Raw genomic sequence first — 53,881 nt, 5'->3', positions numbered from 1 at the left:
CCGCCGCTGGAGCCGCCGGCGGTCGGCGGCAACGCACGGCGACTCGTGGAGCGTGCGCGTGCGTGGGTCGGGCGCGATCAAGAACTTCCATCCACAGTGGACACGGCAGGTGGGGCAGATGTGGGGCACCGAATCCCCGTGAGCCCTCGTGACACAGAGGCGGTTGGGTGTTTCGCAGGTCAGAGTGGGTGCAGGGACATGAAATGCTCACGCGTTCGCCGATCAGGTGGAGGGCGCGTGGTGCGGCGGGCGGTGGCGTTCGACACCGGCGGACGGGGCGACGTCACGCAGGGGCGCCGAGCGGCGGGTGCTCGAGCACGCGGGGCTTGTACTCGACCATCTGGATGCGGCCGTCGAAGGTGCGGTGCTCGATCATCTCGAGGGCGACGTCCGGATAGCCGTCGTAGATGCGTTCTGCGCCCGTGGCCCCGGTGATCACCGGGAACATCCCGACCCGGAAGCGGTCGACGAGTCCGGCTCGTAGCAGGGACCGGCACAGGCTGAGGCTGCCGATCGTGCTGAGGAGCCCCGAGCCACTCGACTTCATGGCGCGAACCGCCTCGACGGCGTCGTCACGGACGAGCGTGGAGTTGGCCCACGTCAGTGGCTCCTCGAGTGAGGAGGAGAACACCACCTTGGACGCTCGCGTGAGCCCGTCGACGGACGCCTCTTCTTCGGGCCTGAACTCGTCCTGGCCATTCGGGACCTCGCCGGCGGCGAAGCCCGACATCTGGCGGTAGGTGTTCGCTCCCATCAGGTAGGTGACCTCGGGCTGCTCGCCGAGCCACGCGAGGTACTCCGGGCCCTCGAGGCCCCAGAACCCGGGCCATCCCTCTCCCGATGCGTAGCCGTCGAGCGAGGTGATGAAATCGACGAGAAGCTCCGACATGGCGGTGTCCTTTCCTGGGGTGTCGCGAGCTTGGACCGGCCGGGAGCCAGAAACTCATCGGCCGCGCTGCGGGGTGACGAGGAAACCCATGACGCTGCAGCCAGAGCTCGGGGCTCTCATCCTGCGAGGTGTCAGCCGGCTCAACGCGACCGGCGACCGACCCGCGTCGCGGAGTGGGCCGGGCACACCGTCAGCGTGCTGCTACGCGGGTACGCGAAGTGTCTCGACGACGGCGAGCTGGATGCGCGCAAGCGCGTGGAGGAGCGCTTGCGAGGGGCGTGAGACCGGTATCTCTGCGCGCTGTGGGCCGTCCGTGGGTCGACGACTCCGCCGAGCCTCGCCCCCCAACACGCGGGCTAACGGCCCCCGACCAGGGAAATCTCTGGTCGGGGCCGTTCTTGTGTGTCCGGTCGCCGGGTCACCGCCCGGACGTCACCGAGCGGCTCCCGTCGCTGCGGCCGCGGCGGTGGCCCTGTGTGCGGCCAGGCTCAGTTCCCGTACTGCCTGGTCTCGGGGCGCTCGACCATCAGTGCGTGGGCCACGGCGTCGGCGACCGGGCGGTGGCGGGTCCCCCGCGGCACGACGAACAGGTCTCCGGCCCGCAGCGTGACCGGCTCCCGACCCTCCAGCTCGACGCGGAAGCTGCCGTCCCAGCACAGGAACAGCTCGTCCTCGTCGTGGGTGTGCCACGGGAACTCGCCGTCGAAGCGGGCGATGCGCACGACGGTGTCGTTGGCGAGCACGAGGTCCCGCGGCTGCCAGGGTCCGGTCAACGTGGCGATCGCCTTGTCGATCGAGACGGTTGTCTTGTCCATGGGATGGATCGTCGGGCATGCGCGGCGGCACGATGAGAGCCAATCCGGCAAGATTGGTTTGCATATGGATCCAATTGCGCTTGCCGAGCGGCTGGGTCGCTGGTCGACCGGCCGCGGCCCGCTGTACGTGCTGCTCGCGCGCAGGTTGCGCCGGCTCGTCGACGACGGCGACCTGGCGCCGGGAACGCCGCTGCCACCGGACCGGGCGCTCGCCCGTGCACTGGCGGTCGGCCGTTCCACCGTCGTCAACGCCTACGAGCTGCTACGCGCCGAGGGGCGCATCGTCAGGCGCCAGGGCAGCGGCACCCGGGTGGCCGGCACCCCGGCGGCGGCGCGCGCCGCGGACGGCACCAGTGCGCCGATCTTCCTGCACCTCCTCGAGCCCGGCGAAGGCGTGATCCCGCTCGCCTGCGCCGCGCCGACGGCGCCACCGGCAGGCCTCGTCGCGGCGTACGAGGCGATCGTCCCCGCGTTGTCCGCCATCCGGGGCGACATCGGGTACCACCCGGCGGGGATCCCCGCATTGCGTCGCGCGCTCGCCGACCGCTACGCCGCCCGCGGCTTGCCGACCACGCCCGAGCAGATCATGATCACCGGCGGCGGGCAGCAGGCGCTGTCCCTCCTGGCCGCCGTCCTGCTGGGCCCCGGGGGCCGCGTCGTGGTCGAGGCGCCCACCTACCCGGGAGCACTGGAGACCTTCCACGAGGCGGGCGCCGTGCCCGTCCCGCTGCCCGTGGGGCTCGACGGGTTCGAGACCGCGGTGCGGCAGCACCGGCCTGCGCTCGCCTACGTGATCCCGGCCAACCACAATCCGACCGGGGCGACCCTCCCGCCGCTGCGCCGACGCCGGCTGGCCGAGATCGCCGCGACCGCGGGGGTGCCCGTGATCGAGGACGAGGTGCTGGCCGACCTCACCTTCCCGGGCCGGACGCCGCCACCGCCGCTCGCCGGGTTCGCCCCGGCGACCGTGATCTCCGTCGGTTCGCTGTCCAAAGCCGTGTGGGGAGGGCTGCGCGTGGGCTGGGTCCGCGCGCCGGAGGCGGTCGTGCAGCGGTTGGCGCGGCTGCGGGCCGTCCACGACCTCGGCGGCAACGTCCCCGCACAGCTCGCCGCGATCGAACTGATGCCAGTGCTGGACGACCTGTGCCGGCAACGGGCGGCGGCGCTGCGGGCCGGTCACGATCACCTGCGGCGGCAGCTCCTCGGGCTCCTGCCCGACTGGGAGGTCCCCGCCGTGACCGGCGGTCAGACGCTGTGGGCCCGCCTGCCGCACGGCGACGGCATGTCGTTCGCGCAACTGGCCCTCCGCCACGGCGTCGCCGTGCTGCCCGGTGCCGGACTCGACGCGTCCGGGGGAAGCGCGGACCGGCTGCGTCTGCACCACGTGCTGCCGCAGGACGAGCTGACCTGCGCGGTGGAGCGGCTCGCCGAGGCCTGGCACGCGTACGAGCCGTCCACCGGGAGCGCGCGCACGCCCACCGCGATGGCGGTGTGACCGGGCCGGGCGGCACCGAACGCGCCTCGGCTGTCGTCCGGGCGCGCGGCCTTCCGCGCGCTGCACGAACCCGTCCTGCGCCTATCATGGCGGCGTCTTCCGCCCTGTGTCCGCGGCTGACGTCCTTCAGGTGACGTATGCGCTGATCGCGGTGGGTGGATGGTGTCGATGCAGGTGTTCCGCACGGATGTGCTCGATGGTGACGGCTCGGCGGGCGACGCGGTGACGGTGTGCACCGCAGTGCTGGACCTGGACCTGGAGACGGAGGCCGCGGCGCGGCGAGAGCTCGCTCGCCTCGCCGCCGGGATCGCTCCGATCGTGGTCGACGTGTCCGAGGTGTTCGTCGCGGTCGCCGGCTTCCGCCTGCTCATGGACGGCGTTCAGGAACTGCGCCGCAGCGGCCGGCGGGCCGAGCTCGTCGTCAACCGGCACCTGCGGCGGGTGGCGCACCTCATCGGCGAGCCACCGGACGCGCTGTGCTCGACGGTGCCCGACGCGCTGATCCGCGTCCGCACCCCGGGCCCCGGCGCCGACGGTGCGCGACCGCCCGGTGCGGACGGATCCGGCGGGGGTGCCGGCGCGATGGCGAAGTGGCCCGAGCGGGAAGCGGGCGACGCGACGGTGGCGACGAACCTGGTGGAGCTGCTGTCCGGGCTCGACGTGCCCGACCTGCTCGCCGAGCAGCACCTGCTCGGCCGACTCGAGCGGGTGCTGGCGGCCGCCGGGGGCGTGCTCGGCGTCGACCGCGTGGGGTTGATGTTGCTGGACGAGCACGATCGGCTGCAGGCAGTCGGCGCGTCGGACCCGGCGAGCGGCCGGCTGGAGCGGGGCCAGCAGGAGCTGGGCATCGGCCCCGCGATCGACTCGGTGCGCCGCGCCGAGCCGGTCGCCGTCCCCGATCTCGCCAAGGGACGTGCGCACCCCGAGTACGTCCCGCTGTGGGAGTGGTTGCAGCACGAGCGCCGCGGCAGCGGGTCGGCGCCGGTCGATGCTCGGATCGACGTTCTGGTGCGGTCGGTGCTGTCCGTCCCCGTGCGGGCCCGCGGCCGCGTCCTCGGCAGCCTCAACCTCGTGCGCTCCCGGCCCGGCGCATGGTCGGCGGAGCAGCTGCGCGCAGGTCATGCCTACGCCGCCGTGATCGGCGTGCTGCTGACCCTCAGTGCACCCGGGCCCGGCACGGCACAATCGTCGGGCATGACCGGAACCGAAGCGGCGGGTCCGCCATGGTGAACATCGACCCGGAGAAGCTCGCGGCCAGCCTGCGCAGGCTCGGCCACGCCGACGACCGCGACATCAGCGCGGCGCTGAACGAAGCCGTGGCCGCCTGCGTGCAGCTGTTCGCGGTGTCCGGATCCGGCCTCATGATCGCCGACCAGCAGAACGCCCTGCGGTACGCCGCGGCGAGCGACGGGCCCGGCCGCGTGCTCGAGGACGTGCAGTCCCGGACCGGGCAGGGCCCGTGCGTCGACACCTTCGTCAACGGCGAGATCGTCACCACCGACGACCTCGCCACGGAGACCCGCTGGCCGGCCAGCCGCGACACCATCATCGAACACGGGGTGCGGTCGGTTCTCGGGGTGCCGGTCCACCTCGGTGCCGTCACCGTCGGATCCCTCGACGTCTACATGGACCGGCCGCACCACTGGGACGCGTCCGAGCGTGCCGCGTTGGTCCGCTACGGCGAGGTGCTGGAGACCACCCTCAACGCCGCTCTCACCGCTCGGCACACCAGCGAGCTGGTCGACCAGCTGCAGTACGCCCTGGACTACCGCGTCGTCATCGAACGCGCGGTCGGCTACCTGATGGCCGCGCACCGCGCCGATGCCGTCACCGCGTTCGACCTGCTGCGCCGCGCCGCCCGCAACCAGCGGCGCAAGGTCGCCGAGGTCGCCCAGCACCTCCTCGACACCGGAAGCCTGCCCTGACGCGGCCTGCTCCATCCGGCGGATCGCAGCTGGGTCGGACATACTCGGCCGACGCCGCCAGCCGACACGATCGCACGCCATGAACGAGGACACCGCGCCGCCGCACGAGTGGACGCAGGTGCTACCCGCAGTGCCGAGCTCCCTCCGTGAGATCCGGACGGCGCTGGCCGGCTGGCTGGGCGAGCAGCGCTGGCCGCCCGACGACGCGGACGACGTGATCCTCGCGGTCAACGAAGCGCTCACCAACGTCATCGAGCACGCCTACCCGGCCGGCCGGCCCGGCCCCGTGCGGGTGCACGCGCTGAGCGGCGCCGGGTCCGCCCCGGAGACCCGACGGGTCACGGTGGAGATCTCCGACCGCGGCAGCTGGGATCCCGAACACCGGGTCGTCGACGACCGGGAGTTCCGCGGGCACGGCTTCGCCGTCATGAGCGGCCTCACGGCCGACATGCACATCCGGCGCGGAGCCGCCGGCACGACGGTGATCCTGGTCAGCAACGACGCGCCGCTCTGGATCGGCGGGCTCTGACGAGGCCCCAACGGCAGGAGCCGGTCTCCGTCGGGTGCGCGGAAGCGGAGTGCGTGGCGTGGGCGCCTCAGGCGTCGCCGCGCTGGCGGAGCTCGCGGAGCTGCTGCTCGACCTCCTCGATGTCCCAGCGCGCATGCCCGCCTGGTGACTCCAACTCCGGCTCGAGGACGTATGCGCTGGTAGACGCGACTGCCGCGATGGCCTGCGCCCCCGGCCACCCGGGACCGGCCGTTCCGGCGAGGGCTGTGGGGCGTGGACGGCGTCACCCCGTCAGCCGGCGAACACGATGCTGGCGAGTACCACGTGGACGGCGGTGCCGCCGGCGATGCTGAGCACGAGGTTGCGGCGCCAGAGGTGCAGCGCCACGGTGGCGGCGAGCGCGATCGCGACGGGGGCGCCGTGGGGCGGCGTGGTGAGCGTCGTGTGCCGCAGGGTGTGGACCACCAGGACGGCCATCACGCCGACCGGCATGCCCGCGGCGAGGTAGGGCACCACCTTGCTGGCCCGCAGCGGGGCGAGCAGCGCGAAGGGCAGCGCGCGCAGGGTCCACGTCACCACGGCGGCGATGGCCACCACGGACGCGAGGTACGCGGTGTCAGGCACGACGCCTCGCGATCGCGTACCGGGCGAGCAGGAACGCGGTGAACATCCCCAGCGCGGCCACGAGCATCTGCTCCCCGAACACGACGTGCCCGACCAGGGCGCAGGCGACCGCGACGGCCGCGGCCGGGAGGTCGCGGCGGGCGCGGAAGGCGTCGATCCCGAGTACGAGGAAGAGAGCGGTGACCGCGAAGTCGAGCCCGTTCACGGCCGGGGGGATCAGGGTGCCGCCGAGCGCCCCGAGCGTGACGCTGCCCGCCCAGTAGAGGTGCACGAACGCCTGCAGCCAGAGGATCCGCGCCCGGGACCACGCCTGCGCCTCGGGCCGGGCGGTCACGGCATAGGCCTCGTCGGTGAGGGCGAAGGTGCTGTAGGCCTTGGCCGCGGCGCCGGGCACGCGGTGCAGCGGGAACGACAGGGCGTAGAACACGTGCCGGAAGTTCACCAGGAACGCGGCGACGGCCACCTGACCGAGCGGGGCGACCGCGGTCACCATGCCCAGCAGGAGGAACTCCAGCGAGCCCGCGAAGATCACCGAGGCGAAGATCGTGGCCCACCACCAGTGCAGGCCGGACCGCGTGACCAGCACCCCGAACGCCATGCCCATCGCGGCGGCCGCGAACCCGACCGAGAGGGAGTCGCGCAGGGCACGCCGGACGTCCTGCGCAGCTGCCATGGTGCAACGATATGTCGATCCGGGCGCACGGTGATTTCCATTTGTGGCGCTACTCTGCAGTTGTGCGCAAGCAATATCGGCTCGATTCCATCGATCGAGAAATATTGTTCCAACTCCAGCGCGACGGACGGCTGAGCAACGTCGAGCTGGCGCGGCGGGTGGGCCTGACGCCGCCGCCGTGCCTGCGCCGCGTGAAGCGGCTGGAGGAGGCCGGCGTCATCTCCGGCTACCGCGCCACGGTCGACCCGGTGGCCACCGGCCAGAGCTTCGAGGTGATCGTCTCGGTGGAGATCAACGTCACCGACCTCGGCACGCTCCAGGACTTCGAGGCCACCGTCGCCGGGTTCGAGGAGGTGGTCGAGTTCCGCCGGATGTTCGGCAGGCCCGACTACTTCCTGCGCGTCCTCGTGGCCGACCACGCGGCGTACGAGCAGCACCACATGGAGCTCCTCGGCCTGCCCGCGGTGTCCCGGGTGGTGTCGCACCAGACGATGAAGCGGATCAAGACCCGGGACTGACCATCCACTCCCGACCCCCGTGGAGGATGGTTCGCATGGAGGATCTTGCGAAGCTCTCCGACGGGGTCACGCTCCGGGAGGCGGTGCCCGACGACCTGCCCGACGTCGTGGCGATGCTCGCCGCCGACCAGCTCGGCGTCCACCGCGAGTCGGCGGACGACGTGGAGCCGTACCGGGCGGCGTTCGCCGCGATCACGGCCGACCCGGCGCACCTGCTCGTCGTCGCCGACGACGGTGCCCGGGTCGTCGGCACGATGCAGCTGAGCTTCATCCCCGGCCTCGCCCGGAAAGGGGCGTTGCGGGCGCAGATCGAAGCGGTCCGCGTGCACGAGGACGTCCGGAGCCGCGGGTTGGGCGGGCAGATGATCGGCTGGGCGATCGAGGAGGCGCGCCACCGGGGCTGCGCGCTCGTCCAGCTCACCACCGACAAGCGCCGCACCGACGCCCACCGGTTCTACGAGCGCCTCGGGTTCGTGGCCTCGCACGAGGGCATGAAGCTGGCGCTCTAGGTTCGGGTCAGCCGTCAGCCGTCAGCCGTCAGCCGTCGGCCGGGCCCAGCCAGTCCTCCCACGCAGGCAGCACGAGCCGGGTGAGCAGGGCGTAGCCCGCCCCGTCGGGGTGGGCGCCGTCGCCGAGGGCGACCGCGCGCATCCAGTCCCGCTCCGCCCGGAGCGCGCCGAACACGCTCACGTACGAGACCACGACCCGGGCCAGGCGTTCGTCGAGCGCTTCGATCCGGTCGTTCTGCTCGTGGTCGGCGACCGGCGGCGGGCCGACCACGAGCAGCGGGACGCGCTGGGCGGCCATGTCGTCGGCGATGCCCTGCAGGTTGGCGACGCTCCGTTCGGGCGCGACGCGGACCGCGGCGTCGACCTCGGTCGTGTCGTTCACCCCGAACGAGACCACCAGCCGGTTGTCGCAGCCCGCGACCCAGCGGTTCGCCGTCTCCGCAGGCAGGCGACGGCGCACGTCCTCGCTCGTGTCCCGGCGGACGCCCAGGTTGTAGGCGGTGACGGGCCGGCCGGCGCGGTAGGACTCCGCGGCGAGCCGGCCGACCCAGCCGCGGTGTTCGGGATCCCCGACGCCTGCGACGTACGAGTCGCCGACGAAGCACACGCGCCGATCCACGTTGATCGTCATCCCGCGAGTCTCGCAGCAACGGTGATCGGCTCGACGGCAGGTGATCTCCCTGTCCGGAACGCCCTGGCTGTGCCACTCTCGGCGGCATGGCAGCCGCCGAGACCGAGGGGGCCGCACCGGGTGCGCCCGTGGCCGTCCTGCTGCCGGGGCGCGGATACGGCCCGCAGGCCCCGCTGCTCTACTACGCGCGCCTGCTGTTGCGGACGCGCGGGTGGTCGGTGCGGACGGTCGACTGGGAGAAGGCGCCCGGGCTCGACCTCGCCGACTACGCCGCGGTCGCCGCGTTCGCGGGCGAGGTGCTCGCGACCGCCGACCCGGCACGGGATGTCGTCGTCGGCAAGTCGCTCGGCTCGCTCGCGCTGCCGGCCGCTGCCGCGCGGGGCGTGCCGGGCATCTGGCTCACCCCGTTGCTGGGCATCGAGGACGTGCGCCGGGCGGCGGCGCGCGCGGCGGCGTCGACGCTCCTGATCGGGGGTACCGCCGACCCGTACTGGGACGGCGCCGCGGCCGCCGCCACCGGCGCGGAGGTCTTCGAGGTGCCAGGTGCCGACCACTCCCTCGAACGCCCCGGCGACCTGACCGGCACGCTGGACGTGCTCTCCACCGTCCTGTCCCGCATCGACGCCCGGCTGACCGGCGGATAGCCGGCGCAGCGCGATCCGCCCACACACCAACCGTCGTGCTCGCGCACCAACTGCAGTTGCTGTGCCGGCACCGACGTCCGTGTGCGAGCGGCCCGGCCTGCCAGGCCTGGCGTGATTCGGCATCATCTGCCGGGTGCCGTGGGACGGGTTCGAGGACGGGCGGGTCGTCGTCGGCGAGGCCGAGTACGCCATCACGCAGGGCGGCGAGGGGCCGCCCCTCCTGCTGCTCCACGGCTTCCCGCAGACGCACGCCTGCTGGTCGGGGGTCGCCCCCGCGTTGGCGCGGCGGCACACCGTCGTGGCCCCGGACCTGCGCGGGTACGGCGCATCCCGCGCGCCGGCCGGTGGCCCGCGGGGCGAGGGCTACACGAAGCGCGAGATGGCGCGGGAGCTCGCCGAGCTGATGGCGCACCTGGGTCACCGGCGGTTCGCCGTGGTGGGCCACGACCGCGGCGGGCGCGTCGGCTACCGGATGGCGCTCGACCACCCGGACCGGGTGGAGCGGTTGGCCGTGCTGAACATCGTCTCGACGCTCGACCAGTTCGCGCGCATGGGCGGCGGACCGTCGCTGGGGTACTGGCCGTGGTTCCTGCTGGCGCAGCCCGCACCGTTCCCGGAACGGTTGGTGGGCGCCGACCCGGGCGCGCTGCTGGACCACGCGTTCGACACCTGGACGAGCCGCCCCGCCGCGATCGACGCGCCGCGGCGGGCCGAGTACCTCGCTGCGGCGACCCCGGACACGATCGCCGCGATGTGCGGCGACTTCCGCGCGAGCTTCCACCTCGACCGGGCGCACGACGCCGCCGACCGGGAGGCCGGGCGCCGGATCGGCGCGCCGCTCCTGGTCGTCACGGGCGCGGACGAGACCCAGCTCGCCGACGCCCCCGATGTCTGGGCGGCGTGGGCCGACGACGTCAGCGCGGCACGCGTGCCGGGCGGGCACTTCTTCCCGGAGGAGGCGCCCGAGGAGCTGCTGGCCGTGCTCATGCCGTTCCTCGACCCGTCGTGAGCTCGTAACTGCGGGCCACCGCGACCGGCCGGAAGCCGAACCTGTTGTAGAGGTGCTTGGGCGTGTCCCCGACCTCGGCGCCGATCGCCACACATGGCGCCCCGCGCCGCCTGGCGTGCGTGACCGCGTGCCGCAGCAGCTCCGAGGCGACGCCCCGGTGCCGGTGCCCCGGGTGCACGAACACGTCCTCGACCAGGCCGACCCCGTCCTCGCCCGGCCACGTCGCGACGCACCCGGCCACCTCGCCGGAGCGTTCGGCGAGCAGGTAGGTGACGCCGGGCCCGAGGCCCCGGCGCACCGCCACGGCGGCCGTGGTCGCCGCCTCGGAACGGGCGGACCGGCCGCGGCGCGCGTCCTCCTCGAGGTGGTCGATCCGGAACAGGCGCCGGACCTCGGCCCACCCGGCGTCGTCGACGACCGGACGGGCGGCCGAGGCGGGCGGGTCGACCGCGGCGTCGGCGGGAAGCGCGAGGTGCAGCTGCACGTCGAGCTTCCAGTCGTGCAGGGCGAGCTGCGCTTCCGCGGCGGGTGGGGTGTCCGGGTCGACGAGCACCCTGCGGAACGGCCCGGCGAGCAAGGGCGCGATCTCCTCCGTGCGCAGCTCGCACAGGAACGTTCCGAGTGGGTGGTCCGGTGCCGCTGCGTTGCGGACCGCCGTCGCGCCAGCCAGCGCGCGCACCTCGCCCCCGAGGGACCAGAACCGCCACATGGCCCGCCCGACCGTTCGCTCGTCCACACCGCCACCCCGTTTCGGGTGCGCCTCAGAGGGACAGCACGATCGCTCGGCCCGCCTGGCGGCCCGAGAACAGGCAGCCTCCCAGGAACGTGCCTTCCAGCGAGCGGTAGCCGTGCACGCCCCCGCCCCCGAAGCCGGCCACCTCGCCCGCGGCGTAGAGGCCCGGGAACGGGGTGGTGTCGGCGCGCAGCACCCGGCCGGAGAGGTCGGTCTGCAGGCCGCCGAGCGTCTTGCGGGTGAGTACGTGCAGCTGCACGGCGATCAGCGGGCCGGCCCCCGGGTCGAGGATCTTGTGCGGGGTGGCCGTGCGGATCAGCCGGTCGCCGCGGTAGCGCCGCGCCCCGCGCAGGGCGGTGACCTGCAGGTCCTTGCCGAACGGGTTGTCGATCTCACGGTCGCGCGCGGCGATCTGACCCTCCAGCACGGCGGGGTCGATCAGCGGCTCGTCGGTGAGCTTGTTCATCCCGGCCACGAGCTCGGGCAGCGTGTCGGCCACGACGAAGTCGGCGCCGTGCCGTGTGAACGCCTCCACGGGAGCCGGGGCGCCGTGCCGCACGCGCGAGAGGACCTGGCGGATGTCCTTGCCCGTGAGGTCCGGGTTCTGCTCCGACCCGGAGAGCGCGAACTCCCTCTCGATGATCTTCTGGGTGAGCACGAACCAGGAGTGGTCGTGGCCGCTCGCGGTGATCGCCCCGAGCGTGGCGAGCGTGTCGAAGCCGGGGAAGCACGGCGCCGGGAAGCGCCGCCCGCGCGCGTCGAACCACAGCGACGACGGCCCGGCCAGGATCCGGATGCCGTGCCGGGCCCAGATCGGGTTCCAGTTGCGGATGCCCTCGGTGTAGTGCCACATGCGGTCGCGGTTGACCACGCGCCCGCCTGCGTCCTCCGTGATGCCCAGCATCCGCCCGTCGACGTGCTCGGGCACGCCCGAGATCATCTTCCGGGGAGCGGGACCCAGCCGCGACGGCCAGTTCGCGCGGACGAGGTCGTGGTCGCCGCCGATCCCGCCGGACGTGACGATCACGGCCTGGGCGCGCAGCTCGAACTCGCCCACCTCGGCGCGCGAGCTCGCCGTGCCGCGCGCCGCCGAGCTGGGCTCGAGCACCGCACCCCGCACACCGTCGACCACGCCGTCGGTGACCGACAGGCCGTCGACCCGGTGCCGGAACCGCAGCTCGACGAGCCCGCGGGCGGCGGCGTCGCGCACCTGCCGCACGAACGGGTCCAGCAGCCCGGGCCCGGTGCCCCAGACGACGTGGAAGCGCGGCACCGAGTTGCCGTGGCCGTCGGCGAGCCCGCCGCCCCGCTCGGCCCAGCCGACCACCGGGAACAACCGCACGCCCAGCCCGTGCAGCCAGGCGCGCTTCTCCCGGTGGGCGAAGTCGACGTACGCCGTGGCCCACTGGCGCGCCCAGAAGTCCTCGCCCACCGGGTCGTCGGCCCCACGGTCGAAGCCCGCGGTGCCGAGCCAGTCCTGCAGCGCGAGGTCGACGGAGTCGCGCACGCCCATCCGGCGCTGCTCGGGGCTGTCGACGAGGAACAGCCCGCCGAACGACCAGAACGCCTGCCCGCCGAGTCCGGTCTCGGGCTCCTGGTCGAGCAGCAGCACCTTCTTCCCGGCCCCGGCCAGCTCGGCGGTCGCGACCAGGCCGGCGAGGCCGGCACCCACGACGATGACGTCCGCGTCCACCCGATCACCCTGGTGCCGGTGGAGATGCCGGTCAAGCAGCGTCCCGCAGCCGGGCGAGGGCGGCGACCACCGCCGCGTAGCCCGACTGCGCGGCCCGCTCGACGCGCGCGGCATCGGTGGTGAGGCCGCGCACCCCCTCGTCGCGTTCCGGGAGCAGCGCCAGCAGGTGGGCGCCGCCGCGGGACGGGTGCGCGGCATCGTCCAGCACGGCGAGCACGGGGGCGTGCCGCCTGCTCTCCTGCGCCATCCGGCCGAGGCCGGGTGCGAGCCGGTCGAGGGCACGGGCCCAGCCGGCCGCCCCGGCCGGGTCGCCGCGCCGCAGCTCCGACGCCGCGCGCGTGAACAGCGCGAGCACGTGCGTGGCGCCCTCGGAGAGCGCCCGCAACACCGGCAGCGGCTCGCCGATCGACCCGTCGATCCAGCGCTGCCCGTGCAGTTCGACGGCCGGGCCCGCGAGCAACGGGATCGACGCGGTGGCCCGCAGTGCGAGCTTCCACTCCGCGGACGTCGCCGGTTCGAGGACGTGGGGCGCCAGGTCGTCGAGTGCGGTGGCGACGACGCGCAGCGGAACGGGGGAGTCGCGCAGCCGGTCCCAGTCGAGGGGTTTCGAGCGGACGAGGACGTCGTCGAGCAGGTGGTCCAGGGACACCAGCGGGCGGCGTGGGAAGCGGCGCGGGTCGATGAACTCGCGGCACGCCATGTCCTCGTAGAAGATCGCCGCCGAGCCGCGGCCGCTGTCCAGCAGCAGCCCCGCGCCGACGAAGGCCCCCGCCGAGCTGCCGTAGACGACGTCGAAGAACGGGGCGAGCCCGGCGTCGGTGAGCGCGTGCACCATCCCGCCCGCGTACGCGCCGCGCATCCCGCCGCCGCTCACGGCGAGCGCGATCCGGTTGCCGTCGGCCCTGCCGCCCGCCGCCCGGCGGCGCAGCAGGGCCCGCAGCACCTCGTCGTCGCCGGTGATCCCCCCGTCGGGGTGCGGCGCGTCGCGCGTTCCGAGCCGCCGCGTCACACCCACGCTCCGATCATCCCCCGCCGAGCGGGAGCTCGGCCACCGTCGTCCACGACCCCGCGGCGCGCGAACCCGTCATGAGCGACGCGGTCCGCACGGACGCCCGGAGCGGCGGCCCGGCCGCCACCTCGGCCTCCGCCGCGCGCATCCGGTCCATCGGAGCACCGTGGCCGATGGTCAGGTGTGGAACGACGGCGTCGCCGTAGGCCCCCTCGTACGGCTCCAGGCCGAACCGGGCGGCCACCGCGTGGGTCAGCGCCACGAACGGCTCGGCGGGCTCGGGCGCCCACCACACGACGTCGGAGAACCACGAGACCTTCGAGAACTCCACCTCGAACGCCGGCACGGCGGCGAGCACCTCGCCGAGCGCGGCCACCACGGCGTCGTCGAGGCGGGCGGGCGGCACGAACGGGAACATGATCGTCACATGGGCCGGCACGCCGAGCGTTGCGGACGGGTCCAGCGCGGCGCGCAACACGCCCACCCTGGGCTCGGCTTCCGGTACGGGCACGACGACGGCGCTGAGGGTGCTCTCCACGGGATCAACGTTGCCACGGCCCGGGCGATCGTCCGGCGGTACTGTCGCCTCCGTGGCAGAGCTCAAGGTGGATGCGGAGCCGGAGGAGGTCGGGTTCGACGCGCAGCGGCTGCAGCGGGTCGTCTCGCACTTCCGCCGTTACGTCGACGAGGGCAAGCTCGCGGGCTGGACGGTCGCGGTGGCGCGCCGCGGCCGGGTGGCGCTCCACGCCCACCACGGTCTCGCCGACGTCGAGGCCGAGCGGCCGGTCGCCGACGACACGATCTGGCGCATCTACTCGATGTCCAAGCCGATCACCTCGGTGGCCGTGCTGATGCTCTACGAGCGTGGCCTGATCGAGCTCACCGACCCGGTGGCCCGCTACCTCCCGGCCTTCGCCGACATGCGCGTCTACCGCAGCGGGTCGGCCGCCAACCCGGGCACGGCGCCGGCCGCGGAGCCGATCCGCGTGTGGCACCTGCTCACGCACACCGCCGGGCTGACCTACGGCTGGCACCACGCCCACGCGGTCGACGAGATCTACCGCGCGAAGGGCTTCGAGTTCGGGGCGCCCCGGGGGATGGACCTGGCCGCGGCCTGCGACGCGTGGGCGTCCCTCCCGCTGCTGTTCGAGCCCGGCTCGGAGTGGAACTACTCGGTGGCCACGGACGTGCTCGGCCGGATCGTCGAGGTGGTGTCCGGGCAGCGGCTCGACCGGTTCTTCGCCGAGGAGATCTTCGTGCCGCTCGGCATGGACGACACGGCGTTCTCCGTCGGGCCCGACGAGCTCGACCGGCTCGCAGGCCTGTACATGCGCAACCCGGAAGGCGGGCTGCTGCGCAACACGGTGATGGGGGACGCCGCCACCCGGGAGCCCACGTTCCTGTCCGGCGGCGGCGGGCTGGTCTCCACGGCGGCCGACTACCACCGCTTCGCCCAGATGCTCGCCCGCGGCGGCGAGCTCGACGGCGCCCGGCTGCTGAGCCCGCACACCGTCGCCTACATGACCCGCAACCACCTGCCCGGCGGGGCCGACCTGAAGGAGTTCGGCCGGCCGCTCTTCGCGGAGTCGGCCGACCGCGGGATCGGGTTCGGCCTCGGTGTGTCCGTGGTCGTGGACGCGGCGGCGGGGAAGGCGCTCACGCACGAGGGCGAGTTCGCGTGGGGCGGCCTCGCCAGCACCGCGTTCTACGTCGATCCAGCCGCGGAGGTCACGGCGATGTTCTTCACCCAGCTGCTCCCGTCGAGCACCTACCCGATCCGGCCTCAGCTGCGCACGCTCGTCAACCAGGCACTGGTGGACTGATCCCGATGTCCAATGCGCTCGCGCTCGTCATCCGGGTGGCCGTGGTCGCGGTCAGCCTGTGGGTGGCCACCCTGATCGTTCCCGGGATCGACAACACGGCGGGGACGACCTCCACCCGCATCGGCACGCTGATCGCCGTCGCATTGATCTTCGGTCTGGTGAATGCCGTGCTGAAGCCATTGATCAAAGTGGTCGGATGCCCGTTCTACATCCTGACGCTGGGCCTCATCGGACTGGTCGTCAACGCGCTGTTGTTCATGCTCGTCGGCGCGCTCGCCAGTGGCCTCGGGCTGCCGTTCTCGGTCGGTGGGTTCGGGGCGGCATTCCTCGGCGCGATCGTGGTGGGCGTGGTGGGATTCCTGCTCCACGTCCTGATCCCCGACAGCCTCGACCAGCGCTAGGAGCGCCCTGAACAACTCGGGCCTACTGCGCAAGGCCGACGTCCGCACCGGTACAACAGCGGTATCGGCGCGAACGTCGGCCTTGCGATGACACCACCTGGACGCCGCTCGCTACGGCCGGAGTCGTTCAGGACCCTCCTAGACGGGCCAGGTCTCCCGCCGGTACCCGGCGTCCCAGAACATCCACTCGTAGGTCGACGTCCGGTGGAAGTGCTGGCGCATCACCGCGCGCTCGGCGTCGGAGAGCGACTCGCCCACGCGGTCGGTGAGCTCCAGCACCGAGTCGACGACCGCCTGGAACTCGTCGCTGCCGTACATCGCGATCCAGCGGGCGTAGAGCGGGTCGGGTGAGCTGCGCGCGAGCAGCTCGTCGCCGACTCGCGCGTAGATCCAGTAGCAGGGCAGCACCGCCCCGAGCGCCTCCGCGAACGACCCGCCGTACCCGGTGGCGAGCAGGTAGCTGACGTAGGCCTGGGTGGTGGGCGCCACCGGCTCCAGCGCCGCCTCCTCCGGTGACGAGCCGAGCTCGGCCATCAACGCGGCGTGCAGGTCGCGCTCGGCCGCGATCGCCTGCGCCGCGTGCTCGGCGAACATCACGGTGCCGCTCTCGTCCGGCGCCTTCGCCGCGCAGACGGCGAGGGCTCGCGCGTAGCCGCGCAGGTAGTGCGCGTCCTGCACGATGTAGTGCCGGAAGGACTCGCGGGGGAGCGTCCCGTCGGCCAGCCCGGTGAGGAACGGGTGGGCGAGGATCGCGGCGTACACGTCCTCGACATCCGCCCAGAGGGCGTCGCGGGTGCGCCGGGCGGAGGGGGCCGGGGTCACCATGACACGGACGCTACGACGGCCCCGTCCCCGGTGGAACCCGGTTGTTTTCCTTACGCAATTGCACGGACGTTTGGCCCGGGAATTCCGGGGAACGTCCTGCTCAGCGCCCGGCCGGAGAGGTGGCTTCGAAATGAGATGTCGCTCACTCTTCCGTATGCTTGTCTCCTGCGTCCCGACACCGGTAGTCCACCATGGAACCACCAACGGGCGGCGACTCAGCGCCGAGCGCGTCGGACCGCATTTGCACTGCGGAGGTGAGTCGAATGGATCCCGCTCCGATGGATCACCACGAGAAGATGCGGCTGCGTGCCGCTGCGTTCCGGGCCACCAGGCTGTACCCGGGGCCGGTCGGTGAGCTGGTGTCCCGCGAGCTGCTCACATGGGAGGAGTTCGGGTACCGCCTGGGTGGCGAGCAGCTGGTGATGCGGCTCGTCGACCACGTGCTGAAGACACCGATCCCGCAGCCCGCCGCGGAGGCCGAGGCGGCAGCGTAGCCGGGGGCTGACGCCCGGCAGCGCAGCCGGGCGCTAACGCCCGTACGTCGCCGTCACGGTGGGGGTGCCCCCCGACACGCCGTCGGCGAGCGCGCCCGCCGTGGCCGCCAGCACGAGCATCGCGGCGAGCGTGACGAAGCTGCCGGCATATCCCACGAGCGCGATTCCGGCGCGCACCCGCGCTGCCCGTCGACGACGAGTTGCGCGGGAGGAGTGGCAGGGCAACGCGGCAGGTGCGGCCATGCCCGTGCTATCGCGCTTCGTTCGCCGGTCGTTAACCCGGGAGCGCCAGGCGGTCGCGGAGCGCACGTTTGAGCACCTTGCCCGCGGCCGAGACCGGGATCTCGTCCACCAGGTGCACCTCGCGCAGCCGCTTGTAGGGAAGCACCTGCGCGTTGACCGCCTCCATCAGCGAGGCGACGTCCGGCTCGGCGAGCCCGGGCGCCACGACGAACGCCACCGGCAGCTCGCCCGCCACGGGGTCCGGCCTCCCCACGACGGCGGCGCCGACCACGCCGGGCCGGGCGTGCAGCAGCTCCTCCAGCTCCCGCGGGTACACGTTGTAGCCCTTGTAGAGCAGCATGTCCTTCTTGCGGTCGACGATCGACAGGTAGCCGTCCCCGTCGAGGGTGCCGATGTCGCCGGTGCGCAGCCAGCCGTCCACCAGCGCGGCGGCCGTCTCCTCGGGGCGGTCCTTGTAGCCCGCCATCACCTGGGGACCGCGGATGCACACCTCGCCCGGTTCGCCCGCGGGCAGCGGCTCCAGGCCCCTCGCGTCCGGCCGGACGATGCGGATCTCGGTGTCGTCGACCGGGGGCCCGACCGTGCCCGGCTTGCGCACACCCGACCGGGCCAGCGGGGCCTGCGTGGCCACCATCGTGACCTCGGTGAGGCCGTACCCCTCCGCGATCACGACCTCCGGCCCGAACCGCGCGCGCAGCGCCTCGATCATCTCCAGTGGCATGGGCGCAGCCCCTGAGGTGATCGACCGGACCGACGACAGGTCGCGCGTGGCGAGGTCGGGGTGGCGGAGCAGCGCGCCGAAGAGCGGCGGGGCGCCACCCAGCGTCGTGACGCGGAACCGCTCGGCGTCGGCGAGGTAGGCGCCCGGGTCGAACCGGTCGTGCACGACCAGCGTGTCGCCCTTCAGCACCGGCACGTTCATCCCGCCGATGGTCCCCATGGCGTGGAACCACGGGGTGACGGTGACGGCGCACCCCGTGCCGAGCCGGACGGGCCGCTCCTCGGGCGGCTCCACCTGGTCGAGCACCAGCCCGCCCGCTCCGTCGAGGGCGGGGACCGAGCCGCTGCCCCAGCACGCCGACTGGAGGGTGTTCACCACGACGTTGCGGTGCGGCAGCCGCACGCCCTTCGAGCGTCCGGTGGTACCCCCGGTGTAGGCGAGGTGGGCCAGGTCGGTGCGCACGTCGAGCGCGATGTCGGGCGGGACCGTCGGGGCGTCGGCGTGGAACGCCTCGAAGTCCTGCGCGTCCGGCACGGCCACCGGGCTGCCCGGGTCGAGCGCCTGCGCGCGGTCGGTGGCGAGCACGAGCCGGATCCGGGTGCGCGGCAGCACGGCCGCGAGGGCGGGCGCGGCTGGTGCCCAGGTGACGGCCGCGACGGCGCCGCAGTCGGCGAGCTGCGCGCCGAGGTCGGCCGGTGGGAGCAGCGGGTTGGCCGGCGAGAAGGTGGCGCCCGCCATGAGCGTGCCGTAGTACGCGATCGGGTACTGAGGGCAGTTCGGCAGGTGCAGCGCGACGACGTCCCCGCGCCCGATCCCGGCCGCAGCCAGCGCCTGCGCGAACGCCGCCGCCCGCGCGTACAGCTGGGCGAACGTGAGCTCCCGGCCGTAGTAGTGCACGGCGACGCGCTCCCCGAAGCGGCGCGCCGAGCCCGCGAGCATCGCGCCGACCGGCACGTCGGGGTACCGCATCAGCGCACCCCGCCCGGCGTGAACGCCACCGGCAGCCGCTTGATCCCGTTGATGAACATCGACGTCAACCGGTGCGGCGGCGCGGTGGCGGCGATGTCCGGCACCCGGGTGAGCAGCTCGCGGAACATCACGGTCATCTCCCGGCGCGCCAGGTGTGCGCCCAGGCAGAAGTGCGGCCCTGCGCTGCCGAAGCCGACGTGCGGGTTGGGCGAGCGGCGGACGTCGAACGCGTCCGGGTCGTCGAAGTGCGCAGGATCCCGGTTGGCCGCCCAGTAGAACAGCGCGACCTTGTCGCCCGCGCGCATCTGCTGCCCGCCCAGGACTGCGTCGACGGCGAGCGTGCGCCGCATGTAGATCACCGGGGACGCCCACCGGACGATCTCCTCGACCGCGGTGGGGGTGACGCCGTCGAGGTCGGCCAGCCACACGGCGCGCTGCTCCGGGTGCTCGGTGAGCAGGTGCAGCCCCCAGCTGATCGCGTTCCGCGTGGTCTCGTTGCCGGCCACGACGAGCAGGATGAAGAAGCTCGCCAGCTCGTCGGGGGTGAGCCGCTCGCCGTCGATCTCCGCGTTGACCAGGGCGGACGTGACGTCGTCCGTGGGGTTCTCGACGCGGTGGCGGCCCAGCTCGCGCATCAGCTCGGCCAGGTCGTGGCCCGCCTGCACCAGCACGGCGATGATGTTCTCGGTGCTCGCGACGTACTCGGGGTCGTTCGGCCCGAGGATGACGTTGGTGCGGTCGAACACGAAGTCGTACTGGCTCGCGGGCACGCCCATCATGTCGCACACGATCTTCAGCGGCAGGCGGGCGGAGATCGCGGTGACCGCGTCGCACTCGCCCTGGTCGATCACGTCGTCGACGATGGTGCGGGCGGTGTGCCGGACCTCGTCGGTGAGCCCGGCGAGCCGCTTCGGCGTGAACCCGCGGGAGACGATGCGGCGCAGCCGGGCGTGCCGCGGGTCGTCCATGTTGATCATCGAGCCGTAGAACTCGCGGAACTCCGGCGGCTGGTCCACCACGCTCGTCGCGCCCTTGCCCGAGGTGAACACCGCGGAGTTGCGGCTGGCCTCGGCGAGGTCGTCCAGCCTGGCGAGGGCCCAGAAACCGGGCCCGCGGGGGAGCCCGATGTCCGGCTCGGGGAAGAACGGCACCGGCTCGCGCTCCCGCAGGGCGGCGAAGGCTGCGGCGCGCGCGGCGATCGGCGCCGTCCAGAACCCGATGTCGGACAGGTCCGGTCGCCCGGCCCAGGTGCTCGCCGCGGTGCTGGTGCTCAACTCCGGCCTCCCCCGATTGTGGACCCGATCACATCCACACTAGTTACCGCGGGGTAGGACTCAAGGGGCGGACACTAACGCGCCAGTTCCCGGTCAGCCGCGGCCAGCAACCCCCGCTCGTACGCGACGCTGACGGCCTCCGTGCGGCTGCTCGCGCCCAGCTTGGCCATCACCCGCGACAGGTGCACGCTCACCGTCTTCTCGCTGATGAACAGCTCGGCGCCGACCTGCCGGTTGGTGCGGCCCCCGGCCACGAGCGCGAGCACCGAACGCTCGCGGGGCGTGAGCGGGTCGGGGCCGGCCGGCTCGGGGCCCGGCGGCGCCGGCTCCAGCTGCACTCCCGCCCGCTGCGCCAGCTCCCGCAGCGCCCCCGCGAGCGGGACGGCGCCCAACGCGGTGGCGGTGGCGAACGCCGCGCGCAGGTCGGGCTCGACGAGCGCGTGGGCGCCGCCGCCCGCCAGCACGGCCTCGGCGTGCCGCATCAGCGCGTACGCCTGCCGGTAGCCGACGGGTGCGGGACCGGAGCACGGGCCCGTGCCGCCCGTCTCGTACCCGAACGAGTCGGCGACCTCCCGCCACGCGGCGGGATCGGCCGCCCCGGTGAGCCGGCTGAGCTCGGCCCGCGCGCGCCGCAGCCACGCGGTGCCCTCGGGCCCGAGCGTGCCGGCCCGGGGGAGGCCCCGTTCGGCCGCCTCCTCGGCGATCCGCACCATCTCACGCGCCGCGGCCGTGGCCTCGTCGGCCGGCTGCAGCCCGGCGGCCGCCATCTCCACGTGGGCGGCCGCGCCGAGCGCCCCGAGCAGGATGCAGCCGAGGTGCGGCGCGAGCTGGGTGTAGGGCCCGATCTCGAGGCCGGTGATGGCCTCCCGGGCCCAGCCGGCCGCCTCGCCGGGCCGGCCCTGCCAGAGCGCGGCCTCGGCGCCCGCCTGCCCCATGAGCAGGATCACCTGCTCGTCGACGGGCGCGGAGTCGCGCAGCTCCTCGAGCCGCCGCTGGGCAGGGACGAACCGGCCACGGCCCACCGCGGTGAGCAGGCTCGCCGCGGCGAGCCGGGTGGCGACGACCGCCGACACCGACTCCCCGGCGATCTCGGCGGCCGCCTCCGCGGCGTCCCACTCACCGCGCATGAACCGCGCGATCACATGGGCCACCCGCAGGTTCAGCCCGTAGGCGCTCCACGTGGTGCCGGTGGCGGCGGCGCGCTCCTCGCCCGCGGCGAACTCCGCACCCGCCTCCGCGAGCCTGCCCTCGTCGAGCAGGGAGATCCCGAGCGAGTACGTGGCGCGCAGCTCGACGGCCAGGTTGCCGGACCGCCGCGCCAACGGCTTGGCCTCACCGAGGAGCTGCCGGGCGCGCTCCGGATCGCCGCCGTACTCGGCGCACACGGCCAGCGAGACCAGTGCGTCGGCCTTGGCGGCGTCGAGGTCGCCGTCGGGGTCGGACGGCAGGTGCCTGGCCACCGCGAGCGCCGTCTCCGCCTCGGTGACCGCCTCGGCGAACCGGTCGATCCGGGTGAGCACGCGGGCGAGCGTGGTGTGGATCCAGGCGAGCTCGGACGACGGCGGTTCGCGCTCGAGCAGCTCCAGCGCGCGGCGGGCGGTGGCGAGTGCCTCCTGCTCCCGGCCCGCCAGGTCCAGCAGCCGCAGCGCGTACCGCTGCCCGATCCGGGCGGTGAACGCCGGGTCGCCGCGCTCCTCGGCGAGCTCGAGGGCCCGCCTGCCGAGCGCGATGCCGCGGTCCGGGTCGCCGGTGGTGCTCGCGCCCCACGCGGCCCAGCGGGTGACCGAGCACTCGTCGACACCGGCCACCTCCTCCGCATCGGGCACGGCGCGCCACAGCTCGATGGCCCGCTCCGCGTGCAGCAGCACCTCGGCGGGCGCCTCGCGGTCGTCTGCCTCCATCGCGGCCTGGACCGACGCGGCCAGCGCGAGCCTCAGGTCGTGGCCCGCCATCGCGTGGTGGGCGAGCTCCGCGGCCCGGCCGGGCTCGGCGACCCCGCGCGGACCGGTGCCACCCGGCACCGCGAGCAGCTCGGCGTAGCGGGCGTGCACCCGGCTCCGCTCGCCCGGCAGCAGCTCGTGGTAGATCGCCTCGCGCAGCAGGGCGTGCCGGAAGTGGTAGCCGTCGTCGGCGCCGAACGACCCCGGCTCGGTGTCGGCCGCGACCAGGACGTGGTGGGCGACCGCCTCGCGCAGCGCCTGCTCCAGGTCGTCGTCGGGCAGGCCGGAGACCGCGGCCAGCCCGCGGTGGCTCACGCGCCGCCCGGCGACGGACGCGATCCGCAGCACCCGCTGCGTGGTGGCCGAGAGCCCCTCGATGCGGGCCACCAGCACCTCGACGAGCCCGTGCGGCAGGCCGTCGGACGAGGCCGACACCAGCTCCTCGGCGAAGAACGCGTTGCCCTCGCTGCGCCGGGCGATGCGCCGCAGCTTCGACTCGGGGAGGCCGCCGTCGGCGAGCAGGCGCACCAGCGCGAGCGACTCCCTGGCGTCGAGCGGCCCCAGGTCGAGCCGCTCGACCTGCGGCAGCCGCACCAGCTCCGAGAGCAGCGGTCGCAGTGGGTGGCGCCGGTGCAGGTCGTCGCTGCGGTAGGTGGCGAGCACGACCAGCCGCTGGCCGGTGAGCCGGGAGAGCAGGAAGAACAGCAGGTCGCGGCTGGAGCGGTCGGACCAGTGCATGTCCTCCACCACCAGCAGGGCGGGAGTGGTGGCGGTGAGGTCGTCGAGCACCGACAGGACGGCGTCGAACACCTGAAGCTGGCCGAGGTCGCGCTGCTCACCGGTGGCCGCCACCCTCGCCAGCCCACCCGGCAGCAGGTGGCGCAGCGCGACGTGCCCGGCGACCAGCTCGGGACGGGTGGCCGCCAGCGCGCCGACGATCTCGGTGAACGGCAGGTACGGCAGCGCCGACTCGGCGGTGTCGAGGCAGCGGCCCACCAGCACCGTGAACCCCGCAGCGGCCGCCCGCTCGACCGCCTCGGCGACCAGCCGGGACTTGCCCACCCCCGCGTCGCCCGACATCAACAGCCCGGTGGGCCTGCCGACCGCGGCGCGCTCGAGGGCACCGCCGAGCGCCGACACCTCGTGCCGGCGCCCGACCAGCTCGATGCCGACCCCCAGCCGCGCCACGCCGGTCATCGTGACACGGCGTACCGACGTTCTGCCTCGTCATTCCGGACCGCGGGACCGGTTGGGTGTGGATCGCTCCGGGGCGTCTCCCGGCGCCTGCGGCGCGCCTGGCGGACGAGCCGGGCGAGCCGGTAGTTCTCGGCGTCGGCCAGCAGCGCGGCGCGGTGGGCTTCCGACTCGACGGACAGGTGCGGGATGTCGACGAACATGGGACCAGGCTCGGCCTGAGGGTCCGGTCGCCGCATCGGGCGATCACGTCGTGCCGGCCACATCGGCCGCGCATCGCGGGTAAGGGGTCTGCTGCCGGGCCCTTACCCCGCGCTGGCGTGCGTGAACCGGGACACGTGCCCGGGTCAGCCGATGCCTCCGGCGGCGCCGCGCGTCGTGCGGATCTGACCCGAGGATGCGCCCGATCGTCGCTCCTGCGGCGCGCGCCTGAACCGCCGATCAAGGGGAGATGGTGGTCGAACGATCGGGAGCGACCACCTGCCCTTGATCGCCGCCGTAGCACCCGATGACCTCCCGGGTGCGGGCTCGCAGGTCGTGGTGCGGGACGGCCGCGTCCGGGTCGAGCGTCCGGATCCGGGCGATCACCGCCTCGGCGCCGGGCGTGTGCAGCCCGCAGAGCACCAGCAGCTCGGGTCGGCTCACGGAATCCCTCCGCGGTCGGGTACGTTGAGCTCAGTGAACATGGATTTCGTTTTCGAGAAGGGTGGAGGATGGCGCGCAACGAGCTGCGGCCGATCGTCCGGCTGAGGTCGACCGCGGGCACCGGCACCACGTACGTGACCCGCAAGAACCGGCGCAACGACCCGGACCGGATGGTGCTGCGCAAGTACGACCCCGAGCTGCGGCGGCACGTCGAGTTCCGCGAGGAGCGCTGAGATGCGGCCCGCCGCGCGCCGACCGCCGAAGCGGAAGGCCAACCCGCTCCACGCGCGGGGGATCACCGAGGTCGACCGGAAGGACGTGACCTTGTTGCGCACCTTCGTCTCCGACCGCGGGAAGGTCCGCGCCCGCAGGGTGACGGGGTTGACGCCCCAGCAGCAGCGACGGGTGGCCGTCGCGATCCGCAACGCCCGCGAGATGGCGCTCCTGTCCCACCCGCACGCAGGGAGGGGGTGACCGTGTCCCGCCGCTGCCGGCTCACCGGGCTCGAGCCCGGGTTCGGCAGGTCCGTCCCGCACTCGCACCGCCGCACGAGCCGGCGCTCCGACCCGAACGCCCAGACCAGGCGCTACTGGTACCCCGCACAGCAGCGCCACATCCGGCTGCGGCTGGCCACGGACGCGATCCGCACGGTCGACCGGATCGGCGTCGACGCCGCGGTGGCGCGGAACCGGGTGCCCGGAGGGAGGACCTGATGGCGACGAAGGCGAAGATCGCGCGCAACGAGCACCGCAAGGCCGTGGTGGCGCGCTACGCCGCCCGGCGCGCCGAGCGGAAGGCCGTGCTCGCGCGGCCGACGGCCACCCCGGACGAGAAGGCGCGGGCCCAGCGGGAGCTCGCCCGCCAGCCCCGCGATGCCAGCGCCACCCGCGTGCGGAACCGCGACTCCGTGGACGGGCGCCCGCGCGGCCACCTGAGGGCCTTCGGGGTGTCCCGGGTGCGGCTGCGCGGGCTCGTGCACGACGGCCTACCTGCCCGGGGTGCGCAAGGCGAGCTGGTGACGGGCACCCGTTTCCGGGCGTGCCCGGGGGTTGTGTAGCATCGTCTGCGGCCGTGCGGGAGTGACCGTCCGCTCGGTCTGCCGCCCCTTTAGCTCAGTCGGCAGAGCGTCTCCATGGTAAGGAGAAGGTCTACGGTTCGATTCCGTAAAGGGGCTCTGCGGAGCGGCGAGTTCGGCTCCGCGAAGCGGCGTAGCTCAGTCGGTAGAGCAAGCGGCTCATAATCGCTGTGTCGCCGGTTCAAGTCCGGCCGCCGCTACCAGGACCCCAGAGACACACAGCAAGCAGGAGGCACCCGCGATGGCCAAGGCCACGGACATCCGGCCGAAGATCACGCTGGCGTGCGAGCAGTGCAAGCACCGCAACTACATCACCAAGAAGAACCGGCGCAACGACCCCGACCGGCTCGCCATCAAGAAGTTCTGCCCCAACTGCGGCACCCACCGAGAGCACCGCGAGACGCGCTGAGCGTGCTCGACGCCTCGTACGTCGGGAGGGCACTGCCCCCGACGGCTCCCTACCGGGTCGGCCGCGAGAAGATCCGGGAGTTCGCCCTCGCCATCGGCGAGGGCGCTTCCGTGTGCCGGGACGTCGGCGCCGCCCGGGCGGCGGGCCACCCCGACGTCGTCGCGCCGCCCACGTTCGCCGTCACGTTCACGATGCCGGCGATCGAGGCGTTCCTGCGCGACCCCGCCTTCGGCTGGGACTACCTCCGCATGGTGCACGGTGACCAGTCGATCACCCTGCACCGGCCGATCCACGGCGGCGACGACCTGGTGACCACGATCCACGTCGACGACCTCAAGACCCGCGGCGGCAGCCACATGCTGACGCTCCGCTGCGAGGTCGCCGACACCGCGGGCGAACCGGTCGCCACCACGCGGCTGCTGCTCGTCACGGCCGCCGAGGAGGCACGGGCGTGACCGAGGCCGGCGACGAGCTCCCCCCGCTGTCCGTGCGCGTCACGCGCGCCGACCTCGTCCGCTACGCCGGCGCGTCCGGCGACTTCAACCCGATCCACTGGAGCGACCGCGTCGCCGCGTCGGCGGGCCTGCCCGGCGTCATCGCCCACGGCATGCTCACGATGGCGCTGGCCGGCCGGCTCGTCACCGACTGGGCGGGTGGCCCCGCCGCGATGCGCAGCTACGGCGTGCGCTTCACCCGCCCCGTCGTGGTGCCCGACGACGACGAGGGCGCCCTCGTCGAGATCAGCGGCAAGGTCACCGCCGTCACCGAGACCGATGATGGCGAGCGCATCGCCAAGGTCGCCATCACGGCCGCGTTCGAGGGGAAGACCGTGCTCGGGCGCGCCGTCGCCGAGGTGGCCGTCCCGTCGGAGTGAGCCTCCGGTTGCCGGTGGCAGTGCTTGGGTCGATCCTCGGCCCCGCCACCATCGGCTTGACCCGGAGGGAGCACGACGTGCAGTTCGGGAAACTCGTGGACAAGGCGTGGGAGGACAAGTCGGCCGCCGAGATCCTCAAGGCACCGCCGTCCGCGCTCGAAGGACTGAGCGAGAGGCACGACGAGGCGCTGAAGGAGATCGGCATCAAGACCGTCGGCGACCTCGGCAAGTGGAAGTACGCCTCCCGCGCGGCTGCGCTCGTCGCGCTGGCCGAGCTCGACAAGTGAGGCGTCGCCGGACGGGACCCGTGCCCGTCCGGCGCCTGCCTTCGCCGCTACCTCGCCTCGGCCAGGAAGGCACCCATCCGCTCCACGCCGGTGCGCAGGTCGTCGTCGCCGAGGGCGTAGGACAGCCGGAAGAAGCCCGGTGTGCCGAACGCCTCCCCGGGCACCACCGCCACCTCGGCGTGCTCCAGCACCGCGGCCGCCAGCTCCACGCTCGTCCGCGGACGGGTGCCCCGCAGCTCCTTGCCGAGCAGCGCCTGCACAGACGGGTAGGCGTAGAACGCCCCGCGCGGTGTCGGGCACTCGATACCCGGGATCGCCCGCAGCAGGTCCACGATCGTGCGGCGCCTGCGGTCGAACGCCGTGCGCATCTCGACGACGGCGTCGAGCGGCCCGGAGATCGCCGCGAGGGCCGCGCGCTGCGGGACGTTGGCGACGTTGGACGACAGGTGCGACTGCAGGTTGGCGGCCGCCTTGACCACGTCGGCCGGGCCGGCCAGCCAGCCCACCCGCCACCCGGTCATCGCGTACGTCTTGGCGACGCCGTTGACCACGATGCAGGTGTCGGCCAGCTCGGGCACGACCACCGGCATCGAGACGGCCTCGGCGCCGTCGTAGACGAGGTGCTCGTAGATCTCGTCGGTGATCACCCAGATGCCGTGCTCGACGGCCCACCGTCCGACCGCCTCGGTGAGCTCCCGGGAGGCGACAGCGCCGGTCGGGTTCGACGGCGAGCACCACAGCAGCACCTTCGTGCGCTCGGTGCGCGCCTCCTCGAGCTGCTCCACCGACGGCAGGTAGTCGGCCTCGGGGCCGCAGACGACCGGCACCGCCACCCCGCCGGCGAGCGCAACCGCCTCCGGGTAGGTGGTCCAGTAGGGCGTGGGCAGCAGCACCTCGTCGCCCGGGTCCACCAGCGTGGCGAAGGCCTGGTAGACGGCCTGCTTGCCGCCGTTCGTGACGAGCACCTGCGACGGCGCGACCTCGAGGCCGGAGTCCCGGCGCGTCTTCTCGGCGATCGCCTCCCGCAGCTCCGGCAGGCCCGCGGCGAGCGTGTAGCGGTGGTTGCGCGGGTCGGTGCAGGCCGCCTCGGCCGCGGCGACGATCGGGGCGGGTGTCGGGAAGTCCGGTTCGCCCGCGCCGAAGCCGATCACGGGCCGCCCCGCCGCCTTCAGCGCCTTCGCCTTCGCGTCCACGGCCATCGTCGCCGACTCGGCGATGCCACCGATGCGGGCGGAGATGCGGCGGGTCGCGGGGACCGTGCTCGGAGTGCTGGCAACCATGGCAGCATCCTCCCCCAGCGGGTCGCCCGCGGCCCCGGTGCCCCACCGGGGGTGTGCGGTGACGGGAGCCGGTGTGGGGTGCCGTACACTCGACGTGCTGGGTGTACCGCACCGCGGTGCACTCCTTCGCTCGTGGGTTGGAACCCCGGGCGGAGCTGGTCTAGGGGTGTAGCTCAATTGGCAGAGCAGCGGTCTCCAAAACCGCAGGTTGCAGGTTCAAGTCCTGTCGCCCCTGCCACTGCAGGATGTGCTGGATCGGAGTAAGGGACGAACGGCGGCCGGGCCGCGGGTGAGCTGGAGGATGCGGGCGTGACTGAGGAACGCGAGGCGCGCGGGAACGGGCGGGAGCGCCCGAGCACCGCCGCCGACCGTCGGGGTCGGCGCTCCGGGCCTGCGCCCACCGGCGACACCCGGGGCGGCCGGGCCGCGGTCCGCGAGGCCCGCCCTGCGCGCGTGTCGCCGTTCGGCAAGCTCGCCCGGTTCCTGCGCGAGGTGGTCGCCGAGCTGCGGAAGGTCATCTGGCCCACCCGCAACCAGCTGGTCACCTACACGATCGTCGTGCTGGTCTTCGTGTCGTTCATGGTCGCGCTGGTCTGGCTGCTGGACTTCGTGTTCGCGCAGGGAGTCATGTACCTGTTCGGCACGTGACCACGGCCGCCACCACGCACGACACGAACGAAGGAAGCGAGAGGCACGTGACCGAGCGCGAGGCTGACCAGCTCGATGGCGCGGCGGTGTCCGCGGACGCCGTCGAGGAGCCGGCCGCGGCCGCCGACGCCGAGCTCGCGGACGCGGACGACACCACCGACGTCGACGACGGCACCACCGACGCCGACGACACCGCTGACGACACCGACGAGGTCGACAACACCACCGACGAGGTCGACGGTGCCGAGGCCGACACCACCGCCGAGGCCGATGCGGCCGAGGAGGAGGCCGACCCGATCGAGGAGATGCGCGCCGCCCTGCGCCGCGCCCCCGGCGACTGGTACGTCGTGCACTCCTACGCGGGCTACGAGAACAAGGTCAAGAGCAACCTCGAGACCCGCATCCAGACCCTGGACGTCGAGGACTTCATCTACCAGGTCGAGGTGCCCACCGAAGAGGTCACCGAGATCAAGAACGGGCAGCGCAAGCAGGTGCAGCGCAAGGTGCTGCCCGGCTACATCCTCGTTCGGATGGAGCTCAACGACCAGTCGTGGGGCGCCGTCCGCAACACCCCGGGGGTCACCGGCTTCGTGGGCGCCACCTCGCGCCCCTCGCCGCTGTCGCACGACGACGTCATCAAGTTCCTGCTCCCGAAGGTCGAGCCCAAGCAGCCGGCCGCCGCGGGGGCCGGTGCCAAGGCCGACGTCGCCGCGGGCGCTGCAGGCAAGGCGGCCGTCGAGGTCGACTTCGAGGTCGGCGAGTCGGTCACCGTGATGGACGGCCCGTTCGCCACGCTCCCGGCCACCATCAGCGAGGTCAACGTCGACGCCCAGAAGCTCAAGGTCCTCGTGTCCATCTTCGGCCGCGAGACCCCCGTCGAGCTGGCTTTCAGCCAGGTCTCGAAGATCTGACCCACGCCGCGGCAGGCAGGTCCGCGGCGCGCAGGAAAACCACGACAGGGAAACGACATGCCTCCCAAGAAGCGGAAGCTCTCCGCGATCATCAAGCTCCAGATCAAGGCGGGTGCGGCCACGCCGGCCCCGCCGGTCGGCCCCGCGCTCGGCCAGCACGGCGTCAACATCATGGAGTTCTGCAAGGCGTACAACGCCGCCACCGAGTCGCAGCGCGGCGACGTGGTGCCCGTCGAGATCTCGGTGTACGAGGACCGCTCGTTCACCTTCGAGCTCAAGACCCCGCCCGCGGCCAGGCTGCTGCTCAAGGCCGCCGGCGTCGAGAAGGGCAGCGGCGAGCCGCACCGCAACAAGGTGGCCTCGGTCACGATGGAGCAGGTGCGTCAGATCGCGCAGACCAAGATGCGCGACCTCAACGCCAACGACATCGACCAGGCCGCCAAGATCATCGCCGGCACCGCGCGCTCGATGGGCATCACCGTCAACGGCTGATCCCGGCCGCAGTACGCGTGGGAGAGCTGGCTCGGCTCGCACCACGACTTGACAAGGAACAAGAGGACAGAGCAATGGCACAGCGCAGCAAGGCATACCGCCAGGCGGCGGAGAAGATCGAGGACGGGCGGATCTACAGCCCGCTCGAGGCCGCCCGGCTGGCGAAGGAGACGTCCAGCGCGAAGATGGACGCCACCGTCGAGGTGGCGATGCGTCTCGGGGTCGACCCCCGCAAGGCCGACCAGATGGTCCGCGGCACCGTGAACCTGCCTCACGGCACCGGCAAGACGGCGCGCGTCATCGTGTTCGCCACCGGTGACAAGGCCGCCGAGGCCGAGGCCGCCGGCGCCGACGTGGTGGGCGCCGAGGACCTCATCGAGCGCATCCAGGGTGGCTGGCTGGAGTTCGACGCCGCGATCGCCACCCCGGACCAGATGGCCAAGGTCGGCCGGATCGCCCGCATCCTCGGCCCGCGCGGCCTCATGCCCAACCCGAAGACCGGCACCGTCACCCCGGACGTCACCAAGGCCGTCCAGGACATCAAGGGCGGCAAGATCAACTTCCGGGTGGACAAGCAGGCGAACCTGCACCTCGTCATCGGCAAGGCGTCGTTCGACACCGAGAAGCTGGTGGAGAACTACGGCGCGGCCCTCGACGAGATCCTGCGGGCCAAGCCCTCGGCCGCGAAGGGCCGGTACGTGAAGAAGGTCACGATCTCCACGACCATGGGCCCCGGCATCCCGGTCGACCCGAACCGCACCCGCAACCTGCTGGTGGACGAGACGGTCACGGCCTGATCGACGGATCCCCGAAGCTCCCGGTGCCCCCCCGCGCCGGGGGCTTCGTCGTGCCGCGGGGAAGTCCAGGAACGCCACGTTCCTGTCCTCCAGGTTCAGGAACGTGGCGTTCCTGAACCCCGGTCCGCCCAATCGGCCAGCACCTGCTCCACCGGCTCCGGCTCGCCGGGAGGGCCGGGAAGCTCCGTCGTCGTGCGGGAGAACCTCGGGGCCGGAGCCGCCTGGGGCACGCCGTCGCGCTCGACGATCGTGCCGCGGGCGGCCAGGTGCGGGTGGGCGGGCACCTCGGCGAAGGGCAGCACCGGGGTGACGCACGCGTCGGTGCCTGCGAACACCTCCGCCCACTCGTCCCGGACGCGGGAGGCGAAGACCTCCGTGAAGCGGGCCCGCAGCGTCGGCCAGCCTGCCCGGTCGTACTGGGCCGGCAGGTCCTCGCCGTCGAGGCCGAGCCCGGCCAGGAGCGCGGCGTAGAACTGCGGTTCGAGCGCCCCGACGGCGACGTGCCTGCCATCGGCGCAGGTGTAGGTGTCGTAGAACGGCGCGTGCCCGTCGAGCAGGTTCGTCTCGCGCGCGTCGGTCCACAGCCCCTGCCCGCGCATCCCCCACATCATCTGGACGAGCAGCGAGGCGCCGTCCACCATCGCGGCGTCGACCACCTGGCCCTGCCCGGAGCGCTGCGCCTCCCAGAGCGCGGCCAGCACGCCGACGACCAGGAGCATCGAGCCGCCGCCGAAGTCACCGACGAGGTTCAGCGGCGGGACCGGCCGGTCCCCGGCCCGGCCGACGGCGTGCAGGGCACCGGTGAGCGAGATGTAGTTGATGTCGTGTCCCGCGCGTGCGGCCAGCGGCCCGTCCTGCCCCCACCCGGTCATCCGCGCGTAGACGAGGCGCGGGTTGCGCGCGTGGCAGTCGGCGGGGCCGACCCCGAGCCGCTCGGTGACGCCCGGCCGGTAGCCCTCCAGCAGCACGTCGGCGTGCTCGACGAGGCGCAGCACGGTCTCCCGTCCCGCGGGGTCCTTGAGATCGGCGGCGACCCGGCGCCTGCCGCGCAGGGTCGGGTCGGCACCCGGCTCGCCGAGCTGGAGCCCGCCGGTCGGCCGGTCGACGCGGACGACGTCGGCGCCGAGGTCGGCCAGCACCATCGCCGCGTGCGGCCCCGGCCCGATGCCGGCGAGCTCCACGACCTTCAACCCGACCAACGGCCCTGCGTTCACGTGCCCCGCTCCTCCGGTCACTCGTTCCCCGCACCCCGCGGGCCGCCGCCGATCCGCTCCTGGCCGGGCCGACGGCACCCTACACACCGGCCCCGCTCCCGAGGAGCGATCACGCCACCGCCACCGGCTCGCTCTCCACCGCAGCGCCCGGGCGGTCGAGCTCCGCCCAGGCCGCCGCGAGCCGGTCCACCGCATCGTCCATCCGGTCCCGCCCGAGGGTGAACGGGAGCCGCAGGTACCGCTCGAACGCCCCGTCCAGGCCGAACCGGGGTCCCGCCGCGAGCAACACGTCGTGACGCCGGGCGGCGCCGGTCAGGCGGCTCGACTCGGGCCTGCCGAGATCGACCCACAGGCTCAGCCCGCCGCCCGGCCGGGACGGGCGCCAGCCGGGGAAGGTGCGGGCGAGCCTGCCGAGCAGGTGGTCGCGGGCGGCGAGCAGATCACGGCGCCTGCTCGCGACGAGGGAGCCGTGGTCGGCCAGCAGCCGGGCGGTCGTGAGCTGCTCCAGCACCGGTCCGCCGAGGTCGACGCCGGCGCGGGCGGCGGCGAGCCTGCGCACCATCGCGGCCGACGTGCGGATCCAGCCGATCCGCAGCCCACCCCAGAACGTCTTGCTCGCCGACCCGATGCTCAGCACGAGCGGGGAGTCGGCGGCGCCGTGCGCCGCCACCGGCACCACGGTCTGCCCGTCCAGCGCGAGGTCGATGAGCGTCTCGTCGATGAGGAGGGTGGTGCCCGTCCGCCGGGCCAGCTCGACGAGCCGGGCCCGGTCCTCGCCGTCGAGCAGGGCGCCGGTGGGGTTCTGGAAGTCGGGGATGAGGTAGGCCAGCCGCGGCGCGGCGTCCCGGACCGCCGACGTGAGCAGGTCGAGGTCCCACCGGCTGCCTCCGCCCGGGTCCGGCGCCATCGGGACCGGGATGGGCCGGGCGCCGCGGGTCGTCACCGCGCCGAGCGCATTCGGGTAGCTCGGGTGCTCGACGAGCACCCGGTCACCGGGCCCTGCCAGCACCATGAGGGCGAGGTGGATCCCGTGCACCCCGCCCGCCGTCACCAGTACCTGGTCCGGCGTCGTGGGAAGGCCGCTCGCGGTGTACCGGTCGGCGATGGCCGCGCGCAGGGCCGGCTGGCCGCTGAGGTCGTAGCCGTGGCCGGTGAGCAGCGCGTCGAGATCCTGGACGGCGGCCGCCGCCGCGGCCCGCAGCGCGGCGCGCGGCGCGGGGAGCGCGGCGTGGGCGAGGTCGTACAGCGGGCTGCCGCCGAGCGGTGAGAACGGGGCCGGGCCCGTGTCGTCCGGCGGCCCGGCGGGGAGCTGGGTCCAGCTGCCTGCCCCGCGCCTGCTGCGGAGCACGCCCGTGCTGCGCAGCGCCTCGTAGGAGGTGGCCACCGTGGTCCGGCTGACCGAGATGGCCACGGCGAGCTCGCGCTCCGCGGGCAGCCGCGTCTGGATCGGCAACCGGCCGTCGAGGACCAGCAGCCGGATCCGGTCGGCCAGCGCCTCGGCCAGGCCCCTCCCGCCGGGTGGCCGCCAGTCGCCGAGCAACCGCGCGAAGCTGGTGGCGCCGATGCGGCGTTCGATGTCGACCCGCTCCACGCGATCCACCTCCGGAATTGGCACTGCCAGAGCAGGCCAATCCTAGGAGCGTGCGTCAGGACCGGAGGGCGGGCGGGTCCACTCCCACTGGCCGCGCGTGAGGACCTCGACCGGGTGTCCGCCGTCGTCGCGGCGCTCGGCGCTGTAGGCATAGCGGCCGGCCTGCCAGCCCTCCTTCTCCGCCACCGCTCCCAGGTACGAGGCCGCCCACCGCTGCCACTCACCGGGTACGGCGGGAGGCGGGTCCGGCGCCTCGCAGGCGATGTCCATGAACGGGTGGAAGGTGCCGCGCAGTCCGGTCCACATCCTGACGTCCAGCCACACGGTATCCACAATGGAGTATTGGCCTACGCCGTACGGCCCAACCAATCCTCCACCTGATCGGGCTAGGCGCTGAGCAGGTCCGCGCGGCCGGCGGCCTCCAGGTGCTGGCGGTACGGGCCGAACAAGCCCTTCGCCATGGGCAGGACGGTGAGCAGCTTCGCCACCGGTCCCTTGGCCCGCACCTGACCCTTGGCGAGCGCGACCGGGAGGATCACCTTGCCGAGCCAGAACCGGTTGCCGGTGTCGGCGGACATGAACAGCTCGACGTTGGGTTCGGGGCCCGCACCCGCACCCTCGTGGACCTGCGTGTTCGGCATGTCCACCGTGAGCACGGCGTCCGGGTCGCTGTAGGTGATCCGCAGGACGATGCCGCTGGGCCGCAGCTTCTCCACCAGCACCGGGTCCTCCATCCCGCGCCGGAAGATCCCGCCGAGGAACTCGTAGACCTCCGCCTCGTCGCGAAACGCCGCCACAGCCCGCCTCCTGGTTCGTTGCCGACGGGGAAGTCTCGCCCAACCGCCGCGCGGTGGGGGACCGCACGATCGGGCCACGTCCGGCCCGCACGGGCCAACCCGTGCCGACGAACGGACCGTCGGGCGGTCGGGTACCGAGGCGCCGACGGGTCAGCGAGCGCGCCGCGGCGCGTCGTCCAGCAGGCCGTAGCGGCCGGCCAGCGCGGCCGCCTCGATCCGGTTCGCCGCGCCCAGCCGGTGCAGCAGGCTCGCGATCATCCGCTTGGCCGTCCGCTCGCTCACGAGCATGACCTTCGCGATCTCGCTGGTCTCGAGGCCCCGCGCGAGCAGCGCCCACAGCTGCAGCTCCCGGTCGTCCAGCCGCTCCACGACCTCGCCGCCTACGCGCTCCCCCGCGGCGAGCAGCGCGTCGAGCAGGTCGGGCGGCACGACGCGGACGCCCGCCGCGATCGTCAGCAGCGGGGCGACCAGCACCTCGGGATCGGCCGACTTGGCCAGGAAGCCCGCGGCCCCGGCACGCAGGGCGGCGGTCGCCAGGCCGAGGTCCTCGGTGCCGGAGAGCGCGAGGATGCGCGTGCGGGGGTAGGCCGCGGTGATCCGCCGGATGGTCTCCACGCCGCCCAGCGGGGGCAGCGCGAGGTCGACGATCGCGATATCTGCCGCCTCGCGCCCGACGAGCGCGACGGCCTGCTCTCCCGCGGTGGTGGACCCGGCCACCGCGAAGGTGTCGCCGGCGCGGGACTCGAGCAGCAGCGCGAGGCCCTGCGAGAACAGGGCATGGTCGTCGACGATGACCACGGCGTACCGGCCCTCCCGCACAGCAGGACCGTAGCCGCTCGCCCCGTCCTGGTGGGTGGGCGTCCAGCCCCCCGTTCGTGGGGTGCGCGATGGGAGATGCTGGCCCCGTGCACATCGACGGTCCCGCCGCGGTGCTGCGGTCGGTCGAGGAGCGCACCGCCGTCGTCATCCGGCTGCTGGTGGTCTGCTCGGTCGGGCTGGCGCTCGTCGTGGAGCCGGGGCTCGCACGTGGCCGGGCGCCGTTGCTCGGGGCGCTCGTGGCGGCGACGCTCGGCTACGCGCTTGTGCTCGCCATGGCCGAGTGGCGTGGCCCACCGTTGGTGCCGCCGCGGCTCGCGACCTCGATCGACGCGGCGCTCGCCCTGCTGGCCTGCGGTCTCACCGGCGGTGCGGACAGCGTGATGGTCGCGATCCTGCCGCTCGTGGTGATCGCGGTGGCGCTGCGGGGCGGTGTGGTGGTGGGCCGGCTCGGGGCCCTCGGTGTGGGTGCGGGGTTCACCGTCGCCGCGCTCGCGGGATCCGACCCGCAGGTGCCGATGGCCGACCGGTGGGCGGCGGGCGCCTGGTGGACCGGCTACCTCGTGGCGGCCGCCGTGCTCGTCGGGGTGCTGCTGCGGATGCTGGAACGCCAGTACGAGGACGCCGCGGAGTCGCGGGCGCGGGCGCGGGCCGAGCACGAGGCGTTCCTGGAGGAGCGCGACCTGCGGTCCCGGCTGCTCGCCGCCCAGCAGGCGCGGCTGGACGGCGTGCGCGTCGTGCTGCACGAGTTCCGCACGCCGGTCGCGTCGCTCACCGCGCTGTCGGCCGACCTCGCGGCCGACCGGCTCTCCGGCCCGGCCCGGGAGACGGCCACCCGGCTGCTCGCCGAGCACGCCCTGCACCTGCGCGACATGCTCGACGGCCTCGCCGATGTCGCCGTGCAGGAGGGGAGCCCTCTCGGGCGGGTGCGAGAGCGGACCGTGCGGCTCGGGGAACTGGCCGGCGCCGTGCTCGACGCGGCGGGTGTCACGCCGGAGCGGCGGGTGGCGCACGTCGAGCCGCCGGGCGCCGCGGTGCGGTGCGACCCTCAGCGGCTGCGGCGCGTGCTCACCAACCTGGTCGAGAACGCCGCCCGGCACAGCGGGGACGCCCCCGTCGAGCTGGACCTCCGGCACGCCGATGGCCGGCTCGTCGCCGAGGTCCGCGACCGCGGCCCCGGCCTGCCCCGGGGCCAGGAGGGGGTGGTGACGGCCAAGGGGGTCGCGCTGGGGGAGCGCCGGGGCACGGCAGGCCTGGGGCTGTGGATCGTGGAGGCGCTGGTGGCGGCGATGGACGGCGAGCTGCGCTTCCTGCCCAGGGACGGCGGTGGCCTCGTGGCGCACCTCGACCTCCCGATCCGGCCGCCGGCCCCCGAACCGTGAGTGGATACGAGTGCTCCAGCACCCGTATCCGCTCACGACCACCTGTGGCACCCGCGGGCCAGCGCAGGAACCCGCGGGCCGCTGTGCACCTGCGTGATCGCGGTCATGCTCTGCCCATGAAGACCACGGCAGCGGTGCTCTGGGAACTCGGCGGCAAGTGGGAGGTCGACGAGGTCGAGCTCGACGGGCCGCGCGCGGGCGAGGTGCTGGTGGAGCTCGCCGCGAGCGGGCTGTGCCACTCCGACGAGCACCTGGTCACCGGTGACCTGCCGGTCGCGTACCCGGTGGTCGGAGGCCACGAGGGGGCGGGCCGGATCGTGGAGGTCGGCCCCGGCGTGACCGAGGTGGCGGTCGGCGACCCGGTCGTCATGACGTTCCTGCCCAGCTGCGGGCGCTGCAGCTACTGCGTGCGCGGCTACACCGCCCTCTGCGACGACGGCGCGGGCGCCACGCTCGGCCCGCAGCTGGACGGCACCTACCGCTTCCACGCCCGCGGCGAGGACATCGGACAGATGTGCCTGCTCGGGACGTTCGCGAAGCACACCGTCGTGCCGGTCAAGTCCGTCGTGAAGATCGACGAGGGGTTCCCGCTGCACCTGGCCGCGCTCGTCGGCTGCGGCGTCACGACGGGCTTCGGTTCCGCCGTGCGCACGGCCGAGCTGCGGGCGGGAGACACGGCCGTGGTGATCGGCATCGGCGGCATCGGCGCCAACGCCGTGCAGGGTGCCCGGATCGCGGGCTGCCGGTACGTCGTGGCCGTCGATCCGGTGGAGTTCAAGCGGGAGAAGGCGCTCGAGCTGGGCGCCACCCACGTCGCGGCGAGCGTCGACGAGGCGTGGAACACCGTCTCGTCGATCACCCGGGGGCAGCTCGCGGACGCCGCGATCCTCACGACGGGGGTGGCGGAGGGCGCGCAGCTGCAGCCCGCGCTGCAGCTGGTCGGCAAGCGGGGGCGCGTCGTCGTCACGGCGCTGGGGCACCCCGGCGAGGACACGGTGTCGATGTCGCTGCTGGAGCTCACGCTCTACGAGAAGCAGGTGCGCGGCGCGCTCTTCGGCAGCTCGAACGGCCAGCACGACGTGCCCCGGCTGCTGGAGATGCACAACCTCGGTCAGCTGAAGCTCGCCGAGCTGATCACGCGCGAGTACGCGCTCGACGAGATCAACACCGGCTACCAGGACATGCGGGAGGGCCGCAACATCCGCGGCCTGATCCGTTTCTAGGAGGACCAGATGTCCCAGCGCACCGGCTTCACCAGCCTCCGGCGGGGCGGGATCAACTTCGACTCGTTCCCGATGCGGCTGTTCACCAAGGGCAACGGCCGCCAGTGGAACCCGGCGGACATCGACCTGAGCCGGGACGCGGCGGACGTCGCGGCGATGACCGACGAGGAGCGCTGGTGGACCTGTTCCCTCGCCGCGCAGTTCATGGCGGGCGAGGAGTCGGTCACCCAGGACCTGCAGCCGTTCCTGGGCGCGATGGCCGCCGAGGGCAGGCTCGCCGACGAGATGTACCTGACCCAGTTCGTCTACGAGGAGGCCAAGCACACCGAGGCCTTCCGCCGCTGGTTCGACGCCGTCGGCATCACCGACGACCTGAACTCCTACATCGCCGACAACGAGCCCTACCAGCAGATCTTCGCCAAGGAGCTGCCGGAGAGCCTGCAGACGCTCGCCCACGACCCGTCGCCGCGCAACCAGATCCGGGCCTCGGTGACCTACAACCACATCGTCGAGGGGACGCTGGCGCTCACCGGCTACTTCTCCTGGCAGAAGATCTGCACGAGCCGCGGGATCCTGCCCGGGATGCAGCAGATCATCAAGCACATCGGCGACGACGAGCGCAGGCACATGGCGTGGGGCACCTTCACCTGCCGCCGCCACGTCGCCGCCGACGACGCGCTGTGGGACGCCGTCGACGAGCGGATGCAGGAGCTGCTGGTGCCGGCGATGGGCGTGGTGACCGCGACGTTCGACCGGTGGGACGGCCCACCGCCGTTCGACGTCGACATGAACGAGATGGCCGAGTACGCGATGGACAAGGTCGGTCGCCGCCTCGGCGCCATCGAGACCGCCCGCGGCGCGGACCTGCGCACCATCGACGTGGATGCGAGCCCGGAGGCCCTCGAGGAGCGCTTCCACGCGGAGGACAGCGCCCAGCTGGCGGCGGTGGGCTGAGCACCCGGAGCCGGCTCGCGCCCGGGGTGCGTGGAGCGGGACGGGGTGCTCCCGCGCGTCAGCGGGCCGTGCGGCGCAGCTCGCCCGTCACGACGGGGGACCACTCGTCCACGCCGGGCGCGCGGAACCACTTGCCCCACCGGTAGCCGTCGGTGGTGGGGGTGAAGGTCGTCCGTGCCGAACCCCGTTCGGTGGTGCGTTCCAGCACGAGCTCGGCGTCGTGCCAGGTGCCCCGGCCCGCGGGTTCGGGCGGGTATCCGAAGTTGTCGAAGGAGTAGAGGAGCACCTCGCCGGTGGCCGGGTCGGTGGTGAACACGTTGAGCGCCCGGAACGCCACCGCCCCGTCGCGCTCCTGCACCTGGTGCTGTACGAGCACGCCGCCGTCGAGTCCGCGTTCGCCGCGCACCCGCCCGATGGCCGGCCCGCCCGTCGCCCACGGGGTGCTGCTGACGTCCTCGGGCCCGCTCAGCTCCCCGACGAGGAACTCCAGCTGCGCGAGAGGGGGCGGCCTCATCGAACTCCTCCGTCGAACCGGTGAACGACCCGAGCCTAGGAGGCTGCACGAGGTTCGGATCGGTCAGGACCAGCTGGGATACGCAGGCGCCGTCTCGGCGTACCGCTCCTCCCAGCTCGGCAGCGGGACGGCGGACAGGTGGGCGTCCAGCCGGTCGAGGAACGCGTGGGTGCCGGGGATGAACCCCGTGGCGTTGCGGACGGACAGGCCGCGGTGGGTGAGCGTGAGCAGCGTGCCCGCGCCGTCCTCGACGAGCTCGTAGCGGACGACGCCGTCCTCGACGATGCGCTGGCGCCACTCGTGCTCGAGCACGTGCGGCGGGTCCCACACCAGGATGCGCCCGGTCATGCGCTTCGCCCCCACCGCGGCGGGGGGATCGGCGGCCACCATCTCGATGGTGCCGCCCGCCCGCCCGTCGATGGCGGTCTCGCCGAACCACGCGCCGCGCTCGGCCGAGTCGGTGAGCGCGGCCCACACGGTCTCGACGGGGTGCGGGAGGTGGCGGCGGAAGGTGATCGTGGCGTGGTCGCCGTCGATCTCGAGCTCGCCGTACCGGTCGTCGGTCATCTGCCCTTCCCTTCTCCGTCGCTCCAGCGCGTCGAGGTGGTCGCGCCAGTACCTGCGGTAGCGGTCGAGCCAGTCCTCGATCTCGACGAGCCGGTCGGCCCGGAGCGTGTAGATCCGGCGCTGGCCGTCGGGCCGGACCTCGACGAGGCCGACCTCGCGCAGGATCCGCAGGTGCCGGGACACGGCCGGCTGGGTGAGCGTGGGCAGGCTCGCGACCAGCTCGCCCGCCGCCCGCTCCCGCTCGGCCAGCAGATCGAGAAGCGCCCGGCGATGTGGCTCGGCGACGGCCTCGAACACGTCCATGGGCAGAAGTATGATGGCGAGCGTATATACGCGTCAACAGATATGCTTTCGCGCTCGACCCGGTGACGGCCCGTGCTCGTCGGGGAGGGGTCAGGGGACCGCGAGCGACGGCGTACTGCGCCTGGTCGACCTGTTACGGTCCGATCGGAGCAACTATCGCTCCGACCCTGACTCGCGAGTAACCCGCCTCAGCGGGTGTCGTTGTCCCGTTGTGGGCAGCCGCCGCCCCAGCTCCGCGCCAGCGTCGGCACAGCCCCACCGGAAAGGTTCAGGAGGCGTCGGTGGCGGGTGTCGAGGTGAAGGTCGAAGGGCTGTCGAAGTCCTTCGGTCGCGCCAACATCTGGTCCGACGTCACGCTCACCCTGCCGCCCGGTGAGGTGTCGGTGCTGCTGGGCCCGTCGGGCACCGGCAAGTCGGTGTTCCTGAAGACGCTGATCGGCCTGTTGAAGCCGGAGCGGGGCTCGATCGTCATCCACGACACCGACCTGGTGCGCTGCTCGGAGTCACGGCTGTACGAGCTGCGCAAGCTGTTCGGCGTGCTGTTCCAGGACGGCGCGCTGTTCGGCTCCATGAACCTCTACGACAACATCGCGTTCCCCCTGCGCGAGCACACGAAGAAGTCCGAGTCGGAGATCCGGGACATCGTCGAGGAGAAGATGGCGATGGTCGGGCTCACCGGCGACGAGGACAAGCTGCCGGGCGAGATCTCCGGCGGCATGCGCAAGCGGGCGGGGCTGGCGCGGGCGCTGGTGCTCGATCCCGAGATCATCCTGTTCGACGAGCCGGACTCGGGGCTCGACCCCGTGCGCACCGCCTACCTCAACCAGCTGATCATCGATCTGAACGCGCAGACCGACGCCACGTTCCTGATCGTCACGCACGACATCAACACGGCGCAGACGGTGCCGGACAACATCGGGATGCTCTACCGCAAGCACCTGGCGATGTTCGGGCCGCGCGAGGTCCTGCTGACCTCGGAGGAGCCGGTGGTCGCGCAGTTCCTCAACGGGCGCCGCGAGGGCCCGATCGGCATGTCGGAGGAGAAGGACACCGCGCAGGCGGCCCGCGAGATGGAGGAGGCGGGCGAGCTGCAGGGCCTGCCCCCGCTCAAGCCGCAGCTGCAGCCGAGCACCGGTGTGGGGGAGCGGCACGCCGTCGGCCGCCGGCGCGAGCGGGTGCTGCAGATGCTGCACACGCTCCCGCCCGCCGCGCAGCAGGCCATCCGCGACAGCTACGCCGACGACCCCCTCTCGGCGGACCCGCCCACCGGCCCGATCGCCGCGCAACCCCTGCCGCGGCCGCGGTTCGCGGCGCGCGGCCTCGAACGCGACGAGCCCACCGAGGTGATCGGCGGCATCGATCCCGGCTACGACGATCCCTCGGCCCGTGATCAGGGACGGCGCTGAGGTAGGCCGATGACCTCCCCCGCCCCGATCACCCGTGCCCTCACGCCGGTCGGCCGGCTCTTCGGCCTCGGTGTCGCCGTGGTGCGCAACGCCTTCCGGCCGCCGTTCCAGCTGGCCGAGTACATCGAGCAGACGTGGTTCGTCACCAAGGTCTCCGCGCTGCCGACGGCCCTGTTCACGATCCCGTTCGGCGCCACGATCGCGCTGCTGCTCGCCGAGCTCACCCGCCAGTTCGGCGCCCAGAGCCAGACCGGTGCCGGCAGCGTGCTCGCGATCGTGCAGCAGGCGGCGCCGATCGTCACGGCACTGCTGATCTCCGGCGCGGGCGGCAGCGCGGTCTGCGCCGACCTGGGTGCGCGCACCATCCGCGAGGAGATCGCGGCCATGGAGGTGCTGGGCATCTCACCGATCCAGCGGCTCGTGGTGCCGCGCGTGCTCGCGATGGCCACCACGGCGGTGGTGCTCAACGGGCTGGCCAGCGTCGTCGGCGTGGCCGGTGGCTACTACTTCAACGTCATCGTCCAGGGCGGCACACCCGGGGCGTACATCGCCAGCTTCTCCGCGGTGGCCCAGGTCTCCGACATCGTCGTGAGCGAGGTCAAGGCGTTCCTGTTCGGCTTCACCGCGGGCGTCGTGGCCGCCTACCGCGGGCTCAACCCGCCGCCGGGCCCCAAGGGTGTCGGTGACGCGGTGAACCAGTCCGTCGTCATCTCGTTCGTGCTGGTGTTCCTGATCAACCTGGTGCTGACGGGCCTGTACCTCGAGCTCGTCCCGCCGAAGGGGTCCTAGAGATGGCGCTGCTGAACGGCCGGGCGCGCCGTGTCGTCAACGGCCCGCTGCACGTGCTCGACGAGCTCGGTGACCAGCTCTCGCTCTACGTGCGCGCCATCGCGTGGACGCCCCGGACGCTGCGGCGCTACCGCGGTGAGATCGGGCGCCTGCTGGCCGAGGTCAGCTTCGGGTCGGGTGCGCTCATCGTCATCCTCGGCACGGCGGGCGTGATGCTGTCGCTGTCGCTGTTCGTCGGCAGCCTCGTGGGCCTGCAGGGTTTCCGGGCGCTCGACTCGCTCGGTGTCGAGGCGCTCACCGGCTTCATCACGGCGTACTTCAACACGCGTGACATCGCGCCGCTCGTGGCGGCCGCTGCGCTCACGGCCACGCTCGGCGCCGGCTTCACCGCACAGCTCGGCGCGATGCGGATCTCGGAGGAGGTCGACGCGCTCGAGGTCATGGCCGTGCCGAGCGTGCCGTTCCTCATCACCACCCGCATGATCGCCGGGGTCGTCGCGATCATCCCGATGTACACGATCGGGCTGCTGGCGAGCTTCGCGGCGTCCCGGCTGAACGTCACGCTGATCAACGACCTGCCCGGCGGCACGTACGACCACTACTTCGACCTGTTCCTGCCGGTCAGCGACGTCCTGTACTCGTACCTCAAGGTCATCGCGTTCGCGATCGTGATCATCCTGATCCACTGCCACTACGGGTACACGGCGAAGGGCGGCCCCGCGGGCGTCGGCATCGCGGTGGGCCGCTCGGTGCGGCTGTCGATCGTCAGCACCGCGATCCTGGACTTCTTCCTCACCCTGGTGCTCTTCGGCACCGAGACCTCGGTGCGGGTGGCGGGATGAAACGTCGCCTGCAGGGGTTGCTGTTCGTCGCCGTGCTGGTGGCGCTCGTCGCGCTGTCGGTCGGCGAGTACGCCGGGGCGTTCGACCGCGGGGTGCCGGTCACGCTGCAGGTCGACCGGGTCGGCACCCAGCTCGCCGAGAAGGCCGACGTCAAGGTGCGTGGGCTGGACGTCGGGAAGGTCACCGCCGTCACCACGAAGGGCGACACGGCCACGGTCGCGATGTCGATCGACCCGGACAAGGTCGACCTGATCCCGGCGAACGTGTCCGCGCAGCTCATCCCCAAGACGCTGTTCGGCGAGCGGTACGTCGCGCTCGTCCTGCCCGACGGTCCGAAGGGGCCGCCGCTCGCGGCGGGCGACGTGATCCCGATGGACCGCAGCGCGTCGGCGCGCGAGCTGGAGCGGGTGCTCGACGGCCTGCTGCCGCTGCTCACCGCCGTGGAGCCGCAGGAGCTGGCCACCACGCTCGGTGCGATGTCGCAGGCGCTGGAGGGCCGCGGCGAGAACCTGGGGCAGACGCTGGTGCGGCTCCAGCAGCTGACGTCCGGCCTGCGCCCGGCGATCCCCGACCTGCAGGCCGACATCACCGAGCTCGCCGACTTCGCCCACAACCTGGACAAGGCCGCCCCCGACCTGCTCGACGCGCTGGAGGACTTCACCGTCACCAGCCGCACGGTGGTGGAGCAGCGCGCCCAGCTGCGCGAGCTCCTGACCAGCGTCACGGGCGCGTCCGACGACCTGCGCGCGTTCCTCGACGCCAACGGCGAGAACATCATCTCGCTCGCCGACTCGGCTCGCCCGACGCTCGCGACCCTCGCCCGCTACGCCCCGGAGTTCCCCTGCCTGTTCAACCAGCTGGCCGGGCTCGTCCCGCGGCTGGACGAGGCGTTCGGCGCCGGCACCGACCACCCCGGGCTCCACGCCACGATCGAGATCGTCGCCAGCCAGGGCAAGTACATCCCGAACCAGGACGAGCCGCGCTACCTCGACGACCGCGGCCCGCGCTGCTACCCGATCCTGACCCCGGGGCCCGACCAGCCGCCGGACGGGCCGTTCAAGGACGGCACCGAGCCGCACGCGAACCCGCCCGCCAGCACCCCGATGGGTAGCGCGGAGGAGTTCGGCGCCGTCCCCGCCTCCTACTCGGGCGCCGACATGGGCGTGCCGAACTCGCCGGGTGAGCGCCAGGTCGTGGGCGAGCTGCTCGCGCTCCAGCAGGGCACCTCGCCCGCCGCGGTCCCGGCGTGGAGCACGATGCTCGTCGGGCCGCTCTACCGCGGGACCGAGGTGAGGGTGACGTGAGTCGCATCCCGGTCGGGCCGCTGGTCAAGTTCCTCTGCCTCGCCGTGGTGGTGGCGCTGTGCACCACCGTGCTCGCACTGACGATCGCCAACTCCTCCGGTGGCGCGCGCACCTCCTACAGCGCGCGCTTCACCGACGCCAACGGCCTGCTGCCCGGCGACGACGTGCGGATCGCGGGCGTGATCGTGGGCACCGTCGACGACGTCCGGATCGTCGACCGGCGGTTCGCGGAGGTCGCGTTCAGCGTGGCGCGGGACCAGCCGCTCCCGGCGTCGGTGGGCGCGTCGATCCTCTACCGGAACCTGATCGGGCAGCGCTACCTCGCGCTGGAGCAGGGCGCGGGGCCCGCGGGCCAGACGCTGCCGGAGGGCGGCACGATCCCGGTCGAGCGCACCCACCCGCCGCTCAACCTCACCGTGCTGTTCAACGGGTTCAAGCCGCTGCTCACGGCGCTCGACCCGGAGCAGGTCAACCAGCTCGCGTTCGAGATCATCCAGGTGCTGCAGGGGCAGGGCGGCACCGTCAAGAGCCTGCTCGCCCACACCGCGTCGCTCACCAACACCCTCGCCGACCGCGACGAGGTGATCGGCCAGCTGATCGACAACCTCAACGCCGTGCTGGACACGGTCAACGCGCGCGACGGGCGGCTGTCCGAGCTCATCAGCTCGCTGCAGGCGCTGGTGTCCGGCCTCTCGGAGGACCGCAAGCCGATCGGCGACGCGATCGGGTCGATCGGCGAGCTCACGAACGTCACCGCGGACCTCCTGAAGGACGCGCGGCCGCCGCTGCGCGCCGACATCGACCACCTCGGCGACCTCGCCGAGAACCTCAACGCGCAGGACGAGCGGCTCGAGCAGACGATCAAGAACCTGCCGCCGAAGCTCAAGAAGGTCATCCGCGCCGGCAGCTACGGCAGCTGGTTCAACTTCTACCTGTGCGGGGCGAGCGGCAAGGTCGGACTCGACCCGTACATCCCGACGTTCGAGATCCCGGTGTTCACCAGCGGCCAGTCGCGCTGCGGCGCCGACCCCGACGGCGAGGACAGCGGGAACACGGACTCGCTCGCCGGGCTGCCCCTGCCCGACCTGCCCCTTCCGGGCGGCGACAGCGGTGTCCCGAAGCTGCCCGTGCCCGATCTGCCGCTGCTGTCCGACCTGTCGCTCGGGGGCAACTGATGCCGGGCACGCGCAGCCCCGTGGCGACGGCGATCATCGGCCTGCTGGTGGTCGTGCTCGTCGTGGTGATCGCGTTCAACGGGCCGGCGATCTTCGGGGGCGGCACCACGTACCGGGCCGAGTTCCGCGAGGCCGCCGGGCTCACGGCGGGGGACAAGGTCACCGTGGCCGGCGTGGAGGCGGGCCGGGTCCAGGACGTCGAGCTCGACGGCGACCACGTGCTGGTCACCTTCCGGGTGACCGATGCATGGGTGGGCGACCGCACGTCGGCGTCGATCCAGATCCGCACCCTGCTCGGCGCCAAGTACCTCGCCCTCGACCCGCAGGGCGACGAGGACCTCGACGCCGACGGGACCATCCCGCTCGCGCGCACCTCGTCCCCGTTCGACGTGGTGGACGCGTTCAACGGCCTGTCCGGCACGCTCGACCAGATCGACACCGGGCAGCTCGCGCAGAGCCTGAACACCCTCTCCGACACCTTCAAGGACACCCCGCCGGAGATCCGCGGCGCGCTCGACGGGCTCTCGCGGCTGTCCACCACGATCGCGAGCCGCGACGAGGAGATCCGCAAGCTGCTGGCGGGCACCCACGAGCTCGCGGGCGTGCTGGCCGACCGCAACGCCGACGTGGAGAAGCTGCTGAAGGACGGCAACCTGCTGCTCGACGAGCTCCAGCGCCGCCACGACGCGATCAGCCGGCTCCTCGACGGCACGATAGCGCTCTCCGAGCAGCTGCGCGGGCTCGTCGCCGACAACAAGGACCAGCTGAAGCCCACGCTGGAGCAGCTCGACCGGGTGGCCGCGCTGCTGCAGCGCAACCGGGACTCCCTCGGCGCGGGCATCCGCGACCTCGCCGTGTTCGTGCGGCTCTTCGCGAACGCCACCGGCAACGGCGAGTGGTTCGACAACTACATCTGCGCGCTGCTCCCGCCCTCGGTGGGCCCGATCAACTCCAAGGGTTGCTGATGGCACTCACCGCGACGGACCGCAGACAGCTGCAGTTCACCGTGCTCGTGGCCGTGATCGCCGTGCTCGTGGCGAGCGGCCTCTACCTCGTGCTGCAGCACCCGTCCCGGATGATCACCGCCTACTTCACGTCGGCCACCGGCGTGTTCGAGGACAACTCGGTCCGGGTGCTCGGTGTGACGGTCGGCGACATCGTCAGCATCGTCCCGGAAGGCACCCGGGTGCGCGTGGAGATGCGCATCGACGACCCCGACCTCAAGCTGCCCGCCGACGCGAAGGCCGTCGTCGTCTCGCCGAGCCTGGTCACCGGGCGCTACATCCAGCTCGCGCCCACCTGGTCCGGCGGCCCCGAGCTGCAGGACGGTGCAGTGATCCCGCTCGATCGCACCGCGGTACCGCTCGGCGTCGACGACCTCGCCCGCACCGCCACCCAGCTCGCCGACGCGCTGGGCCCGAACGGCATCAACTCGCAGGGCGCGCTGTCGAACGCCCTCGACGTCGGGGCCGCGAACCTCGACGGCAACGGGCGGGCGGTGAACGACACCATCCGCAACCTCGGGGAGCTGTCGGGCACCCTCGCCGACTCCCGCGAGGACCTCTTCGGCACGGTGAAGGAGCTCCAGTCCTTCACGTCCATGCTCGCCGCGAACGACGGCGAGGTGCGCGAGTTCAACGAGCGGCTCGCGGACGTGGCCGGGTTCCTCGCCGACGAGCGCGGCGACCTGGCCACCGCGGTGCGGGAGCTGTCCATCGCGCTCGGCGAGGTGGCCGACTTCGTCCGCGACAACCGGGACCTCGTGAAGTCGAACGTCGACCGGCTGAACGATGTCACCGAGGTGGTCGTCGACCAGCGCAAGGCCCTCGCCGAGGTCCTCGACGTCGCGCCGGACGCGCTCGGGAACCTCTCGCTCGCCTACAACGGCGCGTCCGGCACCCTCGACGCCCGCGCGGACATCAACGAGCTCACGATGCCGGTACCGGCGCTGGTCTGCGAGCTGCTGAAGCGGAGCGGGCCGATCCCGCCCGAGCTCACCGAGCCCTGCGGGAAACTCGCCCCCGTCCTCGACGGCCTCGTCCCGCTGCCCACCGCGGCCGACGTGATCACGGCGCTGCAGAGCGGGAAGCCGCCGCCCGTGCCGGGCCTCGCGCTGCCGACCGTGCCGGCGGATCCCGAGGCCCGGGGCCCGCAGCCGGCGCTGCCGCTGCCCGGCCTCCCGGGGGCGCCTGCGGGGCGGCCGGAGGGGGAGCGGACCGAGTCCACCGACAAGGCCGAGCCGTCGCCGACCGGCACGGCGGAGCGCCGCGAAGAGGACTCGGAGAAGTCCGAGAAGAACGAGGGCGAAGAGGAGCGCGAGTCCGACGAACGGCCCGGCGGACTATCCGGACTGTTCGGGGGTGGCCGGTGATCCGCCGCAGGCTCGCCGCCGTCGCGACCGCCGCCGTCGTGCTGCTCACGAGCGGGTGCGGCGTGCTGTCGGGCGGCCTGCGCGGCGTCGACCTGCCGGGCGGTGCCGATCTCGGCGACCACCCGTATCAGCTGACGATCGAGTTCACCGACGTCGTCGACCTCGTGCCGCAGTCGCTGGTGAAGGTGGCGGACGTCCCGGTCGGGACCGTCAGCGACATCAGGGTGGGCCCCGACTGGACGGCGGAGGTCACCGTGCTCGTCAACGGTGACGTCGCGCTGCCGCCCGATGCGCAGGCCAGGGTGCGCACCACGAGCCTGCTGGGCGAGAAGTTCGTCGAGCTGCTGGCGCCGCAGAACGCCGCGGCAGGCCGGATCGCCGACGGCGCCACCATCCCGCTGCTGCGCACGAGCCGGGCCGCCGAGGTCGAGGAGGTGCTCGGCGCGCTGTCGCTGCTGCTCAACGGCGGCGGCATCGCCCAGATCCGGACGATCGCCAACGAGCTCAACAAGGCGCTGTCGGGCAACGAGCCGGAGATCCGCGCGCTGCTCGACGACCTCGACACCCTCGTCGGGGCCCTCGACAGCCACAAGTCCGAGATCACCCGCGCCATCGACGAGATCAACCGCCTCGCCGGCACCCTGCGCGACCGCAAGGGGCAGATCGAGACGGCGCTCGACGACCTGTCGCCCGGCCTGCGTGAGCTGGAGGACCAGCGCGGCAAGCTCGTCGACATGCTGCAGGCGCTCGACCGGCTCTCCGGCGTCGCCACCGACGTGGTCAATCGCAGCCACGACGACGTGGTGGCCGACCTCGAGCTGCTGAAGCCGGTGCTCGCGAAGCTCGTGGAGTCCGGGCCGGACCTGGTGAACTCGCTGAGCCTGCTGCCCACGTTCCCGTTCAGCGACGGCACGATGGACGCGTTCGCGGGCGACTACTCCAACCTGTACGCCAAGATCGACCTCGATCTGAGCACCCTCCTCGAGAACCTCGCGCGCTCGGGCGAGCCGTTCCCCGGTCCCGACGGGCCGCTGGGGAAGCTGCCGCCGACGTCGCAGCTGCTCGGTCCGCTGCTCGGCCCGGAGAGCCCGTCGCTGCCGGACTTCCCGCTGCTCGGCCAGGGTGACCTGCTGCCGTTGCCCGGCGAGGTCGAACCGACCCCGACGTCCGGCTCACCGGAGCCGCCGGACGAGGACGCCGAGCCCACCCGCGAGGGCGGGCTGCTGGGCGGCCTGCTCGGAGGTGGCCGTTGATCACCAAGCTCATCCGGCTCCAGCTGGTGGCGTTCCTGCTGATCACCGTGGCCGGGGTCGGTTACGCCGGGTTCCGCTACGCGGGCTTCGGCGACCTGTTCGGGGCCACGACCTACCCCGTGCGCGTCGAGCTCGCGCGGTCCGGCGGGATCTTCACCGGGGCCGACGTCACCTACCGCGGGGTGAGCGTCGGCCGGGTCGGCCCGTTGACGATCACCCCGGACGGGGTCGAGGCCCAGCTCGACATCCAGCGCGACGCGCCCGCGATCCCCGCCGACGTCGACGCGGCCGTCCACAACCTCTCCGCGATCGGCGAGCAGTACGTCGACCTGCTCCCGGCGAGCGACGGCGGTCCGTACCTCGAGGGCGGCTCGGTGATCCCGGCGGCGCGCACGAGCACCCCGGTGCCCGTCGAGCAGCTCGTGGTGAGCCTCGACGACTTCGTCCGATCGGTGCCGCTCGACTCGCTGCGCACCGTCGTCGACGAGCTCGGCGCCGCCTTCTCCGACACCGCGCTGCCGCTGCAGAAGCTGCTCGACACCACCAACGCGTTCACCGAGGACGCCGTCGACGCGCTGCCGGAGACGGTGACCCTGATCGAGGACGGCCGCACCGTGCTCACCACGCAGAACGACGTCGCCGGGTCCTTCCAGAGCTTCAGCGAGGACCTGGCGCTGCTCGCCGACCAGCTGGCCGAGTCCGATCCGGACCTGCGCAGGCTCCTGGAGACGGGCCCCGAGGCGTCCACCCAGATCAGGGGCCTGCTGCGGGACAGCGGCAGCGGGCTCGGCGATCTCATCGCCGACCTGCTGACGATCTCCCGCGTGGCCGAGCCGCGCCAGGCCGCGCTCCGGCAGATCCTCGTCACCTACCCGGGCGTCACGACGACCACCTACACGGTCGTTCCCGGCGACGGCACCGCGCACCTCGGCCTCGTGCTCAGCAACCTCTTCGACCCGCCGCCCTGCACGCGGGGGTACGAGGGCACGAACCGGCGCCCCGGCAGCGACGTGTCGGAGGCGCCGATCAACCGCAAGGCATACTGTGCCGAACCGCACGGCAGCCCGATCGACGTGCGCGGCGCGCAGAACGTTCCCCACGCCAAGACCCCGATGCCGCCCGCAGACGCGCCGTCGGGCCCCCCGAGAGGTGGCCTCCCCGCAGGCTCCGCCCCCGTCATCCCCGACCGGGTGGGGTCGCTCCCCCCGCTCAGCTCCCTCGCCCAGATCCTCAGTTGACCCCGATTCGCACACAGGACATCCCGCGCCGACCCGACCCCGACGGAGAGCCGCATGACCGTCCTCGAGAAGCCCATCGCGCAGGAGGACCCGCCGCCCCGGCGCCGGTTCGAGATCACCCCCGTCCGCGCGGTCGCCGCCCTGGTGGCGCTCGCCGCGCTCGCCGCCCTCTTCTTCGGCGGGCGGTGGGCGCTCGACCTGGGCGACGACGGCCTGGCGCTCGCGGCCGAACGCGAGGCCGTGCTGGTGGACGCGAAGCAGGCCGCGATCAACCTCAACACCCTCGACCACCGCAACGTCGCACCCGGCCTCGACCTGTGGGAGCAGACCTCCACCGGCACGCTGCTCGACGAGTTCCGCGCGAACCGGGCCGAGTACGAGCAGGTCGTCACGAAGGCCAAGCGGGTCACCGTCGCCACCGTTCCCGACGCCGCCGTCGCCGAGCTGGACGTGCGCGCCGGCACCGCCCGCGTGCTGGTGGCGGTCGACGTCGAGGTCACCCCGGAGGGCCAAGCCCCCGTCGTCACCCGTCAGCGGCTCGAGCTCGAGATGACCCGCACCGACCAGGGCTGGAAGGCGAGCCGGGTGGCCCCGGTCCGCACGCCGAGCTGACAGGAGCACCCCGAATGCCCCCTCGTCCCCGCTCCCCGCGTCCCCGCCCGACCCCGTCCCGCCGCCCCCGGGTGGCGGGCATGGCGCCCACCGTGCCCCGCCCGTCCGAGCACGCCGAGGAGGCCGCGGAGACCAGGGCGGCCACGCCGGCGCCCGAGCACCCCGCGGAGGCCCCGCCGGCCGGCAAGGGCAAGCCGAAGCGGCCGCGCCCGAAGGCCGACCCCGGCGTCGACGGGACCGAGCGCCTGCCGGTCGTCGACGACGAGAAGCCGGCGAAGCCGGCGGGCCGGGCGCGCAAGAAGCCGGCTCGGTCGACCGTGGAACCCGCCGATCCCGAGGTCGACGGGACCGAGCGCCTGCCGGTCGTCGACGACGAGAAGCCGGTGGAGCCCGCGAGCACGCGCAAGAAGCGGGCGCCCCGACGCGCCGAGGCCGCCACCGAGGCCGCGGACGACGGTGTGGACAACGACACCGGCGCGGCTCCGGAGGCCGGTCGCGGCGCCCGGATGGTCGCGCTGGTGCGCCGCCGGGCGGTCCCGCTGCTCGCGGTGGCGGCGGTCCTGCTCGCCGGCGTCGCCGTGTTCGCGGGCATCCAGGACGCGCGGCTGCGCGGCACCCCGGCGGCCCAGAACACCGCGCTGGTGGACGTCGGGACCACCGCCGAGGTGGCCGGGCAGCTGTCCGACGCGGTCGAGACCGTGTACTCGTTCGACTTCACCCGGCTCGACGAGAACGAGAACGCCGCTCGGAACGTGATCACGCCGGAGTTCGCGGCCGAGTTCGACCGACTGTTCGGCGAGGTCAGGGCGCGCGCTCCGGAGCAGCAGGCGGTGGTGTCGGCCACGGTCACCCACACGGCGGTCAAGGAGATCACCGGCGACCGCGCCGTCGTGGTGGCGTTCGTCGACCAGCAGGCCACCCGCGCCGCCCCGGACGCGCAGTCCCAGCAGCTGGCCGCCGCCGGCAGGCTCACGGTGACGGGCGAGCGCGTGGACGGCCGCTGGAAGATCGCCGCCGTCACGCCCCTCTGACCGACCCGACGGGCCGCGGACGTCCCCGATCCGCGGTGCCGTATCCTGGACGACGGTTCCACCGAAGACCGCAGGTCTGTGCCCTTCACGGGGCACACGAAGGCCCCGCATCCGCGGGCGGCCCGCGCAGGAGGACGAGGTCATCGCGGGGTGCGCCGTCGCGCGCATCCCTGCCACGCCCCGTGCGCTCCTGCGCCGGGGCGTTCGTCGTTTCCGAGGTCGTCGGCGGATGCGAACCGCAGGAATCCACACCGACCACGACGAGAGGAGGCGAGGATGGCCCGACCCGACAAGGTCGCGGCGGTCGAGGAGATCGCCGAGAAGTTCCGGGGCGCGTCCGCCTCGGTGGTCACCGAGTACCGCGGCCTGACGATGTCGCAGCTCACCACGCTGCGCCGGTCGCTCGGCGACGGTGCGACGTACCGCATCGCCAAGAACACGCTGGTCAGGCGCGCTGCCGAGGACGCGGGCGTCAACGGCCTCGAGGATCTGCTCGTCGGCCCCACGGCGATCACGTTCATCACCGGTGAGCCCGTCGACGCCGCCAAGGCGCTGCGCGAGTTCGCCCGGGCCAACCAGGGCCTGGTGATCAAGGGTGGCTTCATGGACGGTCGCGCGCTGACCGTCGCCGAGGTCAACCAGCTCGCCGACCTGGAGTCCCGCGAGGTCCTGCTGTCCAAGCTGGCCGGCGCGATGAAGGGCACCATGGCGAAGGCCGCGGGCCTGTTCGCCGCCCCTGCCTCGCAGGTGGCCCGCCTGGCACAGGCGCTGGCCGACAAGCGTGCCGAGGAGGAGGGCGGCGGCGCCGCCCCCACCACCGAGGCCTGACCCCCACCCCCAGCTCAGCAACACCCAGAGAGGCACCACCATGGCGAAGCTGTCCACCGACGAGCTGCTCGAGGCCTTCAAGGACCTCACCCTCATCGAGCTCTCGGAGTTCGTGAAGAAGTTCGAGGAGACCTTCGACGTCACCGCGGCCGCCCCGGTCGCCGTCGCGGCCGCCGGCCCGGCTGCCGCGGGCGCCCCGGCCGAGGCCGCCGAGGAGAAGGACGAGTTCAACGTCGTCCTCGAGGCAGCCGGTGACAAGAAGATCCAGGTCATCAAGGTCGTCCGCGAGCTCGTCTCGGGCCTGGGCCTGAAGGAGGCCAAGGACCTCGTCGAGAGCGCCCCGAAGCCGATCCTCGAGGGCGTGGCCAAGGACGCGGCCGACGCCGCGAAGACCAAGCTCGAGGAGGCCGGCGCCAAGGTCAGCCTGAGCTGACCTCGCGCTCCGCGCACCGCACGAACGGCACTTCCATCCGACAGGTTCGGACGGAAGTGCCGTTCGTGTGTCCGGGGTGTTCAGCCCCGGGCGCGCAGCTCCCGCCGGAGCAGCTTGCCGGTGACCGTCTTCGGGATCTCGTCCATGAACTCCACCTGCCGCGGGTACTTGTAGGCCGCCATCCGCTCCCGGCAGAACGCGATCAGCTCGGCCTCGTCCGCGCTGCGGCCCGGCCGGAGGCTGACGTAGGCCTTCACAGTC

62 protein-coding genes, 3 tRNA genes and 3 pseudogenes (1 of these 68 cut by a window edge) are annotated in these 53,881 nt (G+C 73.1%); 42 read left to right on the top strand and 26 right to left on the bottom strand.

Annotated elements, in window-relative coordinates:
• Nucleotides 1-283: 283 nt before the first annotated feature.
• Both ABEA81_RS25755 and ABEA81_RS25750 read right to left on the bottom strand, forming a co-directional pair.
• A complete protein-coding gene (locus tag ABEA81_RS25755) occupies nt 284-889 on the bottom strand; it encodes a dihydrofolate reductase family protein (RefSeq protein ID WP_345607927.1) in 606 nt (201 codons plus the stop codon).
• 488 nt (nt 890-1,377) lie between these two features.
• Nucleotides 1,378-1,704, bottom strand: coding sequence for a cupin domain-containing protein (locus ABEA81_RS25750; RefSeq protein WP_345607926.1), 327 nt, complete (start codon nt 1,702-1,704; stop codon nt 1,378-1,380).
• 64 nt (nt 1,705-1,768) lie between these two features.
• Between ABEA81_RS25750 and ABEA81_RS25745 the strand changes: the two genes are divergently transcribed.
• From ABEA81_RS25745 to ABEA81_RS25730, 4 genes are all read left to right on the top strand, one after another.
• Entirely contained in the window at nt 1,769-3,199 is a 1,431-nt protein-coding gene (locus ABEA81_RS25745) for an aminotransferase-like domain-containing protein (RefSeq protein WP_345607925.1), read from the top strand.
• Nucleotides 3,200-3,358: 159 nt separating this feature from the next.
• The gene (locus ABEA81_RS25740; RefSeq protein WP_345607924.1) at nt 3,359-4,429 is read left to right on the top strand and encodes a GAF domain-containing protein; all 1,071 of its coding nucleotides are present in this window, start codon (nt 3,359-3,361) and stop codon (nt 4,427-4,429) included.
• Complete coding sequence (locus ABEA81_RS25735; RefSeq protein WP_345607923.1) at nt 4,423-5,124, top strand: GAF and ANTAR domain-containing protein; 702 nt, start codon at nt 4,423-4,425, stop codon at nt 5,122-5,124. The genes ABEA81_RS25740 and ABEA81_RS25735 overlap by 7 nt, the downstream gene beginning before the upstream one ends.
• 79 nt (nt 5,125-5,203) lie before the next feature.
• Complete coding sequence (locus ABEA81_RS25730) at nt 5,204-5,653, top strand: ATP-binding protein (protein ID WP_345607922.1); 450 nt, start codon at nt 5,204-5,206, stop codon at nt 5,651-5,653.
• A gap of 270 nt (nt 5,654-5,923) precedes the next feature.
• On the opposite strand, the gene ABEA81_RS25725 is transcribed toward ABEA81_RS25730, so the two are convergent.
• Together ABEA81_RS25725 and ABEA81_RS25720 are read right to left on the bottom strand one after the other, a co-directional pair.
• Entirely contained in the window at nt 5,924-6,256 is a 333-nt protein-coding gene (locus tag ABEA81_RS25725; protein WP_345607921.1) for a branched-chain amino acid transporter permease, read from the bottom strand.
• On the bottom strand, nt 6,249-6,929 hold the full coding sequence (locus ABEA81_RS25720) for an AzlC family ABC transporter permease (protein WP_345607920.1): 681 nt from the start codon (nt 6,927-6,929) through the stop codon (nt 6,249-6,251). Before ABEA81_RS25720 ends, ABEA81_RS25725 begins: the two co-directional genes overlap by 8 nt.
• A gap of 11 nt (nt 6,930-6,940) precedes the next feature.
• Here ABEA81_RS25720 and ABEA81_RS25715 point away from each other — a divergent pair, with 11 nt between their 5' ends.
• Nucleotides 6,941-7,447, top strand: coding sequence for an Lrp/AsnC family transcriptional regulator (locus ABEA81_RS25715; protein ID WP_345607919.1), 507 nt, complete (start codon nt 6,941-6,943; stop codon nt 7,445-7,447).
• 35 nt (nt 7,448-7,482) lie between these two features.
• Complete coding sequence (locus ABEA81_RS25710) at nt 7,483-7,956, top strand: GNAT family N-acetyltransferase (protein ID WP_345607918.1); 474 nt, start codon at nt 7,483-7,485, stop codon at nt 7,954-7,956.
• Between the two features lie 28 nt (nt 7,957-7,984).
• On the opposite strand, the gene ABEA81_RS25705 is transcribed toward ABEA81_RS25710, so the two are convergent.
• Nucleotides 7,985-8,587: a GDSL-type esterase/lipase family protein gene (locus ABEA81_RS25705; RefSeq protein ID WP_345607917.1), complete on the bottom strand. Its 603-nt coding sequence runs from the start codon at nt 8,585-8,587 to the stop codon at nt 7,985-7,987.
• Nucleotides 8,588-8,673: 86 nt separating this feature from the next.
• Between ABEA81_RS25705 and ABEA81_RS25700 the strand changes: the two genes are divergently transcribed.
• Both ABEA81_RS25700 and ABEA81_RS25695 read left to right on the top strand, forming a co-directional pair.
• Nucleotides 8,674-9,231 carry a hypothetical protein gene (locus ABEA81_RS25700; RefSeq protein WP_345607916.1) on the top strand — a complete coding sequence of 186 codons (558 nt, stop codon included), beginning with the start codon at nt 8,674-8,676 and terminating at the stop codon, nt 9,229-9,231.
• A gap of 133 nt (nt 9,232-9,364) precedes the next feature.
• A complete protein-coding gene (locus ABEA81_RS25695) occupies nt 9,365-10,240 on the top strand; it encodes an alpha/beta fold hydrolase (protein WP_345607915.1) in 876 nt (291 codons plus the stop codon).
• Here the strand turns inward: ABEA81_RS25695 and ABEA81_RS25690 are convergent.
• From ABEA81_RS25690 to ABEA81_RS25675, 4 genes are read right to left on the bottom strand one after another with little or no spacing between them, the layout of a single operon-like run.
• Complete coding sequence (locus ABEA81_RS25690) at nt 10,215-10,976, bottom strand: GNAT family N-acetyltransferase (protein ID WP_345607914.1); 762 nt, start codon at nt 10,974-10,976, stop codon at nt 10,215-10,217. The two genes, ABEA81_RS25695 and ABEA81_RS25690, sit on opposite strands and share 26 nt — an antisense overlap.
• 25 nt (nt 10,977-11,001) lie before the next feature.
• Entirely contained in the window at nt 11,002-12,666 is a 1,665-nt protein-coding gene (locus ABEA81_RS25685) for an FAD-binding dehydrogenase (RefSeq protein WP_345607913.1), read from the bottom strand.
• A gap of 31 nt (nt 12,667-12,697) precedes the next feature.
• On the bottom strand, nt 12,698-13,681 hold the full coding sequence (locus ABEA81_RS25680; protein ID WP_345607912.1) for a patatin-like phospholipase family protein: 984 nt from the start codon (nt 13,679-13,681) through the stop codon (nt 12,698-12,700).
• A gap of 7 nt (nt 13,682-13,688) precedes the next feature.
• A complete protein-coding gene (locus ABEA81_RS25675) occupies nt 13,689-14,213 on the bottom strand; it encodes a 2'-5' RNA ligase family protein (protein ID WP_345607910.1) in 525 nt (174 codons plus the stop codon).
• 52 nt (nt 14,214-14,265) lie between these two features.
• Here ABEA81_RS25675 and ABEA81_RS25670 point away from each other — a divergent pair, with 52 nt between their 5' ends.
• Both ABEA81_RS25670 and ABEA81_RS25665 read left to right on the top strand, forming a co-directional pair.
• Complete coding sequence (locus tag ABEA81_RS25670) at nt 14,266-15,498, top strand: serine hydrolase domain-containing protein (RefSeq protein WP_345607909.1); 1,233 nt, start codon at nt 14,266-14,268, stop codon at nt 15,496-15,498.
• Nucleotides 15,499-15,503: 5 nt separating this feature from the next.
• Nucleotides 15,504-15,899: a phage holin family protein gene (locus ABEA81_RS25665; RefSeq protein ID WP_345607908.1), complete on the top strand. Its 396-nt coding sequence runs from the start codon at nt 15,504-15,506 to the stop codon at nt 15,897-15,899.
• Nucleotides 15,900-16,037: 138 nt separating this feature from the next.
• Here the strand turns inward: ABEA81_RS25665 and tenA are convergent, their stop codons facing one another.
• Complete coding sequence (gene tenA / locus ABEA81_RS25660) at nt 16,038-16,724, bottom strand: thiaminase II (RefSeq protein ID WP_345607907.1); 687 nt, start codon at nt 16,722-16,724, stop codon at nt 16,038-16,040.
• 263 nt (nt 16,725-16,987) lie between these two features.
• Between tenA and ABEA81_RS25655 the strand changes: the two genes are divergently transcribed.
• Nucleotides 16,988-17,218 (top strand): hypothetical protein, encoded by a 231-nt coding sequence (locus tag ABEA81_RS25655; RefSeq protein WP_345607906.1) that lies wholly within the window; start codon nt 16,988-16,990, stop codon nt 17,216-17,218.
• A gap of 33 nt (nt 17,219-17,251) precedes the next feature.
• Here ABEA81_RS25655 and ABEA81_RS25650 read toward each other — a convergent pair whose 3' ends face one another.
• The 6 genes from ABEA81_RS25650 to ABEA81_RS25625 form a co-directional block, all read right to left on the bottom strand.
• Nucleotides 17,252-17,395, bottom strand: coding sequence for a hypothetical protein (locus ABEA81_RS25650; RefSeq protein ID WP_345607905.1), 144 nt, complete (start codon nt 17,393-17,395; stop codon nt 17,252-17,254).
• Between the two features lie 97 nt (nt 17,396-17,492).
• Nucleotides 17,493-19,151, bottom strand: coding sequence for a class I adenylate-forming enzyme family protein (locus tag ABEA81_RS25645; protein WP_345607904.1), 1,659 nt, complete (start codon nt 19,149-19,151; stop codon nt 17,493-17,495).
• The gene (locus ABEA81_RS25640; protein ID WP_345607902.1) at nt 19,151-20,425 is read right to left on the bottom strand and encodes a cytochrome P450; all 1,275 of its coding nucleotides are present in this window, start codon (nt 20,423-20,425) and stop codon (nt 19,151-19,153) included. The genes ABEA81_RS25645 and ABEA81_RS25640 overlap by 1 nt, the downstream gene beginning before the upstream one ends.
• Before the next feature lie 74 nt (nt 20,426-20,499).
• On the bottom strand, nt 20,500-23,562 hold the full coding sequence (locus tag ABEA81_RS25635; protein WP_345607901.1) for a helix-turn-helix transcriptional regulator: 3,063 nt from the start codon (nt 23,560-23,562) through the stop codon (nt 20,500-20,502).
• Nucleotides 23,559-23,762, bottom strand: coding sequence for a hypothetical protein (locus tag ABEA81_RS25630; RefSeq protein WP_345607900.1), 204 nt, complete (start codon nt 23,760-23,762; stop codon nt 23,559-23,561). The genes ABEA81_RS25635 and ABEA81_RS25630 overlap by 4 nt, the downstream gene beginning before the upstream one ends.
• Nucleotides 23,763-24,000: 238 nt before the next feature.
• The gene (locus tag ABEA81_RS25625) at nt 24,001-24,204 is read right to left on the bottom strand and encodes a hypothetical protein (RefSeq protein WP_345607899.1); all 204 of its coding nucleotides are present in this window, start codon (nt 24,202-24,204) and stop codon (nt 24,001-24,003) included.
• A gap of 68 nt (nt 24,205-24,272) precedes the next feature.
• Between ABEA81_RS25625 and rpmG (ABEA81_RS25620) the strand changes: the two genes are divergently transcribed.
• The 10 genes and pseudogenes from rpmG (ABEA81_RS25620) (at nt 24,273) to ABEA81_RS25575 (ending at nt 26,849) form a co-directional block, all read left to right on the top strand.
• Entirely contained in the window at nt 24,273-24,437 is a 165-nt protein-coding gene (rpmG, locus tag ABEA81_RS25620) for a 50S ribosomal protein L33 (protein ID WP_345607898.1), read from the top strand.
• 1 nt (nt 24,438) lies between these two features.
• Nucleotides 24,439-24,678: a 30S ribosomal protein S18 gene (gene rpsR / locus ABEA81_RS25615; RefSeq protein WP_345607897.1), complete on the top strand. Its 240-nt coding sequence runs from the start codon at nt 24,439-24,441 to the stop codon at nt 24,676-24,678.
• Nucleotides 24,675-24,917, top strand: coding sequence for a 50S ribosomal protein L28 (rpmB, locus tag ABEA81_RS25610; RefSeq protein ID WP_345607896.1), 243 nt, complete (start codon nt 24,675-24,677; stop codon nt 24,915-24,917). The genes rpsR and rpmB overlap by 4 nt, the downstream gene beginning before the upstream one ends.
• Nucleotides 24,917-25,223, top strand: a pseudogene (gene rpsN / locus ABEA81_RS25605) (30S ribosomal protein S14). Before rpmB ends, rpsN begins: the two are co-directional and overlap by 1 nt.
• Before the next feature lie 82 nt (nt 25,224-25,305).
• A tRNA-Thr gene (locus ABEA81_RS25600) sits at nt 25,306-25,378 on the top strand.
• 28 nt (nt 25,379-25,406) lie between these two features.
• Nucleotides 25,407-25,482 (top strand) — tRNA-Met (locus ABEA81_RS25595).
• Nucleotides 25,483-25,520: 38 nt separating this feature from the next.
• Nucleotides 25,521-25,688, top strand: a complete 168-nt coding sequence (gene rpmG / locus ABEA81_RS25590; protein WP_345607895.1) for a 50S ribosomal protein L33 — start codon at nt 25,521-25,523, stop codon at nt 25,686-25,688.
• 2 nt (nt 25,689-25,690) lie between these two features.
• A complete protein-coding gene (locus ABEA81_RS25585) occupies nt 25,691-26,143 on the top strand; it encodes an FAS1-like dehydratase domain-containing protein (RefSeq protein WP_345607894.1) in 453 nt (150 codons plus the stop codon).
• Nucleotides 26,140-26,562: a MaoC family dehydratase gene (locus ABEA81_RS25580; protein ID WP_345607893.1), complete on the top strand. Its 423-nt coding sequence runs from the start codon at nt 26,140-26,142 to the stop codon at nt 26,560-26,562. Before ABEA81_RS25585 ends, ABEA81_RS25580 begins: the two co-directional genes overlap by 4 nt.
• A 77-nt stretch (nt 26,563-26,639) precedes the next feature.
• Complete coding sequence (locus tag ABEA81_RS25575) at nt 26,640-26,849, top strand: hypothetical protein (RefSeq protein WP_345607891.1); 210 nt, start codon at nt 26,640-26,642, stop codon at nt 26,847-26,849.
• Nucleotides 26,850-26,896: 47 nt separating this feature from the next.
• On the opposite strand, the gene ABEA81_RS25570 is transcribed toward ABEA81_RS25575, so the two are convergent.
• Nucleotides 26,897-28,129, bottom strand: a complete 1,233-nt coding sequence (locus ABEA81_RS25570) for a pyridoxal phosphate-dependent aminotransferase (protein WP_345607889.1) — start codon at nt 28,127-28,129, stop codon at nt 26,897-26,899.
• 162 nt (nt 28,130-28,291) lie between these two features.
• Between ABEA81_RS25570 and ABEA81_RS25565 the strand changes: the two genes are divergently transcribed.
• The 5 genes from ABEA81_RS25565 (at nt 28,292) to rplA (ending at nt 30,977) form a co-directional block, all read left to right on the top strand.
• Nucleotides 28,292-28,367: transfer RNA gene (locus ABEA81_RS25565), tRNA-Trp, on the top strand.
• Nucleotides 28,368-28,438: 71 nt separating this feature from the next.
• On the top strand, nt 28,439-28,777 hold the full coding sequence (gene secE / locus ABEA81_RS25560; RefSeq protein ID WP_345607888.1) for a preprotein translocase subunit SecE: 339 nt from the start codon (nt 28,439-28,441) through the stop codon (nt 28,775-28,777).
• A gap of 47 nt (nt 28,778-28,824) precedes the next feature.
• Nucleotides 28,825-29,688: a transcription termination/antitermination protein NusG gene (nusG, locus tag ABEA81_RS25555; protein ID WP_345607887.1), complete on the top strand. Its 864-nt coding sequence runs from the start codon at nt 28,825-28,827 to the stop codon at nt 29,686-29,688.
• Between the two features lie 57 nt (nt 29,689-29,745).
• Nucleotides 29,746-30,180, top strand: a complete 435-nt coding sequence (gene rplK / locus ABEA81_RS25550) for a 50S ribosomal protein L11 (protein WP_345607886.1) — start codon at nt 29,746-29,748, stop codon at nt 30,178-30,180.
• A gap of 74 nt (nt 30,181-30,254) precedes the next feature.
• Nucleotides 30,255-30,977 (top strand): 50S ribosomal protein L1, encoded by a 723-nt coding sequence (gene rplA, locus ABEA81_RS25545; protein ID WP_345607885.1) that lies wholly within the window; start codon nt 30,255-30,257, stop codon nt 30,975-30,977.
• Nucleotides 30,978-31,072: 95 nt separating this feature from the next.
• Here the strand turns inward: rplA and ABEA81_RS25540 are convergent, their stop codons facing one another.
• The 5 genes from ABEA81_RS25540 to ABEA81_RS25520 form a co-directional block, all read right to left on the bottom strand.
• A complete protein-coding gene (locus ABEA81_RS25540; protein WP_345607883.1) occupies nt 31,073-32,191 on the bottom strand; it encodes a CaiB/BaiF CoA transferase family protein in 1,119 nt (372 codons plus the stop codon).
• A gap of 109 nt (nt 32,192-32,300) precedes the next feature.
• Entirely contained in the window at nt 32,301-33,782 is a 1,482-nt protein-coding gene (gene yczR / locus ABEA81_RS25535; RefSeq protein WP_345607881.1) for a MocR-like transcription factor YczR, read from the bottom strand.
• 42 nt (nt 33,783-33,824) lie between these two features.
• Nucleotides 33,825-34,106 (bottom strand): hypothetical protein, encoded by a 282-nt coding sequence (locus ABEA81_RS25530; protein WP_345607879.1) that lies wholly within the window; start codon nt 34,104-34,106, stop codon nt 33,825-33,827.
• 62 nt (nt 34,107-34,168) lie between these two features.
• Complete coding sequence (locus ABEA81_RS25525; RefSeq protein WP_345607877.1) at nt 34,169-34,579, bottom strand: sterol carrier protein; 411 nt, start codon at nt 34,577-34,579, stop codon at nt 34,169-34,171.
• Between the two features lie 150 nt (nt 34,580-34,729).
• Complete coding sequence (locus ABEA81_RS25520) at nt 34,730-35,398, bottom strand: response regulator transcription factor (protein ID WP_345607875.1); 669 nt, start codon at nt 35,396-35,398, stop codon at nt 34,730-34,732.
• An 86-nt stretch (nt 35,399-35,484) separates the two neighbouring features.
• Between ABEA81_RS25520 and ABEA81_RS25515 the strand changes: the two genes are divergently transcribed.
• The 3 genes from ABEA81_RS25515 (at nt 35,485) to ABEA81_RS25505 (ending at nt 38,954) form a co-directional block, all read left to right on the top strand.
• Complete coding sequence (locus tag ABEA81_RS25515) at nt 35,485-36,777, top strand: sensor histidine kinase (RefSeq protein ID WP_345607873.1); 1,293 nt, start codon at nt 35,485-35,487, stop codon at nt 36,775-36,777.
• A gap of 116 nt (nt 36,778-36,893) precedes the next feature.
• Nucleotides 36,894-38,000 carry an NDMA-dependent alcohol dehydrogenase gene (locus ABEA81_RS25510; protein WP_345607871.1) on the top strand — a complete coding sequence of 369 codons (1,107 nt, stop codon included), beginning with the start codon at nt 36,894-36,896 and terminating at the stop codon, nt 37,998-38,000.
• A gap of 9 nt (nt 38,001-38,009) precedes the next feature.
• Nucleotides 38,010-38,954 carry a R2-like ligand-binding oxidase gene (locus ABEA81_RS25505; protein WP_345607869.1) on the top strand — a complete coding sequence of 315 codons (945 nt, stop codon included), beginning with the start codon at nt 38,010-38,012 and terminating at the stop codon, nt 38,952-38,954.
• A 58-nt stretch (nt 38,955-39,012) separates the two neighbouring features.
• On the opposite strand, the gene ABEA81_RS25500 is transcribed toward ABEA81_RS25505, so the two are convergent.
• From ABEA81_RS25500 to ABEA81_RS25490, 3 genes and pseudogenes are all read right to left on the bottom strand, one after another.
• Nucleotides 39,013-39,468, bottom strand: coding sequence for a DUF1579 domain-containing protein (locus tag ABEA81_RS25500; RefSeq protein ID WP_345607867.1), 456 nt, complete (start codon nt 39,466-39,468; stop codon nt 39,013-39,015).
• Between the two features lie 63 nt (nt 39,469-39,531).
• A pseudogene (locus ABEA81_RS25495) lies at nt 39,532-39,978 on the bottom strand (SRPBCC family protein); the annotation flags it as partial.
• A gap of 60 nt (nt 39,979-40,038) precedes the next feature.
• Nucleotides 40,039-40,338: pseudogene (locus ABEA81_RS25490) on the bottom strand (ArsR/SmtB family transcription factor); the annotation flags it as partial.
• Nucleotides 40,339-40,619: 281 nt separating this feature from the next.
• Between ABEA81_RS25490 and ABEA81_RS25485 the strand changes: the two are divergent.
• The 13 genes from ABEA81_RS25485 to rplL all read left to right on the top strand — a co-directional run bounded on the left by ABEA81_RS25485 (nt 40,620) and on the right by rplL (nt 53,620).
• Nucleotides 40,620-41,744, top strand: a complete 1,125-nt coding sequence (locus tag ABEA81_RS25485; protein WP_345607865.1) for an ABC transporter ATP-binding protein — start codon at nt 40,620-40,622, stop codon at nt 41,742-41,744.
• A 9-nt stretch (nt 41,745-41,753) separates the two neighbouring features.
• Nucleotides 41,754-42,533 carry an MlaE family ABC transporter permease gene (locus ABEA81_RS25480; protein ID WP_345607863.1) on the top strand — a complete coding sequence of 260 codons (780 nt, stop codon included), beginning with the start codon at nt 41,754-41,756 and terminating at the stop codon, nt 42,531-42,533.
• 2 nt (nt 42,534-42,535) lie between these two features.
• Nucleotides 42,536-43,375, top strand: coding sequence for an MlaE family ABC transporter permease (locus ABEA81_RS25475; RefSeq protein ID WP_345607861.1), 840 nt, complete (start codon nt 42,536-42,538; stop codon nt 43,373-43,375).
• Nucleotides 43,372-44,679 (top strand): MCE family protein, encoded by a 1,308-nt coding sequence (locus tag ABEA81_RS25470; protein WP_345607859.1) that lies wholly within the window; start codon nt 43,372-43,374, stop codon nt 44,677-44,679. Before ABEA81_RS25475 ends, ABEA81_RS25470 begins: the two co-directional genes overlap by 4 nt.
• Nucleotides 44,676-45,854, top strand: coding sequence for an MCE family protein (locus tag ABEA81_RS25465; protein ID WP_345607856.1), 1,179 nt, complete (start codon nt 44,676-44,678; stop codon nt 45,852-45,854). The genes ABEA81_RS25470 and ABEA81_RS25465 overlap by 4 nt, the downstream gene beginning before the upstream one ends.
• Complete coding sequence (locus tag ABEA81_RS25460; protein ID WP_345607854.1) at nt 45,854-46,819, top strand: MCE family protein; 966 nt, start codon at nt 45,854-45,856, stop codon at nt 46,817-46,819. Before ABEA81_RS25465 ends, ABEA81_RS25460 begins: the two co-directional genes overlap by 1 nt.
• On the top strand, nt 46,819-48,225 hold the full coding sequence (locus ABEA81_RS25455; protein WP_345607852.1) for an MCE family protein: 1,407 nt from the start codon (nt 46,819-46,821) through the stop codon (nt 48,223-48,225). Before ABEA81_RS25460 ends, ABEA81_RS25455 begins: the two co-directional genes overlap by 1 nt.
• Nucleotides 48,222-49,478: an MCE family protein gene (locus ABEA81_RS25450; RefSeq protein ID WP_345607850.1), complete on the top strand. Its 1,257-nt coding sequence runs from the start codon at nt 48,222-48,224 to the stop codon at nt 49,476-49,478. Before ABEA81_RS25455 ends, ABEA81_RS25450 begins: the two co-directional genes overlap by 4 nt.
• Nucleotides 49,475-50,716, top strand: a complete 1,242-nt coding sequence (locus tag ABEA81_RS25445; RefSeq protein WP_345607848.1) for an MlaD family protein — start codon at nt 49,475-49,477, stop codon at nt 50,714-50,716. The genes ABEA81_RS25450 and ABEA81_RS25445 overlap by 4 nt, the downstream gene beginning before the upstream one ends.
• A 54-nt stretch (nt 50,717-50,770) precedes the next feature.
• Nucleotides 50,771-51,328 (top strand): hypothetical protein, encoded by a 558-nt coding sequence (locus tag ABEA81_RS25440; RefSeq protein WP_345607846.1) that lies wholly within the window; start codon nt 50,771-50,773, stop codon nt 51,326-51,328.
• An 80-nt stretch (nt 51,329-51,408) separates the two neighbouring features.
• Entirely contained in the window at nt 51,409-52,359 is a 951-nt protein-coding gene (locus ABEA81_RS25435; protein ID WP_345607844.1) for a nuclear transport factor 2 family protein, read from the top strand.
• A gap of 276 nt (nt 52,360-52,635) precedes the next feature.
• On the top strand, nt 52,636-53,187 hold the full coding sequence (gene rplJ, locus ABEA81_RS25430) for a 50S ribosomal protein L10 (protein WP_345607842.1): 552 nt from the start codon (nt 52,636-52,638) through the stop codon (nt 53,185-53,187).
• A 40-nt stretch (nt 53,188-53,227) separates the two neighbouring features.
• Nucleotides 53,228-53,620: a 50S ribosomal protein L7/L12 gene (rplL, locus tag ABEA81_RS25425; RefSeq protein ID WP_345607841.1), complete on the top strand. Its 393-nt coding sequence runs from the start codon at nt 53,228-53,230 to the stop codon at nt 53,618-53,620.
• A gap of 80 nt (nt 53,621-53,700) precedes the next feature.
• Here the strand turns inward: rplL and ABEA81_RS25420 are convergent, their stop codons facing one another.
• Nucleotides 53,701-53,881 carry the 3' portion of a long-chain-fatty-acid--CoA ligase gene (locus ABEA81_RS25420; protein ID WP_345607840.1) on the bottom strand. Its footprint extends 1,487 nt past the window's final position, so the window shows 181 of its 1,668 coding nt (coding positions 1,488-1,668); its start codon lies off the right edge, out of view — the gene reads right to left on this strand; its stop codon occupies nt 53,701-53,703.

The sequence above is a fragment of the Pseudonocardia adelaidensis genome (assembly GCF_039543345.1).
GTDB lineage: Bacteria > Actinomycetota > Actinomycetes > Mycobacteriales > Pseudonocardiaceae > Pseudonocardia > Pseudonocardia adelaidensis.
This window is presented reverse-complemented; position numbering and strand designations above follow the sequence as displayed.

Excerpts from the sequence above, each read along its gene's own strand:
- ABEA81_RS25755 (WP_345607927.1), bottom strand. The coding sequence starts at position 889 with ATGTCGGAGCTTCTCGTCGATTTCATCACCTCGCTCGACGGCTACGCA.
- ABEA81_RS25750 (WP_345607926.1), bottom strand. The coding sequence starts at position 1,704 with ATGGACAAGACAACCGTCTCGATCGACAAGGCGATCGCCACGTTGACC.
- ABEA81_RS25745 (WP_345607925.1), top strand. The coding sequence starts at position 1,769 with ATGGATCCAATTGCGCTTGCCGAGCGGCTGGGTCGCTGGTCGACCGGC.
- ABEA81_RS25740 (WP_345607924.1), top strand. The coding sequence starts at position 3,359 with ATGGTGTCGATGCAGGTGTTCCGCACGGATGTGCTCGATGGTGACGGC.
- ABEA81_RS25735 (WP_345607923.1), top strand. The coding sequence starts at position 4,423 with ATGGTGAACATCGACCCGGAGAAGCTCGCGGCCAGCCTGCGCAGGCTC.
- ABEA81_RS25730 (WP_345607922.1), top strand. The coding sequence starts at position 5,204 with ATGAACGAGGACACCGCGCCGCCGCACGAGTGGACGCAGGTGCTACCC.
- ABEA81_RS25720 (WP_345607920.1), bottom strand. The coding sequence starts at position 6,929 with ATGGCAGCTGCGCAGGACGTCCGGCGTGCCCTGCGCGACTCCCTCTCG.
- ABEA81_RS25715 (WP_345607919.1), top strand. The coding sequence starts at position 6,941 with ATGTCGATCCGGGCGCACGGTGATTTCCATTTGTGGCGCTACTCTGCA.
- ABEA81_RS25710 (WP_345607918.1), top strand. The coding sequence starts at position 7,483 with ATGGAGGATCTTGCGAAGCTCTCCGACGGGGTCACGCTCCGGGAGGCG.
- ABEA81_RS25705 (WP_345607917.1), bottom strand. The coding sequence starts at position 8,587 with ATGACGATCAACGTGGATCGGCGCGTGTGCTTCGTCGGCGACTCGTAC.
- ABEA81_RS25700 (WP_345607916.1), top strand. The coding sequence starts at position 8,674 with ATGGCAGCCGCCGAGACCGAGGGGGCCGCACCGGGTGCGCCCGTGGCC.
- ABEA81_RS25665 (WP_345607908.1), top strand. The coding sequence starts at position 15,504 with ATGTCCAATGCGCTCGCGCTCGTCATCCGGGTGGCCGTGGTCGCGGTC.
- tenA (WP_345607907.1), bottom strand. The coding sequence starts at position 16,724 with ATGGTGACCCCGGCCCCCTCCGCCCGGCGCACCCGCGACGCCCTCTGG.
- ABEA81_RS25655 (WP_345607906.1), top strand. The coding sequence starts at position 16,988 with ATGGATCCCGCTCCGATGGATCACCACGAGAAGATGCGGCTGCGTGCC.
- ABEA81_RS25645 (WP_345607904.1), bottom strand. The coding sequence starts at position 19,151 with ATGCGGTACCCCGACGTGCCGGTCGGCGCGATGCTCGCGGGCTCGGCG.
- ABEA81_RS25635 (WP_345607901.1), bottom strand. The coding sequence starts at position 23,562 with ATGACCGGCGTGGCGCGGCTGGGGGTCGGCATCGAGCTGGTCGGGCGC.
- ABEA81_RS25630 (WP_345607900.1), bottom strand. The coding sequence starts at position 23,762 with ATGTTCGTCGACATCCCGCACCTGTCCGTCGAGTCGGAAGCCCACCGC.
- rpmG (WP_345607898.1), top strand. The coding sequence starts at position 24,273 with ATGGCGCGCAACGAGCTGCGGCCGATCGTCCGGCTGAGGTCGACCGCG.
- rpsR (WP_345607897.1), top strand. The coding sequence starts at position 24,439 with ATGCGGCCCGCCGCGCGCCGACCGCCGAAGCGGAAGGCCAACCCGCTC.
- rpmG (WP_345607895.1), top strand. The coding sequence starts at position 25,521 with ATGGCCAAGGCCACGGACATCCGGCCGAAGATCACGCTGGCGTGCGAG.
- ABEA81_RS25570 (WP_345607889.1), bottom strand. The coding sequence starts at position 28,129 with ATGGTTGCCAGCACTCCGAGCACGGTCCCCGCGACCCGCCGCATCTCC.
- rplK (WP_345607886.1), top strand. The coding sequence starts at position 29,746 with ATGCCTCCCAAGAAGCGGAAGCTCTCCGCGATCATCAAGCTCCAGATC.
- rplA (WP_345607885.1), top strand. The coding sequence starts at position 30,255 with ATGGCACAGCGCAGCAAGGCATACCGCCAGGCGGCGGAGAAGATCGAG.
- ABEA81_RS25510 (WP_345607871.1), top strand. The coding sequence starts at position 36,894 with ATGAAGACCACGGCAGCGGTGCTCTGGGAACTCGGCGGCAAGTGGGAG.
- ABEA81_RS25505 (WP_345607869.1), top strand. The coding sequence starts at position 38,010 with ATGTCCCAGCGCACCGGCTTCACCAGCCTCCGGCGGGGCGGGATCAAC.
- ABEA81_RS25500 (WP_345607867.1), bottom strand. The coding sequence starts at position 39,468 with ATGAGGCCGCCCCCTCTCGCGCAGCTGGAGTTCCTCGTCGGGGAGCTG.
- ABEA81_RS25480 (WP_345607863.1), top strand. The coding sequence starts at position 41,754 with ATGACCTCCCCCGCCCCGATCACCCGTGCCCTCACGCCGGTCGGCCGG.
- ABEA81_RS25475 (WP_345607861.1), top strand. The coding sequence starts at position 42,536 with ATGGCGCTGCTGAACGGCCGGGCGCGCCGTGTCGTCAACGGCCCGCTG.
- ABEA81_RS25470 (WP_345607859.1), top strand. The coding sequence starts at position 43,372 with ATGAAACGTCGCCTGCAGGGGTTGCTGTTCGTCGCCGTGCTGGTGGCG.
- ABEA81_RS25460 (WP_345607854.1), top strand. The coding sequence starts at position 45,854 with ATGCCGGGCACGCGCAGCCCCGTGGCGACGGCGATCATCGGCCTGCTG.
- ABEA81_RS25455 (WP_345607852.1), top strand. The coding sequence starts at position 46,819 with ATGGCACTCACCGCGACGGACCGCAGACAGCTGCAGTTCACCGTGCTC.
- ABEA81_RS25440 (WP_345607846.1), top strand. The coding sequence starts at position 50,771 with ATGACCGTCCTCGAGAAGCCCATCGCGCAGGAGGACCCGCCGCCCCGG.
- ABEA81_RS25435 (WP_345607844.1), top strand. The coding sequence starts at position 51,409 with ATGGCGCCCACCGTGCCCCGCCCGTCCGAGCACGCCGAGGAGGCCGCG.
- rplJ (WP_345607842.1), top strand. The coding sequence starts at position 52,636 with ATGGCCCGACCCGACAAGGTCGCGGCGGTCGAGGAGATCGCCGAGAAG.
- rplL (WP_345607841.1), top strand. The coding sequence starts at position 53,228 with ATGGCGAAGCTGTCCACCGACGAGCTGCTCGAGGCCTTCAAGGACCTC.